The following is a 54,445-nucleotide window of genomic DNA, read 5'->3' as shown; positions in this document are numbered from 1 at the left end:
GCCGCCCCGGGGCGCGGGGTTGTAGCGCGGCCGGGTCCGCGCAAAACAGACCGCGCGGGGGGGGGCCCCCGGGGGGGGGGCCCCCCCCCCGGGGGGCGCCCCCCCCCCCCGGCCGCACCGGCGTACGGGGCCGGTACCGGTCAGCAGATGCGCGGCAGCTGTTCGCCGAGCGGCAGGTCGACGACGCGGGTACCGCCCAGGCCGGTGGAGACCACCACCATGCCGGGGTGCTCGGTGACGCACTCGCCGACGATCCGCGCGCCCGTGCCCTGGGGATGGCGGCGCATCGCCTCCAGCACGGCGTCGGCGTGGGCGGGCGGCACGAGGGCGACCAGGCGCCCCTCGTTGGCGACGTACAGGGGGTCGAGCCCGAGGAAACCGCAGGCGTTGGCCACCGCGTCCGGCACGGGGATGTCACGGTCGCTGAGGCGGATGCCGGTCCCGGAGGCGCGGGCGATCTCGTTGAGGGAGGCGGCGAGTCCGCCCCGGGTCGGGTCGCGCAGGACGTGCAGGTCGGGCGTGACGTCCAGCATCGCGGCGACCAGGTCCGCCAGCGGCGCGGTGTCGCTGACCACCTCGGACCCGAACTCGATGCCCTCCCGCACGCTCATGATGGCGATGCCGTGCAGGCCGATCGGCCCGCTGACGATGACGACGTCACCCGGTGTGGCGCGCTGCGGCCGGATGTCGACGCCGTCGGGGATCAGCCCGAGCCCGGAGGTGGTGACGTAGACGCCGTCGCCGTGCCCGGACTCCACCACCTTCGTGTCGCCCGTGACGACGATGACGCCCGCCGCCGTGGCGGCGGCGCCGACGCTCTTGGCCACCTGCCCCACCACGTCGAGCCCGACGCCCTCCTCGAGGACGAACGCGGTGGACAGGAAGGCGGGCCGGGCGCCGCTCATGGCGAGGTCGTTGACCGTGCCGTTGACCGCCAGGTCGCCGATGCAGCCGCCGGGGAAGAACAGCGGCCGTACGACGTAGGAGTCCGTGGAGAAGGCCAGGCGGGCCCCGCCCAGCGTCACGGCGGCCGAGTCGGCCATGGCCGACAGGGTCTTGTTGCCGTACGCGGGGACGAAGACCTGCTCGATCAGTTCGGCGGAGAGCGCGCCTCCGCCGCCGTGCCCCATGACGACGACGTCCTGGGCGCGCAGCGGTGCCGGGCAGCTCCAGTTCGCCGGGTCGACCGGGGCCGGTGCGGCCGTGTCAGCCAACGGGGTTCATCTCCTTCGGGGGCACGGACGCGGAAGCCCCGGGCGCGGCCGGGGCCTGCATCCGGCGGTAGAGGTAGTAGGCGGCGCAGGCTCCCTCGCTGGAGACCATCGTGGCTCCGAGCGGGTTGCGCGGGGTGCACGTGGTGCCGAACGCCTCGCACTCGGTGGGCTTGATGAGCCCCTGGAGGACCTCGCCGCTGCGGCACAGGGGCGACTCCTCGGTGCGGATGTCGCTGACGTCGAACCTGTGCTCCGCGTCGTACTCACGGAAGGCCTCGGCCAGCCGCCAGCCGCTGTCCGGGATGACGCCGATACCGCGCCAGGCACGGTCCGCGACCTCGAACACCTCCTCGATCATGGCCATGGCGGCGGGGTTGCCCTCGTCGCGCACGGCGCGGGGGTAGGCGTTCTCCACCCGGTGCTCGCCGCGTTCGAGCTGGTGCACGGCGCGGCGGACGCCCTCGAGGATGTCCAGCGGCTCGAACCCGGTGACCACGATCGGCACACGGTGGCGTTCGGCCAGCCGGGGGTACTCGTGCGTGCCCATGACGCTGCACACGTGGCCCGCGGCGAGGAAGCCCTGCACGCGGCACGCGGGCGCGGTCATGATCGCCTCGACGGCCGGGGGGACGCGCACGTGGGAGACCAGCAGGCTGAAGTTGCGCAGGCCGAGGCGGCGGGCCTGGTGGACGGTCATGGCGTTGGCGGGCGCGGTCGTCTCGAAGCCGATGCCGAAGAAGACGACCTCACGGTCCGGGTGGCGGCGGGCCAGCTCCAGAGCGTCGAGCGGGGAGTAGACCACGCGTACGTCGCCGCCCTCGCCCTTGACCCGGAACAGGTCGCGGTCCGTGCCGGGGACGCGCAGCATGTCGCCGAAGGAGCAGAAGATGACGCCCGGCCGGGAGGCGATCTCCAGGGCCTTGTCGATCACCTCCAGCGGGGTGACGCAGACCGGGCAGCCGGGTCCGTGGATCAACTCGACCTGGTCGGGCAGCAGTTGGTCGATCCCGTGCCGGATGATGGAGTGCGTCTGCCCGCCGCACACCTCCATCAGCGCCCAGGGCCGGGTCACGGTGGCGTGGATCTCGTCGAGCAGCCGCCGGGCCAGTTGGGGGTCGTTGAACTCCTCGATGTACTTCACCGGCCGCCTTCCTCCGCCGCGGCGCGCTCCCAGGCGTCGCCGAATTCCTCATCCATCAGGCCGAGCTGCTCGAAGAGTTCCAGTGACGCCCGCGCCGAGGCCTCGTCGAGCCGTTGCAGCGCGAAGCCCACGTGGACGATGACGTACTCTCCGACCTTCACCTCGGGGACGTACTCGAGGCACACGTCCTTGCGCACCCCGCCGAAGTCGATCAGTCCCGTGAGCGGACCGTCGCGTTCCTCGATGGCGAGCACTCTTCCGGGCACTGCCAGACACATGGCTACTCCGTTCTCGCTGTGCTGCAGGTCTGTGGGTCCGCGGAGGGCCGCCGGTCCGCGGAGGGCCGCCGGTCCGCGCGGGGGCCGGAGGGCCTACGGGCTCTGTGGGCCGGGGCGCTGTTCGCGGGCCGCCACGACGAGCTGGCCCAGGGCGAGGCCGCCGTCGCCGGGCGGCACCTCGCCGTGCCGCAGGACCCGGAAGCCGGCCGCCGCCAGCCGCGCGGTGCACTCCTCCTCCAGGAGGGCGTTGGCGAACACGCCGCCGGTCAGCACCACCGTGGCCGTGCCGGTGGCACGGCGGGCGCGCTCGCAGATCTCCGCCACCATGGCGGCGACGCCCCGGTGGAACCGGGCGGCGACCACGGCGGGACCGGTGCCCCGGCGCACGTCCTGGAGGACGGCGCGCAGCACCGGGGCCGGGTCGCAGAGCAGCGGCGGCGGTCCGCCGTTCCCCCCGTGGCCGGGCGCGATGCCGAACGTGTACGCGCCGGCCGGCTCGGACCAGGCGCGGGCCGCCTCGGCCTCCAGTTCCACGGCGGCCTGGGCCTCGTACCCGGCGCGGTGGCAGACCCCGGCGAGGGAGGAGACCGCGTCGAAGAGCCGGCCCATGGAGGAGGTCGCGACGCAGGCCAGCCCCCGCTCCAGCTGCCGTTCCAGCACGGCGAGTTCGGCCGGGGAGCAGGCGGTGACACTGGGCACGTCGCCGTCCCGGGGCAGACCGGCCGTACGGAGCCGGGCGAGCGCGGTCCGGCAGGGGTTGGCGACGCCGGTGTCGCCGCCGGGGAGCGGCGCGGGGGTCAGGTGGGCGAAGCGGTGGAAGCCGTCGTAGTCGGCGATGAGCACCTCGCCGCCCCAGACGGTGCCGTCGTCGCCGTACCCCGTGCCGTCGAAGGCGACGCCGATGACGGGGGTGGTGCCGTCGAGGCCGTGCTGCGCCATCGCCGAGGCGACGTGGGCGTGGTGGTGCTGGACGAGGCGCGGGGGCTCCTGCCCGCTGTGGCGGTGCGCCCAGCGGGCGGAGTGGTAGCCGGGGTGGCGGTCGGCGGCGAGGAGGCGCGGGGTGACGCCGGTGAGCCGCCGCAGCCGCAGCTGGGCGTGGTGGAGGGCGTCGAGGGTCGCCAGGTCGCCCATGTCCCCGATGTGCGGGGAGAACCAGGCGTCGTGGCCGGAGCCGAGGCAGACCGCGTTCTTCAGGTCGCCGCCGACGGCGAGGGCGGGCCGGACGGGCACCGGGAGGGTGACCGGCCGGGGGACGTAGCCGCGGGCGCGGCGCAGGACGAGGGTCGTACCGTCGGCCCGCACCCGCACCACGGAGTCGTCGCAGGGCGCGTCGACGCGCCGGTCGTGGGCGAGCCAGGCGTCGGCCAGCCCGGCCAGCCGGGTCAGTGCCTGGGCGTCGTCGGTGACGATGGGTTCGCCGGAGCGGTTGCCGCTGGTCATGACCAGCAGCCGGGGGCCGGGAGGGTCGCCGGGCAGCCCGAGGAGCAGCTGGTGGACGGGGGTGTAGGGCAGCATGACGCCGACGTGCGGGCTGCCGGGGCAGACCTCGTCGGCGAGCGGACCGGACGGTGTGCGGCGGCGGAGCAGGACGACGGGGCGGCAGGGGCCGGTGAGCACGGCCCGTTCGGCGGGTGTCACCGTCGCGACGCTCTCGGCGGTGGCCGGGTCGGCGCACATCACGGCGAAGGGTTTGGCGCCGCGGGCCTTCCTGGCGCGCAGGGCCCGTACGGCCGCGGGGTCGGTGGCGTCGCAGGCGAGGTGGTAGCCGCCGAGGCCCTTGACGGCGACGATCCGGCCCTCGGCGAGCAGCTGCCGTGCCCGGCGCAGGGCCTGCTCGCCGTGCTCGGGGCGGCCGCGGCCGGGAGCGGGGGTCAGCGTCAGCCGCGGGCCGCAGTCGTGGCAGGCCACCGGCTGGGCGTGGAAGCGCCGGTCGGCGGGGTCGGTGTACTCGGCGGCGCACCGCGGGCACATCGGGAAGTCCGCCATGGTGGTGGTCGCGCGGTCGTACGGGAGGGTGTCGGTGAGGGTGAAGCGCGGGCCGCAGTGGGTGCAGGTGATGAACGGATGGCGGTGGCGGCGGTCGGCGGGGTCGGCCAGCTCGCGCAGGCACTCCTCGCAGGTGGCGGTGTCGGGTGGCAGCCGGGTCTGTCCGGCACTGTGCCGTGAGGGCCGGATGGTGAAGCCGTCGGTGCCCTCGGCGGTGAGGTCGTGGTGCCGGATGCCGGTCACCTCGGCGAGCGGCGGCGCCTGCCCGGCCAGGCGGGCGCAGAAGCGGGCCACGGTCTCGGGGGCGCCCTCGATCTCGATGAAGACGCCCGAGCTGTCGTTGCCGACGAATCCGGCCAGGGCGAGTTCGCGGGCGAGGCGGTGGACGAAGGGCCGGTAGCCGACGCCCTGGACGACGCCGCGTACCTCGATCCGGCGTCGCAGCGGGGCGGGTGCGGGTGCCGTCGTGGGCGTGGCCGGGGCGCCGGGGGCGTCCGCCGGGGTGGCCGGCCGGGCCGGGGCCTCGGTCATGACATCACCGTCCTGTGCCGCGTACGGGCTCGGCCGGTGTCCGGGCGGGCCGGCGGGCCGCTGTCTCCCCGGCCGCTCACAGCGCGTCGGTGACCACGGAGTGGGTGTGGGGCCGCACCGCGAGGACGGGGCGGTGCGGGGGCACGCCGGAACGGGCGCCCAGCGCGCGGTCGAGCAGGGAGCGGGTGCCCTCGCCGGACCGGGCGCTGGTGCGGAGGACCTCCACACCGGGGTTGACCCGGTGGATGTGGTCCCGGAAGGCCGCCTCGTCGAAACCGGCCGCGTCGGCGAGGTCGGTCTTCGTCAGGACCACCAGGTGGGCGGTGCCGAACGCGGTGGGGTACTTCAGCGGCTTGTCCTCCCCCTCGGTGACCGCCATGAGGACCACGCGGAGGGTCTCCCCGAGGTCGTAGGCGGCGGGGCAGACGAGGTTGCCGACGTTCTCCAGGAACAGCAGCTCGGTGCCGTCGGGCAGCCAGTCGTCCAGGTGGCCGCGGAGCCGGTCCGCCTCCAGGTGGCAGAGGCCGCCGGTGAGGAGCTGCTTGACGGGGGCGCCGGAGCGGGCGAGGCGCTGGGCGTCGTTCTCGGTCGCCAGGTCGGCGGTGAGCGCGGCGACCCGGACGCCGTCCTGTACGGCCAGTCTCAGGACCTGGCCGAGCAGTTCGGTCTTGCCGCTGCCGGGGCTGGACATCAGGTTGACGGCGGTCACCCCCCGCCGCGACAGATCGGCGCGCAAGCCGGCGGCGAGGCCGTCGTTCTTGGCGAGTACGGCCTGCCGCACGTCGACGGACCTGCACATCATGCGCTCGCTTCCTGGGGGTCGGGGGACGGGGCGGCCGCGGGGCACGACTCCGGGGCGGTGAGCTCGACCCGGCCGACCTCCAGCTCCCGGCCGGCGAGGACGTCCGCCGCCGGGGCACCGCAGCCGGGGCACGTCAGATCGGGCGGCGAGCCGACGGTGAACCGCGTGTCGCAGGCCTCGCAGCGGGCGACGGCGGCGATCTCCTCGATGTCGAGCCGCGCGCCCGCGAGCAGGGTGCCCTCGGCGGCGAGCTCGAAGGAGAAGCGCAGGGCGTCCGCGACGACTCCCGAGAGTTCTCCGACGCGCACGTGCACGGACTCCACCCCGACGGCGCCGTGGCGGCGGGCCACGTCCTCGACGGACTCGACGACGGCGACGGCGACGGACAGTTCGTGCATGGACGGCGACGCTAGGTGCGGGCGGGGGCCGTGGAGCGGGGGCTGGCCGTGCGCCCCGGGCAGGTTCGCTCTTTCGGGCGCCGTCCGGTCCGGCGTCCGGGTCACCGCGGTCCGCGCAGCGGCGCCGCCCGGCCCGGGGCGGCCGACGGGGTGCGCGGGGCCAGTCGTGGACAACCACCCGTCCGTACCTCCTTCACCGCCCTGACCAGCGCGTTACGCCCCTCGTGGGGGAGGTTCGCGGCGGCCGGACCGCATCAATCGCGGACGGGATCCGGTGGCGGGCGTCTTTTCGGGCAGGCGAACCATGTGAGGCGAGTGCTCAGGTAGAGGACGGTTGGCATGGAAGAGGCTTCGGCAGGCGACGGTCGGGTGCCCGCGGCGGACAGCGTGTCGGCCGAGTTCCACGGGGTGCCGGGAGACATCGCCCAGGCGCGCGAACTGGCACGGCGCTTCCTGGCGCGGGTGTGGTCCGTGCACGGGACGCGGGTGTCGGAGCAGGCCGGCGGCACCGTCCAGCTGGTGGTGAGCGAGCTCATGACGAACGCCTGCAAATACGCCCCCGGCCCGTACCTGCTGGATCTGCGTCTCGGCCCCGGCACGGTCACGGTGTCGGTCTGGGACAGTGAGCCGGTGATGCCGGTGGCCCGGGCCGCCGATCCGGGGCGGGTCGGCCAGCACGGCCTGGAGATCGTCATGGCGGTGTGCCAGAGCTTCGAGGTCCGTCTTCAGCCGTCCGGCAAGCGGACGACCGCGCGGATCGGACTCACCGGGGCCGTCCTGCCCGGCTCGGGCGGCCGGGCACCGGCCGCGCGCGAGTCGGCCGGACAGCGGTCGTGATCCGGACGCGGGGCTCCGGGCCCGCACGCCAGGTTTGCGGGTGCGTCTCGTCGGTCACTGGGGGGTCATGACGAACGACGCGACGCCGATCGCCCGGCGCGGTCACGACGTACTGATCGAATCGGTGGACGTGCACGCCTTCGAGGTGCCGACGGACGGTCCCGGCGGCAGCGAGCAGGACGGAACCCTGGAGTGGGACTCCACCACCCTGGTGCTGGTCCGGGTCCGGGCGGGCGACCGCACCGGGATCGGCTACACCTACGGTGACGTGTCCGTCGCCGCGTTCGCCGACAGCAAGCTCGCACCTCTTCTGCAGGGCGCCGACGCCCTGTCCCCGCCCGCCCTGTGGGCCCGCATGGGCGCCCGGATCCGCAACGCGGGCCGGACCGGGGTCGGCGCGATGGCGCAGTCCGCGGTCGATGTCGCCCTGTGGGACCTCAAGGCCCGCCTGCTCGACGTCCCCCTGGTCCGGCTGCTCCCGTCCTTCCACGACCGCGTCCCGGTGTACGGCAGCGGGGGCTTCACGAACTACCCCCTCGGCCGTCTGACGGACCAGCTCGCGGGCTGGGTGGAGCAGGGCATTCCGCGGGTGAAGCTCAAGACCTCCCGGAACCCGGCGCAGGACCCCGCCCGGCTGTCCGCGGTGCGCGAGGCGATCGGTGACGCTCCCGCCCTGTTCACCGACGCCAACGGGGCGCTGTCCCGCAAGGAGGCGCTGTACTGGGCGCACCGGTTCGCCGAGGAGTGGGACGTCAGCTGGTTCGAGGAGCCCGTCGCCTCGGCCGACCTGGAGGGCCTGCGGCTGCTGCGCGACCGGGGCCCCGGTCGGCTGGAGATCGCGGCCGGCGAGTACGCGTACGTCCTGCGGGACGTCACCAACCTGGTCGCGGCCGGCGCGGTGGACTGTCTGCAGGCGGACGTGACCCGCTGCGGCGGTATCACCGGCGTGCTCCAGGTGGCCGGACTGTCGGCGGCCCACCAGATCGACCTGTCGGCGCACTGCGCCCCGGCGCTGTCCGCACACGCGTTCTGCGCCGTGCCGCGGCTGCGGCATCTGGAGTACTTCCACGACCACGTACGGGTGGAGGGGCTGCTGTTCGACGGCACCCTGTCCCCGGACGGCGGCGCCCTGCGGCCGGACACCGGCCGGCCGGGCCTCGGTCTCGACGTCAGGTGGGCCGACGCCGAGGCCTGGCGCGTGTACGGCGCGCACGACGGCTGATCATGCCCGCCGGATGGCTCATGAGGGGTTTGACACCCGGGCGGCCGGGCTACACAGAAGCGCGGCGACGACCGAAGCCGTCGGCGACCAGTGTTTCGGAGGGGCGATGTCGCAACTGGACCAGGGCCGGCGCCAGGAGCCTCTGGACGCCTCGCACAACCCGCGGGTCCGTTCGGGAAGCAGGATCCGCACCTATCTGACCACGACCGATCACAAGACGATCGGCAACATGTACCTGGTCACGTCCTTCTCGTTCTTCCTGGTGGCGGGCGTGCTCGCCATGCTGATGCGCTCCGAGCTGGCGCGCCCGGGACTGCAGATCGTGAGCAGCGAGCAGTACAACCAGCTGTTCACCATCCACGGCACGATCATGATGCTGCTCTTCGCGACCCCGACCTTCGCCGGGTTCGCCAACGCGATCATGCCGCTGCAGATCGGCGCGCCCGACGTGGCGTTCCCCCGGCTGAACGCCCTGACGTACTGGCTGTTCCTCTTCGGCGGGCTGATCGTGGTCTCCGGGTTCTTCGTGCCCGGAGGCGCGGCCGCCTTCGGCTGGTTCGCCTACACGCCGCTGAGCGGGGCGGTCCACTCCCCCGGCGCGGGCGGCGACCTGTGGTGCATGGGGCTGGTGGTCGCGGGGCTCAGCACCACCCTCGGCTCGGTGAACTTCATCGCCACGATCATCTCGCTGCGCGCCCCCGGGATGACGATGTTCCGGATGCCGATCTTCACCTGGAACATCCTGTTCACGTCCATCCTGGCGCTGCTGGCGTTCCCGGTGCTCACGGCGGCGCTGCTGGCCCTGGAGGCGGACCGGAAGTTCGGGGCGCACATCTACGATCCCGCCAACGGCGGGGCCCTGCTGTGGCAGCACCTGTTCTGGTTCTTCGGCCACCCCGAGGTGTACATCGTCGCCCTGCCGTTCTTCGGCGTGGTCAGCGAGGTCATCCCGGTCTTCAGCCGCAAGCCGACCTTCGGCTACGTGGGGATGGTGGGAGCGACCATCGCCATCACCATGCTGTCGGCGACCGTGTGGGCGCACCACATGTTCGCCACGGGCGCGGTGCTGCTGCCCTTCTTCTCGATGATGTCGTTCCTCATCGCCGTGCCGACCGGCGTCAAGTTCTTCAACTGGATCGGCACGATGTGGAAGGGCTCGCTGTCGTTCGAGACGCCGATGCTCTGGTCGATGGGCTTTTTGGTGACGTTCCTGCTGGGCGGGCTCAGCGGCGTCCTGATCGCCTCGCCCGCCCTGGACTTCCACCTCACCGACACGTACTTCATCGTGGCGCACCTGCACTACGTGCTGTTCGGCACGATCGTCTTCGCGATGTTCGCCGGCTTCTACTTCTGGTGGCCGAAGATGACGGGGAAGATGCTCGACGAGCGGCTGGGGAAGATCCACTTCTGGACGTTGTTCATCGGCTTCCAGGGCACCTTCCTGGTGCAGCACTGGCTCGGCGAGATCGGTATGCCGCGCAGGTACGCCGACTATCTCGCCGCCGACGGGTTCACGACGCTCAACACGATCTCCTCGATCGGCGCGTTCCTCCTCGGACTGTCCACGCTGCCGTTCCTCTACAACGTCTGGCGGACGAGCAGGTACGGCGAGCGGGTGGAGGTCGACGACCCCTGGGGGTACGGGCGTTCGCTGGAGTGGGCGACGTCCTGCCCGCCGCCCCGGCACAACTTCGACGCCCTGCCCAGGGTGCGCTCCGACTCTCCGGCCTTCGACCTGCACCATCCCGAGGTGCGCGAGCTGCGGCCCGCCGAGAGCGGCACCGAGGAACCGACGCCCGACACCCTGGGGGAGCAGAGCGGATGAAGTCCGAGGCCTATCTGTTCGGCGGCGTGGCGCTGTTCTTCCTCGTCACCGACATCGCGTACATCGTCTTCGCCCGTGAGCCGGCCGGGATGGCGGCGCTCGCCGTCTCGTTCCTGATGTCCGGGGCGATCGCGTTCTTCTGCGCGGCGAACTACCGCCGCAACGGCGGCCGCCCCGAGGACCGCCCGGACTCCGAGGTCGCCGACCGCGCCGGTGCGCTCGACTTCTTCCCGCCGCACAGCGGGTATCCGCCGCTGCTCGGCCTCGGCATCGCGCTGCTGGCCGTCGGCGTGGTCTACGGGCTCTGGCTGTTCCTCATCGGCTTCGGTGTCATGTCGGCCGGGGTATTCGGGATGGTGTTCCAGTTCGCGGGGCGCGACGACTGAGACGACCGGCCCGCCCGGCCTCCGGACACGACGTGACCGAAACCCGGGGCCGGACGTGGGAGAGGGGTCCGGGGTCCCGTCAGGAGACAGGGGCGACGGAGCTGCGGTCGGCCACGTCCCCGGTCGCCGCGTCGACCTTGTAGACCGCCGAGTCGACGTCCTCCTGCCCCCTGGGCCGCTCCGTGACGGTGACGTACCAGAAGGTCCGCCCGCCCGCCGCGCGGTCCTCGCGCAGCGCGACGTCGGTCACCTTCCCGTACTCCGGCCTGGTGACCTCGCGTGCCGCGTCCTCGGGCAGGATCTTCGCCCCCGCGAGCCGCGCCGTCACGTCCGCCCTGCGCGCGCCGTCCTGGCCCGGCGGCACCTGAGTGTCCTTCAGCCGGCCGCCGGAGGCGTCGACGCGTACGGCGTGGACGGTGCCGTCGGGTGTGGCGACCTCGCTGCGCCACACCGGTTCGGCGCTGCGGGGATCACGCAGCACGGTGTCGAGCAGGCGCGAACCGGGGACCTCGGCCAGGGAGCGCCGGATCGCCTGGTCGTAGCGGAACTCCACCTGGGGGTAGACCTCGGCGGGCTGTTCCCGCTCGGGATTCGCGGCGCAGCCGGCCAGCAGGGCGCACGCCGCCGTCAGCCCTCCCACGGCCCTCGCCCGGGGACGGTGCCGCTCCGCTCGTACGACGCCGCGAACTCGACGCGTCATGCTCTCTCCCTGCGCTTGGTCCGTTCGGGGGCGCGGCCGCGCCCCGGCCGGAGGGGTGCGGGGGTCACTCCTCCTCCGGGCCGGCCACCGGGTCGAGTGTCCTGCCGGTGACCTGGAGGCGCTCCTCCACGGTGGAGGGCATGTCCACCCGGTCCCGGTAGTACCAGCGGCTGAGCCGGGCGCGCAGCCGGTTCGTGCGCGAGGCCCCGGCGCCGGGATGCGGCAGCGGCTTCGGGATGTCGCGGACCAGCAGGCGGTAGCGCCGCTCCGGGGCGATGGACCTGTGCGTGTCGCCGATGGCCCCGTAGGCGCTCTGGCTGACCTTGCCGGTCTCCTCCCCCTCCTCCATCAGCTGTCGGTCGTGGGCCTGGAGGGCCAGGCAGACCCGCTTGGTGACCAGGAAGGCGATGACCGGCCCGACGAAGACCGCCACGCGCAGGATCCAGGTCAGCGTCTCCACGGAGGCCCGGAAGACGAAGGCGGTCACATCGTTGCCGCCGGCCATCAGCAGCACGGCGTAGAAGACGATGGCGGCGACGCCGAGGCCCGTACGGGCCGGCCGGTCGCGCGGCCGGTCGCACTGGTGATGCTCCATCAGGTCGCCGGTGATCCACCGCTCGGCGAACGGATAGAGGTACAGCACGAGGAAGAGGACGCCGGGGAGCACCACGGCGGGCAGGAGGACGTTCCACATGACGGTGTGGCCGGCGATCGTGTTCTCCCACGGCGGCATCAGCCGCAGGGCGCCCTCGAGGAAGCCGACGTACCAGTCGGGCTGCGCGTCCGTGGACACCTGGTCGGTGCGGTAGGGGCCGTAGTCCCAGATGGGGTTGATCTGGGCGACGGCGCCGAGGACGGCCAGGGCGCCGAAGACCATCATGCACAGCCCGGCCGACTTCGCCACGAACTGCGGGTACATCGGCTGGCCGACGACGTTGCGGTTGGTCCTGCCCGGACCCGCCCACTGCGTGTGCTTGAGGTACACGACGAGGATGAGGTGGACGGTGATCAGGGCGATGAGAACGCCGGGGACGAACAGCACGTGGACGATGTACAGCCGGGGGACGATCAGGTGCCCCGGGTAGGAGCCGCCCCAGAAGAAGAACCCCAGGTAGGTGCCGACGACGGGGATGGACAGCACGATGGTGTGGGCGGTGCGCAGTCCCGTGCCGGAGAGCAGGTCGTCGGGGAGGGAGTAGCCGCAGAAGCCCTCCAGAAGCCCCAGCAGGAACAGGGTGACGCCGACCGTCCAGTTGAGTTCACGCGGCCGGCGGAAGGCACCGGTGAAGAAGACGCGCAGCATGTGGACGCCGAGGGCGGCGATGAACACGAGGGCGGCCCAGTGGTGCATCTGGCGGATCAGCAGGCCGCCCCGCACGTCGAAGCTGAGGTCGAGGGCCGACGCGTAGGCGTTCGACACGAGGACGCCCTGCAGCGGCTCGTAGGAGCCGGTGTAGGGGGCCTCGGTCATGGAGGGGTCGAAGAACAGCGTCAGATAGCTGCCGGTGATCACGAGCAGGACGAAGCTGTACAGGGCGATCTCGCCGAGCAGGAACGACCAGTGGTCCGGAAACGCCTTGCGCATCAGGCTCTTGCCGGCCTCGGACAGCGGAGCCCGGCGGTCCAGGCCCGCGTAACCCGCGAACGCCGCCTGACGTGACTTCGTCTCAAGTCTCGCCAGCCGCTTCCGGAACAGCATCTCCACGCTCCCTCTGCACTCACGGGCCGCGGCCGGCGCCCGCGAAGCCCGGCCGGCCGGTGCTCCGGCATGTCCCCGGCGGCCGGAACCCGGCACGTGGGTACCCGCGTCCGGAGTGACTATGCGGGACCGGCCGGGCACGGTTCCCGCATTAGGCAGATCAGGGGCCCGGTCCGCCCCGCCGGGTGCCGCCGCCGGGCGCGCCCGCGGTTTGGCCGCCCGCTTCGGCGGTACTTCTGTGACGCACGAAGGGTGTGCGGGCTCGAACGCCGACCGAAGGAATCCATGTGGCTCACGGGGCAGACGTCATCCAGGAACTCACCTCGGACCACCGCGAGGTGCAGGCGCTGTTCGACCGCTTCCGCGCCGCCGCGCCGGGCAGCGCCGAACGGGCGGACCTCGTCGACAGGCTGACCATCGAGCTCGTACGTCACTCGGTCGCCGAGAAGGAGTACCTGTACCCCGCCGTACGCGACCACGTGGCCGACGGGGACCGGTGGGCCGACAAGGAGCTGGCCGAGCACCAGGAGGTCGAGGAGCTGCTGCGGGACCTCGCCGGGCGGGAGGCGGACGCCGAGGACTTCGACGAGCTGGTCCTGTCCCTGGTCGTCCAGGTCACCGCGCACGCGCGCGAGGAGGAGCAGTTGCTCTTCCCGCGGCTGCAGGCCGTCTGCCCGGCCGGGATCCTCGACGAGCTGGGCGAGAAGGTGCGGCAGGCCAAGAGGACGGCACCGACCCGCGCCCGCCCGCGGCTTCCCGACTCTCCTCTCGTCAACAAGGCGCTGGCACCCCGGGTGGGCCTCCTGGACCGGTTGCGGGACGTCCTGACGCGCCGCGGACGCGGGTGACGGCACCCGCCGCCCGGTGTGCGCGCCCCCGTGCCGAGAGGTAGTCATGGACTTCCGGCCGGGCGCCTCCCGGCCGTCGGCCGCCGACGGAATCGAGGTGATCAGCGCATGCGGAGGCAAGAACGTCCCGGCGCGGAGGGGCAGCGTCCGGTTCCTCCGGTGCTGAGCCGCGCGGTGACCCTGGTCGGCGCCCTGTTCGTCGTGGCAGGTCTGCTCGGCTTCGTCCCCGGCATCACCACGCGGTACGGCCGTATGGGGTTCGCCGGGCCGCACGCCGGGGCGCGTCTGTTCGGCCTGTTCGCCGTCTCCGCACTGCACAACCTCGTCCATCTGGCCTTCGGGCTCGCCGGCCTGTACGTGGGTCTGCGGGCGCCCCGGTGGTGCCGGACGTATCTGGTCGTCGGCGGCTTCGCCTACCTGGCGCTGTGGGTCTACGGCCTGTGCGTCCACCGGGGCACGGAGTGGAACTTCCTGTCGGTGAACGGCGCGGACAACTGGCTGCATCTGGGGCTCGGGTTCGGCATGGTGGCGCTGGGCACCCTTCTCGCTCCGCGGAAGGAGCCGGGTCAGTGACGCCGCGCGCGGGCCGGCCGGCCGGGTGCCGTGTCCTCGTACAGCCGGGTCAGCGGCGTGATGACGTCGCCGGTGAACAGGGCGCGGCCCGCGGCGACCCGCTGCTGCCTCGCCGGTCCCGGTACGGCGAGCCGTGACAGCGCGCCGAGCAGCTCGCCCTCGTCCCGTACGTGGTCGGTGAGGCCCAGGTCCGCCATCCGCAGGACGCCGGCCGCCCCGTGTCCGGGGATCGGCCGGTGGCCGACGACGGGCAGCCCGGCGGCGAGCGCCTGCACGGCGGTCTGGCCTGCCGCGTTGTCCACGAGGGCGCCGGCCGCCGCCATCAGGCCGGGCATGTCCTCGACCCAGCCGAGCGCGAGCGATCCGGGCAGGGTCCGCGCCCGGCGCAGCAGCCGCTCGTTGCGCCCGCAGAGCAGGACCGGCAGATAGCCCCGGCGGGCCAGCAGGCGGGCCGTGCCGTCGAGCCGTGACCCGACACCCCAGGCGCCGGTGGACAGCAGCACCGGTGTCCGGCCGGGTGCGCGGCGCTCGAAGTCCCGGCGCCAGTCCCGCGCCCGCGGTGCGGGCTCCAGGAAGGCCGGGGACACCAGCGGTCCGCTCGCCTCGACCGGACCCGCGGTCCGCCGGGACACCTCACGGGCCGCGTCGGCGGAGACGACCAGGTGGAGGTCGTTGCCCGGGTGGAGCCACTGCCGGTGGACGACGAAGTCCGTCACGACGACGGCGCTCGGCACGGTCAGCGCGCCCCGCTCCCGCAGTGCCCCGGTGAGCTGGGCGGCGACGTGGAAGACGGGCACGACCAGGTCGGCTCGCGTCCGGTCGACGAGTTCCAGCAGCCGCCGCGCCGCGAGCGAGGTCAGGGGGCTGATGGAGGGACGCGGTCCCTCCCGCGGGCGCAGGAACAGCTCGTAGACGCCCGCGTAGGCCCAGGGGGCGTACCGGACCGCCGACCGGTAGCCGAGCCGCAGCGCGCGCCCCGACGCGTACGGGAGCAGTCCGAGTACGTCGGCCACCTCGGCGTGCCAGCCCGCCCGCCGGGCCCGGCGGGCCAGTTCGGCGGCGACCGTGTCGTGTCCGAAGCCCATGCTGGCGCTCACGATCAGCAGCCGGCACGGCCGGTGGGACCCCGCGGGGGCGGGGCCGCGTACGGCCGGGCTACCCACGGTCCGGGGCGCCGCCGCCCGGCAGGATCTTCGCGTGCACCGGCCCAAAGTACCCGGCACAGAGGTGGCGAAACGTGTGTCCCGGCCACGTTTGTCCATCTTCCAGAGGGATACTTCGGACACTCGCCGCGAGTCCGGCGCCCTCCTGCCCGGCAGTGTCAGACACCTCCTGAGGAGCGGTCCGTGCCCCACAGCCACGCCCACGGCGTTTCCCAGGCCACGGCCCTGCTGGGCACCGCGTCCACCCCGGCCGGCGAGGCGCTCGCCGGCGCGGCGGCCGGGCGGACGTCCGGGAAGGGCGTGGCCCTGGTGACCGGCGCGTCCTCCGGGATCGGCGCCGCGGTGGCCCGGCGGCTCGCGGCCGAGGACAACTGGCGGCTCGTGCTCAACGGACGCGACCGGGGCCGGCTGGAGCGCGTCGCCGCCGACACGTCGGCCGCCGTGTTCCCGGCCGACCTGACCCGCCCCGGGTCCGGGCGGCGGCTGGCGGAGTACGTGCGGGAGGCCGTGGGGCCGGTGGACCTGCTGGTGGCGGGGGCCGGTGTGGGGTGGGCCGGACCGTTCGGCTCGATGCCCGCGTCGGCGATCGACGAGGTGTTCGGCGTCGACGTCCTGGCGACGGTGCACCTGGTGCGGCTCCTGCTGCCGGACATGGTCGCGCAGGGCGGCGGCCGGGTGGTGGTCATCGGGTCCGTCGCGGGCCGTCTCGGGGTGCGCGACGAGGCGGTGTACTCCGCCGCCAAGGCCGCCCTCGGCACGTTCGCCGAGGCCCTGCGCTACGAGCTGCGCGGCACTGGCGTGGGCATCAGCCATGTGGTCCCCGGGGTCGTGGACACGCCGTTCTTCGAGCGGCGCGGCACCGCGTACACGCGGTCCCGTCCCAGGCCGATCCCCGCCGAGAGGGTCGCCGAGGCCGTCTGGCAGGCCATCGACCGGGGCCGGGACGAGGTGTTCGTGCCGCGCTGGCTGCGGCTGCCCGGCTGGGTGCACGGCGCGGCCCCTTCCGTCTACCGCCGTCTCGCCGCCCGGTTCGGGTGACCCCGTGAACGCCCTCACCGTCGTCCTCGCGGTACTGGCGGCCGTCGCGAACGCCGCGGCCTCCGTGCTCCAGCGGCGGGCCGCGACGGAGGAGGCGGCGGACGGCTCCGGCCGGATGGGGGCGGTCCGGTGGCTCGGGCATGTGATACACCGTCCGTACTGGCTGGCGGGCGCGGCCATGCTCGGAGTGTCCGGCGGGCTTCAGGCGGGCGCGCTCGCCGTGGGCCGGCTCTCGGTGGTGCAGCCGGTGCTCGCCAGTGAACTCCTGTTCACACTGATCGTCGGCAGCTTCGTGTTCCGCCGCCGTCCCGACCGGCTGACCTGGCTGTCCTTCCTCGCGCTCGGCTGCGGTCTGGCGCTCTTCCTGGGTTCCGCCGCGCCCGCGGCCGGGCGGGACACCGCCCCGGCCGGGGCCTGGATCCCGGTCGGCCTGGCCGTGCTGTGCGTCGTCGCCGTGCTCGTCGGGGTGGCCCGGCTGGTGCGGGGCGCCCCGCGGGCCGCGGTTCTCGGCCTGGCGTCGGCGGTCGCCTTCGCGGCGACCGCCGCGCTGATGAAGGAGGTCACGGGCCGCATCCCGGAGGGCTGGTCCGCGGTGTTCGGCGGCTGGCCCCTCTACGCGACCGGGGTGGCCGGCGCGGTGGCGTTCCTGCTGCTGCAGGGCGCCTTCCGCGCCGGGACGCTGACGGCGTCCCAGCCCGCGCTCACCCTCGGGGACGCGATGACGAGCGTGGTCCTCGGCTGGGCCCTGTTCGACGAGCGCATCACCCTGGGCTGGCACCTCGTCCCCGAGGTGGCGGGCGCGGTACTGGTCGCGGTGGGCAGCATCGGCCTGGTCCGCGCCCCGGCCGTCTCCGGGGCCTGGGACGCCGATCGGGCCCCGCCCGCGGCCGAGCGGGCGGGGCGGTCCTCGCCGTGACGGGCCCCGCCGTGCCCTCCCCCACCAGCACCGTCACACCCGCGCCGTCACACCCGCACACGATCCGGAGGTACGACTTGTGAACCCCGCCCGGCGACCGCTCCGTACCGCGCTCACCCTGCTGCCGCCGGCCCTCGCGGCCGCCCACATCGGGCCGGCCGGGACGTGGCTGCCGGCCGTACGGCGCGCCTGGTTCCCGGGGCTCGCCGGAACGGGTCACCCCGGGCACATCGCGCTGACCTTCGACGACGGTCCCGATCCCCGCTCGACGCCGCACTTCCTCGACGTACTGGACACGCTCGCCGTACGGGCGACGTTCTTCGTGCTCGGGGAGAGCGCCGGGCGCCATTCCGGGCTGACCCGCGAGATCGCGGACCGGGGGCACGAACTGGCCGTGCACGGCTGGACCCACGACCGGCCGTGGCTGCCCCGGCCCGGCCAGGACGCGCGGGACATCGCGCGGACCGTGGGGGTGTTGCGGGAGATCGGCGGCAGGGCACCCGACTGGTACCGGCCGCCGTACGGCATCCTCACCGGCGGACGCTGGCTGGCGGCCCGGCGCGCCGGGCTGCGGACGGTGCTGTGGTCGGTGTGGGCGAAGGACTGGCGGGCGGACGCGACCCCGGCTTCGGTGCGCGGCGCCGTACGGGCGGGTCTGCGCGGGGGCGGCACGGTCCTGCTGCACGACTCCGACCGGGTCGCCTCCCCGGACTGCTGGCGGGCGACGCTCGGTGCGCTGCCCCAGCTGGTGTCGGACTGCCGGGACGCGGGATTCACGGTGGGCCCGCTCGCCGACCACGGGGTGCCCCGGACCGTCCGTCCCGCCGGAGCACCGGGGCCCGTGCGCTGACCGGCCGCGGGCGCGGTCAGGCTTCCGGCTCCGGGACCGAGGTGCTCCGGTGCGGAGGTCAGGCCGGTACGGAGATCAGGGCCCCTGGTCCGGGGACCGCGGGGCGGCCCCGGGGCCGCTCACGCTCCCACCCGCATCCGGTATACCTTCACGGGCCCGCTCCAGCGCCTGCCCGGACGCGTCGGCGGCGGCCTGCACCCGGTCCCACGCGGCGATTCCCAGCGCCGCCGCGGCCGATCCGTACGCGCAGGTGAGCAGCGCCGAGGCCATCGTTCGCGGCAGTACGTGCTCCAGCGTGCGCAGGGCCGTCTGGTGGGCGGACGCCACCGTCAGGGCCCCGCACAGCCCGGCCCCGGCCAGCAGCGCGCCACCCGCGCCCATCCGCCGCAGGGCGGCCGAGACCTCCCCCTGAACGGACTGGATCTGGCTGCGGACCAGGTCCGCGGTGTCCTGGGCGAGATGGGCGGCGGCGTCGCCCACCCGTCCGCTCCCGGCCGTCGTCGGCTCGCTGCCTGCCATGGTCGTCCACCCTCTTCCGTGTCGGCCGCCGGGCCCGGCGGCCCGGTGGGACGGCGCCCACGAATCCGACGAAGTACCCCGCGGCGCGTGGGGTACGCGCGGCATCCGCTGTGACGTGCTTCCGACATCAGACCTGATGTCGGCGCCGTGCCCGGCTCCGGCGGGGTCCAGCGCCTCGAAGCCGCCCACATCGCACGCGCCCCGCCTTCCTCACCGACGGTGAGCGCGGCGCCCTGGACTCGGCCGTCGGCGCGCTGACGTCACCGACCCGGCGGCTGCGCCCCACCGCGAAGCGGCGCCCACGCTTCCGGCCTCACTGACCGCGCCAGATGTTGTCGAAGGCCGCCTGCTCGATGGCGCGGCGGCGCCGTACGCCGTCCAGTTCCTGCACCGCGTCGTTCACGGCGGCGAGGACGGTGGCGATCGTGTCGTCGGTGACGTCGGGGAGTTCGCCGCCCTCGCCGTCCGGCCGGCCGATGCCGACGGCGGCCGCGAGGAGCGTCAGGACGGGGTCTCCGGACGACCAGCGGTCCGCGGCGCGGCGGCGGGCCGGTGAGTCGGCCGCCGACGTCCGCGCGGCCCGGGCGGCCAGCCGCCGGCCGCGCTCCCGGCGGACCTGTCCGTCGGCCTCCATGACGGCGAGGTAGGCGGAGTACAGACCCAGGCCCCGGCGCCACAGCCAGTCCTCGACCGTCTCGCGCGCCGTCTCCCGCACGAGCGCGCCCGCGGCCGCGTCCAGCAGCGGATCGTCCTGGGTCCAGTGGTCCCCGGGCACGAGGTGGTCACCGTCCAGCGTGAGCGCCCCGGCCCCGAGGAGGTCGATCACCTCGGCCCCGGCGAGGGCCAGCGACAGGTCCCCCTGCTCCACGGGACTGCCGGACGCGACGTCCAGGGACACGATGAACAGATCCCGCGGTGTGGTCATGGCACCGACTCTAGGCCCTGTCGTCACCGTCCCGTCGTCCGCCCGCGGGGCGGGCCTACGCGACCGCCCCCTCCCCCGCGGGTTCGACGCCCGCGGCCGGGCCCGGCGCCGCGAACTGCGTCCGGTACAGCTCCGCGTATCTGCCGTCCAGGTCCAGCAGCTCCTCGTGCGTTCCGCGTTCCACGATGCGTCCGTCCTCGACGACGAGGATGACGTCGGCGGCGCGCACGGTCGACAGGCGGTGCGCGATGACCAGCGCGGTGCGTCCCTCCAGCGCCTCGGCGAGCGCCTCCTGGACCGCGGCCTCGGAGGTGTTGTCCAGGTGGGCGGTGGCCTCGTCGAGGATGACGATCCGCTGGCGGGCCAGGAGCAGCCGGGCGATCGTCATGCGCTGGCGCTCACCGCCGGACAGCCGGTAGCCGCGCTCGCCGACGACGGTGTCCAGGCCGTCCGGCAGGGAGCGCACCAGGTCCTCCAGCCGGGAGCGGCGCAGTACGTCCCAGAGTTCGTCCTCGGTCGCGGCGGGCCGGGCGAGCAGCAGGTTGGCCCGTACGGAGTCGTGGAAGAGGTGGCCGTCCTGGGTGACCATGCCGAGGGTCCGGCGCATCGACTCGGCGCTCAGGTCGCGCACGTCGACGCCGCCGATGCGGACGGCGCCCTCGTCGGTGTCGTACAGCCGGGGCAGCAGCGCGGCGATGGTCGACTTGCCGGCCCCGGACGAGCCGACGAGGGCGACGGTCTGGCCGGGCTCGGCCCGGAAGGAGATGCCCTTCAGGACCTCGGCGCCGCCGCGGGTGTCGAGGGCGGCGACCTCCTCCAGGGACGCCAGCGAGACCTTGTCGGCGGACGGGTAGCCGAAGCGGACCCCGTCGAACTCGACCGAGACCGGGCCCTCGGGGGTGCTGCGTGCGTCGGGCTTCTGCTCGATCAGCGGCTTCAGGTCGAGCACCTCGAAGACGCGCTCGAAGCTGACGAGGGCGCTCATCACCTCGACGCGCGCCCCGGCCAGCGAGGTCAGCGGCGCGTAGAGGCGGGTCAGCAGCAGGGCGAGCGCGACGACGGCGCCGGGTTCCAGGCTGCCGCGCAGCGCGTACCACCCGCCGAGCCCGTACACCAGGGCGAGGGCCAGCGCGGAGACCAGCGTCAGCGCCGTGATGAACGCGGACTGCGCCACCGCCGTACGGACGCCGATGTCCCGCACCCGCCGGGCCCGCTCCGCGAACTCCGCGGACTCGTCGTCGGGCCGGCCGAAGAGCTTGACCAGGGTGGCGCCGGGCGCCGAGAACCGCTCGGTCATCCGGGTGCCCATCGAGGCGTTGAGGTTCGCCGCCTCGCGCTGGAGCTTCGCCATCCGGCTGCCCATGCGGCGGGCGGGCACCACGAACACCGGGAGCAGGGCCAGTGCCAGCAGGGTGATCTGCCAGGACAGGGTGAGCATCACGGCGAGGGTGAGCAGCAGGGTCACGATGTTGCTGACCACTCCGGAGAGCGTGTTGCTGAACGCGCGCTGCGCGCCGATCACGTCGTTGTTGAGACGGCTGACGAGCGCGCCCGTACGCGTACGTGTGAAGAACGCGACCGGCATGCGCTGCACATGATCGAACACAGCCGTCCGCAGATCGAGGATGAGCCCCTCGCCGAGCGTGGACGACAGCCAGCGGCTGACGAGCCCGAGCCCCGCCTCGGCGACGGCGATGACGGCGATGAGCACGGCGAGGCGTACGACGGTGGACTCGTCGTCGCCGGACACGATGGCGTCGACGACGTGCCCGGCGAGCACCGGGGTCGCGACGGCGAGCAGCGCGGTCGCCACCCCGGTCAGGACGAACTGTCCGATGCGGCGGCGGTGCGGGCGGGCGAACGCGGCGATGCGGCGCAGCGTCGCCCGGTCGAAGGGGCGGCGCTCCTGCTGGGCGTTCATGACGCTGTGCAGCTGCGTCCAGGCGGTGGTTTCCATGCTCATGAGAGAGACGGTAGGACCTCAAGCGTCCTTGAGGTCAAGAATCGTCCGGCCGCCCGGCACCCACCGCCGCCCGGGCCGTCCCGTGCGTTCACCGGCTCGGCCCGCCTTGTGTCCGCTTTCACCGGCCTTCGTCCTGCCGGCGGGGCCGCGGCGGCGGTCGGTGCTCGCGGAGAACGTGGGGCGGTTGCGGACGGCGGAGTGGCCGTGGCTGTCGGCGGCGGTCGCGGCGGCCTGTGGTGGTCTCGGTTCGGTGGAGGCCGCTCCCGGGAGCGCTCACGCCCGGCCCGCTGGCGCGCCGCGGGGCCGTCCGACGGGAGACGGCGGCGCGTTCGCGGCGGGCGGACCGGTGGCGGGAGCACGGTCCGGAATACGGCAGGATGAACGACCGCGCCGGCAGCCGCACTTGCGGGCCGGCGTGACGGTGCAGTTCCGGAGACGAGCAGGTGGCATGGTGACGACTCAGCACATCCGGCGTCGAGCGGCGAAGGCCGCCGCGCGCCCGTTCTCCCGTACCGCGGGAGGCCACCGGTGAACCGGGCCCTCACGCTGCACGACTTCGTGGTCGCCGGGATCGCCCTGGCCGCGGGGCTGCTCGCGGGGCTGGTGCTGCGCGCGCTGCTGCGCTGGCTCGGCAAGCACGCGACGCGTACCCGGTGGACCGGTGACGACGTCATCGTCGACGCGCTGCGGTCGCTGGTGCCGTGGGCGGCGGTCGCCACGGGCGTCGCGGCGGCGTCCGCGTCCCTCCCCCTCAACGCGACGGCGGGCCGGAACGTGAACCGGACGCTGACCGTCCTGCTCATCCTGGTCGCGACTATCACCGCCGCCCGGGTGGTCGCGGGGCTGGTCAGGAGTCTCGCGCAGTCCCGCTCGGGGGTGGCGGGTTCGGCCACCATCTTCGTCAACATCACGCGTGTCGTGGTGCTGGCGATGGGCTTCCTGGTCGTCCTGCAGACGCTCGGCATCTCGATAGCGCCGCTGCTCACCGCCCTGGGCGTGGGCGGTCTCGCGGTCGCGCTCGCGCTCCAGGACACGCTCGCCAACCTCTTCGCCGGTGTGCACATCCTCGCCTCGAAGACGGTCCAGCCCGGCGACTACATCCGCCTCAGCAGCGGCGAGGAGGGATACGTCGTCGACATCAACTGGCGCAACACGACGGTCAGGCAGCTCTCGAACAACCTGGTCATCATTCCCAACGCCCAGCTCGCCGGCACCAACATGACCAACTACAACCGGCCGGAGCAGGAGATGACCCTGCTGGTCCAGGTCGGCGTGGGCTACGACAGCGATCTCGACCACGTCGAGCGGGTCACCGTCGAGGTGGTCGCCGAGGTCATGACGGAGATCACCGGCGCGGTCCCGGAGCACGAGCCCGCCGTCCGTTTCCACACCTTCGGCGACTCCCGGATCAGCTTCACCGTGATCCTCGGCGTGGGCGAGTTCAGCGACCAGTACCGGATCAAGCACGAGTTCATCAAGCGTCTGCACAAGCGCTACCGGGAGGAGGGCATCCGGATCCCGGCGCCCACCCGCGCCGTCGCGCTGCACCCGGCGGGGACGGAGCCGACCCCGGCGAGCCTCCTCGGCGACGCCCTCCAATCGAACGTACAGGCGATACCGCATCAGCGGGAGGAGCGCGGTCCCGTGCGGCGGCCCTCCGGCGCCGCCGCACCGGCGGAGCGGCCCTCCGGGACCCGGCCGTCCGGGGCGCCGCGTGACTGAGGCGGGCAGGGCCCTGTCGAGGAGGGGCCCCTCACGAGATATCTTGATGTCGAGCAATGTTGCAGACGTGGAGCGGAGCACCCGGTGACTGACTCGACCATCATCTATACGCACACAGACGAGGCCCCGGCCCTGGCGACGTATTCGTTCTTGCCGGTGGTCCAGGCGTACGCGTCGCAGGCCGGTGTCACTGTGGAGACCCGTGACATCTCGCTGGCCGGGCGGATCATCGCCCTGTTCCCGGAGTACCTCCAGGAGGGGCAGCGCGTCCCGGACGCGCTCGCGGAGCTCGGTGAGCTGGCGAAGACGCCCGGGGCGAACATCATCAAGCTGCCGAACATCTCGGCCTCGATCCCGCAGCTGAAGGCCGCGATCGCCGAGCTGCAGGAGCAGGGCTACGCCCTTCCGGCCTACCCGGACGACCCGAAGTCAGACGAGGAGCGCGACGTCCGCGCCCGTTACGACAAGGTCAAGGGCTCCGCCGTGAACCCCGTGCTGCGCGAGGGCAACTCCGACCGCCGCGCCCCCGCCTCCGTCAAGAACTACGCCAAGAAGCACCCGCACCGCATGGGCGCCTGGTCGGCGGAGTCGAAGACGAACGTCGCCACGATGGGCGTCGACGACTTCTGCGCCACCGAGAAGTCCGCGGTGATCTCCGAGGCGGGCGCGCTGCGCATCGAACTGGTCGGCGACGACGGCTCCACCACCGTCCTGCGCGAGTCCGTACCCGTCCTCGCGGGCGAGGTCGTGGACGCGTCCGTGATGCGGGTGGCCGCGCTGCGCGAGTTCCTGACGGCGCAGATCGCCCGCGCCAAGGCCGACGACGTGCTCTTCTCGGTCCACCTCAAGGCCACGATGATGAAGGTCTCCGACCCGATCGTCTTCGGCCACGTGGTGCGCGCCTTCTTCTCGAAGACCTTCGCGAAGCACGGCGAGACGCTCGCCAAGGCCGGCCTGACCCCGAACGACGGCCTGGGCGGCATCTACAAGGGCCTGGAGTCCCTGCCCGAGGGCGCCGACATCAAGGCGTCCTTCGACGCCGAGCTCGCCGAGGGCCCGCAGCTGGCCATGGTCGACTCCGACCGCGGCATCACCAACCTGCACGTGCCGTCCGACGTCATCGTCGACGCCTCGATGCCGGCCATGATCCGCACCTCCGGCCACATGTGGGGCCCGGACGGCCAGGAGGCCGACACTCTCGCCGTCCTCCCGGACTCCAGCTACGCCGGTGTCTACCAGACCGTCCTCGACGACTGCCGCGCCCACGGCGCCTTCGACCCGTCCACCATGGGCTCGGTGCCGAACGTCGGCCTGATGGCGCAGAAGGCCGAGGAGTACGGCAGCCACGACAAGACCTTCGAGATCCCGGCCACCGGCACGGTCCGCCTCGTCGACGAGGCCGGCAACGTGGTGCTGGAGCAGACGGTCGGCGCCGGTGACATCTTCCGCGCCTGCCAGACGAAGGACGCCCCGATCCGCGACTGGGTCAAGCTGGCCGTCACCCGCGCCCGTTCCACCGGCGACCCGGCGGTGTTCTGGCTGGACGAGAACCGCGCGCACGACGCCCGGCTGATCGAGAAGGTGCGCCAGTACCTTCCCGAGCACGACACCGAGGGCCTGGACATCAGGATCCTCTCCCCGGTCGAGGCGACCAAGCTGTCCGTGGAGCGCATCCGCCGCGGCGAGAACACCATCTCCGTCACCGGCAACGTCCTGCGTGACTACCTGACGGACCTGTTCCCGATCCTGGAGCTGGGCACCAGCGCCAAGATGCTGTCGATCGTCCCGCTGATGGCGGGCGGCGGCCTCTTCGAGACGGGCGCCGGCGGCTCCGCCCCCAAGCACGTGCAGCAGCTCGTCAAGGAGAACTACCTGCGCTGGGACAGCCTGGGCGAGTTCCTCGCGCTGGCGTCCAGCTTCGAGCACCTCGCGACCAGCACGGGCAACGCCCGCGCCCAGGTCCTCGCCGACACGCTCGACCGCGCCACGGCGACGTTCCTCGACGAGGACAAGTCCCCGACCCGTCGCGTCGGCGGCATCGACAACCGCGGCAGCCACTTCTACCTGTCCCTGTACTGGGCGCGGGAGCTGGCCGCGCAGACCGACGACGCGGCCCTTGCCAAGGCGTTCGCCCCGCTCGCGGAGACGCTCACCGCGAACGAGCAGGCCATCGTCGACGAGCTGATCGCGGCCCAGGGCAAGCCCGCCGAGATCGGCGGCTACTACCAGCCCGACCCCGCCAAGGCGGCCACGGTCATGCGCCCGTCGGCCACCTTCAACCAGGCACTGGCGACGCTCGCCTGAGCCGTCACCCGCGGACCCCGGGTCCGTGACGACAGCAGCCCCGGCCGGACTCACCGGCCGGGGCTGCTCGCGTTCGCGCCTCCCGGCGGGCCGGGAGGGCGTGGAGGGACCGGGAGGTCAGGCGGCTTCCGCCGCCAGGCGGTCCACGAGATCGCACCAGGCCGCCTCGACGCGCTCCAGGGACATGCCGCCGCGGGTCACCAGATGGTGGACGAGGGTGCTGTCGAGGCTGCCCAGCAGGGTGTGGGCGAGCACCTCGATGTCGCCGCCGGCCCCCACCCCGCGCAGCAGCAGCCGGACGTGGGTGAGCCGGAGGTTGTACGACGGGACGAGATACAGGCGGGAGGACCGCACGCGTGCCTCCAGATAGAAGTCGCCGTGCGCCTGCTCGTGGCGCAGGGCTGCGACGCCGAACGCGCGCAGGCGCTCCAGGGCGGGCGCGTCCGGGCCCAGGGGCGGCGGACCGGTGAGGAAGGCCGCCTGGAACTGCTGCTCGTAGTGGTCCAGGAGCGCCGTCATCAGCCCGTCGCGGTCGCCGAAGCGCCGGAAGACGGTGCCCTTGCCCACCCCGGCGCCGGCCGCGACGGCCTCCATGGTCAGGTTCGCGACCCCGCACTCGGCCGCGAGCCGGGCGGCCACCTCCAGCAGGCGCCTGCGGTTGCGGGCGGCGTCGGCGCGCAGCTGGGTGCGTTCCCCGGCCCGGGTGATCACAAGCTCCGTCCGGCAGTTCCGGACATCGTCTTCCTGCGAAGCGGCACGGGGCGGAATCGGCACGGTCATGGCGCCAGCGTACCTCTCACGAGCGTAAGTGGACCACGGTCCGGATAGGTGCTACAACTTAACCGGACCTCGGTCCGGTTGGCTCCCCGGCCGGCCCGGGCGCCACCGCACGGCCGCGCCCGCCCGGGTGGCAGTCGCGGACGACCGACCCGGTCGACTGATCACCGTTACTCATCGGGAGTTAGCCATGTCTGTACGCATTCTCGCGCTCGTCGGCAGCCTCCGTGCCGGTTCGCACAACCGCCAGCTCGCCGAGGCGGCGGTCAAGCACGCCCCCGCCGGTGTGGAGATCGAGCTGTACGAGGGCCTGGCCGACGTCCCCTTCTACAACGAGGACCTCGACGTCGAGGGTTCCGTGCCCGGGACCGCCGCCCGGCTGCGCGCCGCGGCCGGCACGGCCGACGCCTTCCTGCTCTTCTCCCCCGAGTACAACGGCACGATGCCGGCCGTGCTGAAGAACGCCATCGACTGGCTGTCCCGCCCCTACGGCGGCGGCGCGTTCACGGGCAAGCCGGTCGCCGTGGTCGGCACCGCCTTCGGCCAGTACGGCGGCGTGTGGGCCCAGGACGACGCCCGCAAGGCCGTGGGCATCGCGGGCGGAGCGGTCCTGGCGGACGCCAAGCTGTCGATCCCCGGCTCCGTGACCCGCTTCGCCGAGCTCCACCCGGCGGACGACGACGAGGTCGTCACCGGCCTGACCGAGGTCCTCGGGCAGCTCAGCTCCCAGGTCTCCGGCGCGGCGGCCTGACAGCGGCGCCCAGCGACACGCGAACGGCGGCCGGCCTCCCCACGGGGCCGCGCCGCCGTTTCGCCGTACGACCGCGGTGCACAGCCCGACCACGGAAAAAGGGCCCCGCGGGCTTGTCACCCGCGAAGACCCTTCGCATCCGTCGGGACGACAGGATTTGAACCTGCGACCCCTTGACCCCCAGTCAAGTGCGCTACCAAGCTGCGCCACGTCCCGATACGCTCCCCCGCGGTGACCCGCGCGAACACGCAGTCAAACCCTACCGCACGCGCGGGCGGGTCCCGGCCTCGGCCGACGGTACGGGCGCACCGACGAACCGGGCCGCGGACGAGGCGTGCCGCACGACGGGCACCCGGCCGAACAGGCGTGCCACGGGGCGGACATACGACAGAGGGCCCCCGCGGGCTCTCGCCCGCGAAGACCCTTCGCATCTGTCGGGACGACAGGATTTGAACCTGCGACCCCTTGACCCCCAGTCAAGTGCGCTACCAAGCTGCGCCACGTCCCGGTGCACTTCCCCGCGGTGACCCGCGCGGACCTGCGATCAGAACCTTACCCCACGTGGAAGGGGCAGTTCACGGCGGGCGCGGGGCGCGCGACAATCGGTGCATGAGTGGCACGAGTGGAGCCCGGCGGGACGGCACGCGCGACCGGGACGCGGAGGGACGCGCCCGCAACGCCCGGCCTCGGGACGGACTGGGGCGGCCCCTTCCGTACGGCACGGACGGCGTCGAGCGGCAGCCGGAGGGCGTCGTACGCGACCCCGGGCGGACGATCGACGAGGCGCAGGCACTGCTGGACGCCGGAAAGCCGTTCCACGCGCACGAGGTCTTCGAGGACGCCTGGAAGTCGGGCCCCGAGGACGAGCGGGCCCTGTGGCGGGCGCTCGCCCAGCTCGCGGTGGGCCTCACGCACGCGGCCCGGGGCAACACGACGGGCGGGGCGCGGCTGCTGCGCCGGGGGGCCGCCGCCGCCGAGGAGTGGGCGGCCGGTACGGGGCGGTCCCGCCCGTACGGGCTGGAGCCGGCCGGGCTGGGCGCGTGGGCCAGGAGGCTGGCGGACACGGTGGAGCGGGAGGCGACAGCGGTGGACGCGGGCGCGTGGGCACCGCGGCTGCGGGGCGACGGGCCCGCGGAGCGGTAGCCGGGCCCCTCCCCGCTCGGGGGCGCGAGCCGGGAGGCTGAGCTTGCCCGGGGGCCGTACCGACGGACGCGGTGGGCTCACTGTCAGTGGCGTGCGGCAGACTCGGGGCGTGCGAAAGATTCATGTCATCGGTATCGGTGCGGGCGACCCCGAGCAGCTCACCCTCCAGGCGGTCAGGGTGCTGAGGAGCACGGACGTCTTCTTCGTCCTGGACAAGGGCGAGGTGAAGTCGGACCTCACGCGTCTCCGTCATGACATCCTCGCCACCCATCTGCCGGACGGGGGGTACCGGCTGGTCGAGGCCCGCGACCCGGAGCGGGACCGGACCGCGGGCGGCGCCGCGTACTCCCCCGCGGTCGGGGACTGGCGCAGCGCGCGGGCCGGGATCTACGAGCGGCTGATCGCCGGGGAGCTGGGCGAGGACGAGAGCGGCGCGTTCCTGGTGTGGGGCGACCCGGCGTTGTACGACAGCACGATCGGCATCCTCGAGGAGATCCTCGACCGCCGTCCCGGAGCGTTCACGTACGACGTCGTGCCGGGTGTCAGCAGCGTCTCCTCCCTGGTGGCCCGCCATCGCACGGGCCTGAACAGGGTGGCGGGGCCCGTGCAGATCACCACGGGGCGGCGGCTGGCCGAGGGGCTGCCGGAGGGGGTGGACGACGTGGTCGTCATGCTCGACGCCCACCAGGCCTTCCAGCGGTACGCCGATCAGGACATCGACATCTACTGGGGCGCGTACATAGGCACTCCGGACGAGATCCTGGAGTCCGGGCCGATCGCCGAGGCCGCCCCCCGCATCACGCGGCTGCGCGCCGAGGCCCGGGAGCGCAAGGGCTGGATCATGGACACGTATCTGCTGCGCAGGAACCCGGGAGGGCGGCGCAGGACCTAGCGGACGGCGGGGCGGGCGCCGGTCGTCATCCGGGGTGCGGTTCAGCCGCGGGGCCGGGCAGCGGCAGGGCCGCCAGTGCCTGAAGGACATCCGGTACGACGGTGACGCCCTCGGGCGGGGGCGGGCGGCGTACGACGACGACCGGCAGCCCGAGTTCGCGCGCGGCGGTGAGTTTCGCCGAGGTGGCGGCGCCACCGCTGTCCTTGGTGACGAGGACGTCGATCCGGTGCTCGCGCAGCAGGGCCCTCTCCCCGGCGACGGTGAACGGCCCGCGCGCCAGCAGGATCTCGGTGCCGTGCGGCAGCGGCGGCTCGGGCGGCTCCACGGAGCGGGCGAGGACGTACAGCCCGGGCAGGTCCGCGAAGGCCGCGAGGCCCAGCCTCCCGGTGGTGAGGAGGACGCGGCGGCCGAGCGGCGGGAGCAGGGCCGCGGCCTCGGTGAGGGAGGCCGCCGGGTGCCACCGGTCGCCGGGGCCGGGGCGCCAGCCGGGACGGCGCAGGACCACGGCCGGGACGCCGGTCGCGGCGGCGGCCCGCGCCGCGTTCGCCGTGATGCGGGCGGCGAAGGGGTGGGTGGCGTCCACGACGGCGTCCACCTGGTGCTCGCGCAGCCAGGCCGCCAGCCCGTCCGCTCCGCCGAACCCTCCGACGCGGACGTCCCCCTCGATGGCCGCGGGGCGGGTGACGCGTCCCGCGAGCGAGGTGGTGACGCGGACGCCGGGGCGTGCCGCGAGCCGGGCGGCGAGTGCGCGGGCCTCGGTGGTACCGCCGAGGATCAGGACGTGCGGGGACATGGCACCGAGACTACGAGGCGGGTCGGAGCGCCGGTGGTGACGGGGTGCGTGAGGGCCGGAGGGAGCGTCAGCGCAGCAGGAGCTGCAGGCCGCCGACGATCGTCGCCGCGATGACCAGCTGTTCGAAGAGGCGCTGGTTGATCCGGTGCACGGCCCACCGGCCGAGGACGGCGCCCGGCAGCACGAACAGCGCGAGCGCCGCGTCGAGCAGCAGCGAGTCGCCGTCGATCAGGCCGAGCCCGACGCTGAAGGGCACCTTGGAGACGTTGACGATGAGGAAGAAGAAGGCCGAGGTGCCCAGGAAGCCGAGCTTGCGGAAGCCGGCGGAGAGGAGATACATCGACATCACCGGTCCGCCCGCGTTGGCGACCATCGTGGTGAAGCCGCCGAGCACCCCGTACGAGCCGGCCTTGACGCGGCCCGCCCTGGACACCACCGCGTCGGGCTCTCCCGCGTCGTCCGCCCGCCGGCGGCGCCACAGGGTGACCCCGGCCATGAGCAGCAGGATCGCGCCGATCGAGGTCCCCACGGCCCCGTCGTCCGCCCGCATCAGAAAGAGCGTGCCGAGGACCACACCGACCGCGACGGCGGGGAAGAGCCGCCACAGCGTGGGCCAGTGCGCGTGCCGCCGGTAGGTGAGGACGGCGAGCACGTCCCCGGCGATCAGGAGGGGCAGCAGCACGCCGGTGGAGGCGCGGGCCGGCAGGACGGCGGCGAAGATCGCGAGGCTGACCGTGTTGGCCCCGCTCACCGCGGTCTTCGAGAAGCCGACGAGCAGGGCCGCGGCGGCGAGGGCGGCGAACTCCCAGGAGGATATGTGCCAGAGCGTCATCGTGTTCATGCGGAGACCGATGCTATGCGCAGGTCTCACGCCCTGGTGCGGCCGCCCCACCCCGTCTGACCTGGAGTTCACTCAAGGCGGCCGCGTGCGCGAGGAGTTCACTGACGCTCGACGAGGACCGCGCTGCCCTGTCCGACGCCCACGCACATGGTGGCGAGTCCGCGGGCGGCTCCGGTGCGGCGCATGCGGTGCAGCAGCGTGGTGAGGATGCGGGCGCCGGAACAGCCGAGCGGGTGGCCCAGCGCGATCGCGCCGCCGGTCGGGTTGACGAGTTCCGGGTCGATGCCGAGCCGGTCGACGCAGGCGAGCGCCTGCGCGGCGAACGCCTCGTTGAACTCGGCCTCCTGGAGGTCGTCGATGCTCCAGCCGACGCGTCCGAGCGCCTTGCGCGTGGCGGGGACGGGGCCGATGCCCATGACGTCGGGGTGCACGCCCGCCGAGGCTCCGGCGACGTACCGGCCGAGGGATTCGAGGCCGAGGTCGTCGAGGGCCTCCTCGCTCACCAGCAGGAGCCCCGCCGCGCCGTCGTTCATCGGCGAGGCGTTGCCCGCGGTGACCGTGCCGCCCGGGCGGAAGACGGGCTTGAGGCGGGACAGCTTCTCGAGCGAGGTGTCCGGGCGGATCGCCTCGTCGGTGTCGACGACGACGCCGTCAGGACGGGTCACGGGCAGCAGTTCGTCGGCGAAGTACCCGTTCTTGACGGCCTGGGCGGCGCGCTGGTGGCTGCGCAGGGCGAACTCGTCCTGGCGTTCGCGCGGGACGGAGTACCGTGCGGCGACCTCCTCGGCGGTCTCCCCCATGGACAGCAGGCCGTGCAGGTCCTTCATCGCCGGGTTGACCAGCCGCCAGCCGAGCCGGGTGTCGACGGTCTCGATGCGGTGCGGGAGGGCCTCGTCGGGGCGGGGCAGCACGAAGGGGGCCCGGCTCATCGACTCGGAGCCGCCGGCGACCACGATGTCGGCCTCGCCCGCGGCGACGGTGCGGGCCGCCGCCGTGACGGCCTCCATGCCGGAGGCGCACAGCCGGTTGACCGTGGCGCCGGGCACCGAGTCGGGCAGCCCGGCGAGCAGGGCGGCCATCCGGGCGACGTTGCGGTTGTCCTCTCCGGCCTGGTTGGCGGCGCCCCAGTAGACGTCGTCGATCCTGGCCGGGTCGAGCGCGGGGACGTCGGCGACCAGTCCGCGCACGACGGTCGCGGCCAGGTCGTCGGGCCGCACGGAGGAGAGGGCTCCGCGCAGCCGGCCGATGGGGGTGCGGCGGGCGGCCGCGAAGTGGACGGGGCGCACGTGGGGACTCCTGACCGACGGCGGGCGGTGGCCGGACCCGGACCGGCCCGGACACCGGTCGTGGCCACCGCCCCATAGTTAGCACTGCTAGTTTCTTTGGTTCGTGTGGACTATAGACCGCCGCCCGGCCCTCTGGGAAGGTCCCCCGGCGCCCGCCACGCCGGAAAGGAGGTCACCCGGCGACCGGGTGCCGGTCGGCCCTGTGCGAGGTCCGAGTGGCCCATGGTGGCGGTCCGGGCGCGGGAGGAGTCTGAGAGCGGCAGGTCGCGCCGTCCCGCACCCGGCAGGGAAGCGGGCTCTCCAGGAAGAGGCGAGGTCATGAGCTCTACCCCAGCCGTCACCATCCTGCGGACGCTGCCCGTCGACCACCGCGAACGCCTGATGGGCCTGGGCCGCGAGGTGGCGTTCCCGCAGGGCACCCGGCTGTTCGACGAGGGCGGGCAGGCGAACCGGTTCTGGGTCATCCGCACCGGCACGGTCACTCTCGACATGCGGGTGCCCGGCCGCCGGCCCGCGGTGATCGAGACGCTCGGACACAACGAACTCATCGGCTGCTCCTGGCTCTTCGAACCGCACACGTGGCACCTCGGCGCCGAGGCGACGACCCCGGTGCGCGCCTACGAGTTCGACGCCGAGACGGTACGGACCCTGTGCCGCGCGCATCCCGGCCTCGGCGCGGCGGTGGCCGAGTGGGTCGGCGGAGTCGTGACCCACCGGCTGCGCAGCGCCAGGACCCGGCTGCTCGACCTGTACGCCCCCTACGGCAGCGGCGGGCCGCGGTGAGCGGACGGGATGCGGCCCAGGCGGCCCCGGAGCCGAGGACGGCGCCGGGGACGGCCCCCGGCCGGCACACCGGGTGGTCACCGCGTCCGTGCCCCGTCCGGCACACCGACGAGCAAGGAGAGAACGGGTCGTGATCGCGGTCGTGGGGCATCGGGACCTCACCGAATGGACGCTGGGCCGGATCGAGGAGGAGCTGCGGACACGGCTCGCGCGGTTCGCCGAGGCAGGGAGCACCGGGCTGGTGCGGGTCGGGCAGGGACTGCCGGTCGCCGCCGGACGGGCGGCGCGCAAGGCCGGCCTGGCCCTGATGACCGTGCTCCCGGACGGCGGGCGGCTGCCCGCCCTCTCCCGCCCCGGCGGAGCACGGGCGGCCGGGGAACTGCTCCTGCTGTCGCAACGGGTGCGGTGGGAGGAGTACGACCCGGCCGACCGGGACGCCTGCGTGCGCCTGGACGAGCGGCTGCTGCGCGGCTGCGCCCGGGTACTGGCCGTGTGGGACGGCTCTCCGTCCGACGGCCGGGACGCCACCGCCCACCTGGTCGCCTTCGCCCGCAGCCTGGGCATCGAGGTCGAGGTGCTGTGGCCCGACGGGGCGGAGCGTACGGCCGGCGCGACACCGTCCGCCGCTGCGCGGGCCGTCCCGTAGGCCCGCGGGCAAGGGCCCTGCGGAAATCGGCGCGTGCGGGGCGGCCGAGGGGCGTGAGGAGGAGAGGGAGAGCCGTGAGGAGGAAGGGGGCCGACGCAGAAAGGGCCCCCGCGGGCTCTCGCCCGCGAAGACCCTTCGCACCGTCGGGACGACAGGATTTGAACCTGCGACCCCTTGACCCCCAGTCAAGTGCGCTACCAAGCTGCGCCACGTCCCGGTGTCCGTCTGACCTGCGCTTTCCGCGGGCCGAACGTGCACGGAAACAATACCGCACTCGGGCCGGTGGTCGCGCACTCCTTTATCCGGCCGGTCGCCCGCCGGTGCCCGGACGCCCGGCGTCGGGGAGGCCCAGGTCCGGATACGCCTCCAGCAGCCGGGCGGGGGCCGACTGGCGCCAGGAGTCGGCCAGGATGTCGCGGAGTTCGCCGGCGTCCTCCAGCGCCGCGAGCCGGACCCGGACCCAGGCGAAGACCGCCTCGTGGCCGGCGATCCAGAACTTGCCGGGCTCGGCCCGTGCCAGTTCGTCGCGCTCCTCCTTGGGGCAGCGCACGGCGATGGACGTCTCGTCCTCGGGCAGCGTGGCGAACATCTTCCCCGCCACCCGGAACGTGGGCATGCTCCAGGCGATCTTCTCCGCGGTGTCCGGCAGGGAGAGGGCGATACGGCGTACGTCGTGGGCATCGGGCATGCACGCACCGTAGCCGGGGGCACTGACAACCGAGGTCCGGCGGGACGGCACGCGGCCGGGGGTGCCGCCGCGCAGGGTCAGTGGGCGGGCGCGGCTTCCGTGAGCGCCGTCAGCACCGGGCGGATCAGCGGGTGGTCCTCGGCTCCCCGGCGTACGGCGGCGAACACCCGGCGGGTGGGCGCGACGCCGTCGACGGGGCGCACGACCACGCCGGTGAGGTCCGTGCCGCGCAGCGCCGACCGGGGCACCAGGGCCACGCCCGCGTCCGCCGACGCCAGCGCGACGACCGCGCGGAAGTCGTCCGAGGAGTGCTCGATACGGGGCTGGAATCCGGCGTTCTCGCAGGCCAGGACGGTGACGTCGTGGCAGGGGTTGCCGGGGTACTGGCCGATCCACGGGTCCTTGGCGAGTTCACTGAGGGGCACTTCCTCCGCGTCGGCCAGACGGTGGGTGACCGGGACGACCGCGTCGAAGGGCTCCGCGTACAGCGGTACGTGGGTCAGACGCGGGTCGTCGGCGTCCGGGGCGCCCCGGTACTCGACGGCGACCGCGACGTCCACCTGCCGGTCCAGGACCATCGGCAGGCTCGCGTCGCCCTCGGCGTCCTGGACGCGCAGCCGGATGCCGGGGGCCGTGACGGCCAGGCGGGCGAGCGCGGGCGCCACCACCAGGCCGATACCGGTCGCGAAGGACGCCACACTGACCGTGCCCGCCGAGCCCTCCCCGTAGGCCGCCAACTCCGCCTCCGCGCGCTCCAGTTGGGCCAGGACCGCGTTGGTGTGGGCGAGCAGGATCTCCCCGGCGGGCGTCAGCCGTACGCCCCGGGCGCCGCGCTCGACCAGCCGGTGGCCGGTCTCCTGCTCCAGTGCGGCCAACTGCTGGGAGACGGCCGAGGGGGTGAGGTACAGCGCGGCGGCAGCCGCCGTCACGGTGCGGTGGTCGGCCACCGCACGGAGGATGTGCAGCCGCCGTGCTTCGATCATGCCGCCGATTCTCTCAGGTTCCGCCGCCCGGCCGACCGGGGAGGCGGTGCGGGCGGGGGCGGTGGCCGGCCGGAGACCGGCCACCGCGTCCCTCAGTCCCGCAGTTCCGCGCGCGCCGCGACGAAGGCGTCGACCGCGCGGTTGACGTCGTCCGTCGAGTGCGCGGCGGACAGCTGCACGCGGATACGGGCCTGCCCCTGCGGCACCACCGGGTACGAGAAGCCGATCACGTAGACGCCGCGCTCCAGCAGCAGCTCCGCCATGGATCCGGCGACGGACGCGTCGCCGATCATGACGGGGGCGATCGGGTGGTCGCCGGGGAGGATGTCGAAGCCCTCCTCCGTCATCCGGGACCGGAACAGCGCCGTGTTCTCGGCGAGCCGCACCCGCAGGTCGTCCGCGGACTCGAGCAGGTCCAGCACCTTGAGGGAGGCCGCCGCGATCACGGGGGCCAGCGTGTTCGAGAAGAGGTACGGGCGCGAACGCTGGCGCAGCAGCGCGACGATCTCGGCACGGGCGGCGACGTACCCGCCGGAGGCGCCGCCGAGCGCCTTGCCGAGCGTGCCGGTGATGATGTCGACGCGGTCCATGACGCCGTGCAGCTCGGGGGTGCCGCGGCCGCCGGGGCCGACGAAGCCGACGGCGTGCGAGTCGTCGACCATGACCATCGCGTCGTAGCGGTCGGCCAGGTCGCAGATCTCACGCAGGGGCGCCACGTAGCCGTCCATGGAGAACACGCCGTCGGTGACGATCAGCCGGCGCCGGGCGTCGGAGGCCTCCTTGAGCTGCGCCTCCAGGTCGGCCATGTCGCGGTTGGCGTAGCGGAAGCGGCGCGCCTTGGACAACCGGATGCCGTCGATGATCGAGGCGTGGTTGAGGGCGTCGGAGATCACGGCGTCCTGCTCGCCGAGGAGGGTCTCGAAGACGCCGCCGTTGGCGTCGAAGCAGGAGGAGTAGAGGATCGTGTCCTCCTGGCCGAGGAAGACCGACAGGCGCTGCTCCAGAGCCTTGTGGACCTCCTGCGTGCCGCAGATGAAGCGCACGGACGCCATGCCGTAGCCCCAGCGGTCGAGCGCCTCGTGTGCCGCCTCGACGACCTCGGGGTGGTCGGCGAGACCGAGGTAGTTGTTGGCGCAGAAGTTGAGGACCGGGCCGGGGGCACCGCCCGCGGTGACCTTGACGGTCGCGGACTGCGGGGTGCCGATGACGCGCTCGGGCTTGTGCAGGCCGGCGGCGCGGATCTCGTCGAGGGTGGTGCGGAGGTCGTCGCGTACGGACTCGAACATGAGCGAAGGCTCCATGGGTGCGGTGGGCGGTGGCCGGAGGGCGGCCGGCCGGGGTGGTCGGGGCCGGGGCGGCCGGACCGGGACCGGGGGCCGGGACTGAGGGGGGACGGTGGGCCGGACGGGCCCGGGGGGGTCAGGCGGTCCAGTCGAGGATGACCTTGCCGCCGCGGCCGCTCGCGGCGTCCTCGAAGGCCGCCTCGTGGTCGCGGTAGCCGTATCGCCCGGTGATCACCGGGGCGAGATCGAGGCCGCCCTCCAGGAGGACCGACATCGCGTACCAGGTCTCGAACATCTCGCGTCCGTAGATGCCCTTGATCGTGATCATGGAGGTGACGATCCGGGACCAGTCGACCGCGAACTCCTCGGCGGGCAGGCCGAGCATCGCGATCCTGCCGCCGTGGGTCATGTTGGCGAGCATGTCGCGCATCGCCTCGGGGCGGCCGGACATCTCCAGGCCGATGTCGAAGCCCTCGCGCAGGCCCAGCTCGCGCTGGCCGTCGGCGATGGTGGCGCCGGAGACGTTCAGGGCGAGAGTCGCGCCGATCTTGCGCGCCAGCTCCAGACGCTCCTCGCTGACGTCGGTGACGACGACGTTGCGGGCACCGGCGTGCCGGGCGACGGCGGCGGCCATCAGGCCGATCGGGCCCGCGCCGGTGATCAGTACGTCCTCGCCGACCAGCGGGAACGACAGAGCGGTGTGGACGGCGTTGCCGAACGGGTCGAAGATCGCGGCGACGTCGAGATCGACGGGGGTGCGGTGGACCCACACGTTCGTCGCGGGCAGCGCCACGTACTCGGCGAACGCCCCGTCGCGTCCCACGCCGAGGCCGACGGTCGCGCGGCAGAGGTGGCGGCGGCCCGCCAGGCAGTTGCGGCACTTGCCGCACACCAGGTGGCCCTCACCGCTGACCCGGTCGCCCACCGTGACGTCGACGACGTCACGGCCGGTCTCGACGACCTCGCCGACGAACTCGTGGCCGACCACGAGCGGCGTGGTGATGGCCTGCTGCGCCCAGCCGTCCCAGGCCCGGATGTGCAGGTCGGTGCCGCAGATCCCGGTCCTGAGCACCCTGATCAGCACGTCACCGGGGCCGATCCCGGGCTCCGGGACCTCCGTGAGCCGGAGTCCGGGCTCCGCCTTGTCCTTGACCAGCGCCTTCAAACCGGGGCTCCCGTGGGTGAGTCCCCGGAGGAGGGCACGCCGAAGGGGCCCGTACCGGGGAGGGGTGAAGTGACATCCGTGACAAGAATCTGCCGTACGGGGCGCCGCCGGTCCATCGAGGTTTTCTTAAGCGCGGCCCCAGCTCTCCTTCACGCACCGGCCTTCTCCCGTGCCCCAGGGGCTTTCCAAGGCCCAGGTGGGCCCTGGTCCGTCTCAGTTGCCGCCGCTCTCCAGGGGGCCGGTACCGTCGACCCGCTCGAAGGGCTCGATCCGGGTGATCCACTCGATCAGCTCAGCGGCCATGGCCTTGATGGTGTCGAGCCCGGCCCTCCCCCACGGCCGCGGCTCGACGTCGACGACGCAGACCGTGCCCAGCGCGATGCCGGTGTGGTCGATGAGCGGGGCGCCGAGGTAGGAGCGGACACCGATCTCGTCGACGACCGGATTGCCGGCGAAGCGCGGGTAGTCGCAGACGTCCTCCAGGACCAGCGCCTTGCGCCGCACCACCACGTGCGGGCAGAAGCCGTAGTCGCGGGTCAGGTACCGGCTCGCCCCGAGGCTCACGCCGTCCGCGGCGGCTCCCGCTGCGGATGGGGCCTCGCCGCTCACCGCGGGGGTGTGCAGGCCGGCGAAGAACTGCCGGTGCTCGTCGATGAAGTTGACCATCGCGTACGGCGCGGCGGCGACCTGCGCGAGCCGGTCGGCGAAGGCGTCCAGCACCGGATCGGCGTGTGCGCCGAGGCCGAGCCGGCGCAGCCGCCGCACCCTGGCGGGGGCGTCCTTGTCCTCGGGGGTCAGCAGCAGACGGCCCGCCGGACGCGGTGGGTCGTAGCTCATGTGTGTGCTCCGTGGCTCGGGGCGCGCTCCGGCGCGTACGCGAGGAGATGCCGGACGAGGGTGAGCAGGGTCTGCACACCCGAGCTGGAGATGCGGGCGTCGCAGCGCACGACGGGGACCCCCGGGTCGAGGTCGATGGCCGCGCGCACCTCCTCGGGGTCGTACCGGTGACCGCCGTCGAACTCGTTGACCGCGACGATGAAGCCGAGCCCGCGTTGTTCGAAGAAGTCGACGGCGGCGAAGCAGTCCTCCAGGCGGCGGGTGTCGGCGAGGATCACCGCGCCGAGCGCCCCCTCGGAGAGCTCGTCCCACATGAACCAGAAGCGTTCCTGCCCGGGCGTGCCGAACAGGTAGAGCACGTGCCGCGGGTCGAGTGTCATCCGGCCGAAGTCCATCGCGACGGTCGTCTCGACCTTGTTCTCGATGCCTTCGAGACTGTCGGTCGCGGCACTGACCGTGGTGAGCAGCTCCTCGGTGCTCAGCGGCGCGATCTCGCTCACCGCGCCGACGAAGGTGGTCTTGCCCGCCCCGAACCCGCCCGCCACCAGGATCTTCAGCGCGGTGGGGAACGGGTCAGAGCTGTCGTCGTAGTCCATCGAGCACTGCCTCCAGAAGAGACCGGTCAGTGGGGTTGTGGTGGAAAGCGGGGGGCTTGGTGGTGAGTGCGCCGCAGTCGACGAGGTCGGACAGCAGCACCTTCGTGACGGCCGCCGGCAGCCTCAGGTGCGCCGCGATCTCCGCGACCGACAGGGGCCCCCGGCACAGGTCGAGCGCCTGGGTGTGCTCGGGTCCGAGATAGCCGAGTGGGGTTGCTCCGGTGGCCATCACCTGCGACAGGAGGTCGAGTGCGGCGGTCGGCCGGGTGCGGCCGCCGCTGACCGTGTAGGGGCGCACCAGCCGGCCGGCCGCGTCGTCGAGCCAGGGCCCGTCGCCGGCCGCGGCCACCCTCAAGGCCTCATCGCCGAGGGCCCGACGGCGGCCTGCCGGGGTGCGGTCACCAGGTAGGGGCGGACGCTCTTGACGAGCATCGCCATCTCGTAGCCGAGCACCGCGGCGTCGGCCTCCCGGCCGGCGAGCACGGCGAGGCAGGTGCCGGAGCCCGCGGTCGAGACGAACAGCAGCGTCGAGTCGAGTTCGACGACGACCTGACGGACGTCGCCGCCGTCCCCGAAGCGCGCTCCGGCGCTGCGCCCCAGGGAGTAGAGGCCGGAGGCCAGGGCCGCCATGTGGTCGGCGCTGTCGTGGTCGAGGCCGTGAACCGACTTCACCAGCCCGTCGCAGGAGAGCAGCACGGCGCTCGTGGTGTGCGGTACACGCTGCACGAGGCCGCTCATCAGCCAGTCGAGATCGGAAACGTGGCCGGTCGGCGCATCGCTCGCCATGGGGGATCGACTCCTTGAGGTACGCGGGTATGTGGGGGCCGTGGGGTCGGGTGTTCGGGGGGACGTACGGGTGGGCGTGCGGGTGGAGGCGGAGCGGGGCGTGGTCATCCGGCCGGTGTGCTCCCGTCATGCCGGAACGTGAGGTCGTGCGACACGGCACGCGCGTGGGACGCGTCGTCGGTGACGGCGCGGGACGCGGTGCCGGTGGACGCGTGAGGCGCGGTGCCGGTGGACGCGTGAGGCGCGGTGCCGGTGGACGCGTGAGGCGCGGTGTCGGTGGGCGCGTGAGGCGCGGTGCCGGTGGGGCGGGGTTCGAGCGCCGCGTCGAGGTACGTGCCGGGCACCGGCCGGTACCCGTCGTGCGCGGCGGACCCGGCCGGGGACGGCGCCGCGTCGGCGGGGTGGGCGTCCATGGCCTCGGCGAGCCCGATGCCCCGCTGGAACGCCGCCATCAGACCCGGGTCGTGGCCGGCGACGTGCCCCTGCTCCGGGCGGGGCAGCGGCCCGTCACGCAGCTGGGGCACGAGGTGTTCCTGGGCCCGCCGCCGGGGCAGCGGGGGCCTGTCCATGGTGCCGCGCACCGCGCCGACGCGCGGAGTGGGCGGTGCGGCCGCGTTCTCCGCGACGGTCCGGCGGTCCTCGGGGCGGACCCCCGGGACGGCCTCGGCGGGGTTGGCGCGCCGCGTCCGCGTCCCGCGCACGGGAAGCGGTGCGGCCGGGGACGCGGGAGTGCCGGGACCTGTGTCCGGTGCGGCGGGTGCCGCCGTGCGGCCGGACGGCCGGGCCGGCGGCGTCGTGGGCGCGGGGGACACGGCGCGCGGCGCCACGGGCTCGGGGAGGGCCGGTGCCGCGGGCGCGGCGGGCGCGGCGGGCGCGGCGGTCACGGCGTACGGGGCGGGTGCGGCGGCGAAGGGATGCGGTGGCGCGGGCAGGGCCTGCGGTACGTCCCCGGAGGCGTCCGGCGGCGTACCGAGCAGCTCCTGCGGCAGGACGAGCACGGCCTGGACGCCGCCGTAGATGTTGCTCTGCAGCCGTACGTGGATGCCGTGGCGCCGGGCGAGCTGGGAGACCACGAACAGTCCGATGCGGCCGTCCTGGAGCAGGCTGGCGACGTTGACCTGGTGCGGGTCGGTGAGCAGGGCGTTCATCTTGTCCTGCTCACCGACCGGCATACCGAGGCCGCGGTCCTCGACCTCGACGGCGAGCCCGGACGTGACGAGGCCCGCGCGCAGCAGTACCTGGGTCTGGGGGGCGGAGAACACCGTGGCGTTCTCGACGAGTTCGGCCAGCAGGTGGATGACGTCGGCGACGGCGTGCCCGCGCAGGGTGCCGTCGACCGGCGGAACCAGCTTGACCCGTGAGTACTGCTCGACCTCGGCGATCGCGGAGCGCAGGACCTCGGTCATGGAGACGGGGTTGCTCCACTGGCGGCGCGAGGTCGCCCCGCCGAGCACGGCGAGGTTCTCGGCGTGCCGCCGGATGCGGGTGGCGAGGTGGTCGACGTGGAAGAGGCCCTTGAGCAGGTCGGGGTCCTCGATCTCGTTCTCCAGCTCGTCGAGCAGCGAGATCTCGCGGTGCACGAGCGACTGCAGGCGGCGGGCCAGGTTGACGAAGACCTCGACCTTCTGTTCGCTGCCCGAGCGGCCGGCCGGCCCGGCGGCGTGCACGACGGCACCGACCGCGGTGTCGTGAGCGCGTGCCAGGTCGGCGGCGAGCAGGTCGAACTCGTCGGCGTCGGCGCCGGGCCGGGGGTGCGGCGTGCGCGCCGGCGGGGCGTCGCCGCGCTCCAGCGCCTCGACGAGGGCGCGCAGCTCGCTCTCACCGCGAACGCTGGTGCGGCGCAGCGCGCCCAGCCGTCCCCGCAAGACCTTGGCGGTCCGCCCGGCGGCCACGGCGGCGATCACGATGCCGCCGAGGGCCACCGCGAGCGCGCCCGCTAGCACGGCCCAGAGGGCGGGGGTCCTCGGCGCCCCGGTGGAGCGGACGGTGAACAGTACGGCGGCGCAGGCGCTGAGGGCCACGGCGACCGGCGGCAGGACCGCCAGGCGCAGCAGCTGGGGCCGTATATGGGTGTCGGGCAGCGCGGGAACGGCGCGGGCGACCGGCCGGCCGTGCCGGCCGCCCTCACGGCGGTCTGCGCGTGCGGCGGGTGCGCGAAGCTGAGACATCTGCGTCCTCGTACTGGTGCGTCGGGGGCACGGGGGCTCCCGCGGTGCGGCGCGAGCGGGGCGTGCGCCGTCGCGGTGCCGGTCGAGCGGGCCTCGCCATACGGCCCTGCGTCGCCCGACGGCCACTCACCGTAGTCGTCAAGGAAACATGTGCGGTGGGCAGTTGACAAACTCCGACGGCTGACGTCCCGCTCTGGTATGAGGCCTCGCACGGCAGACCGATTGACCCGCCGCAGGCACTGCCCAGACTCGAAAGGATTCGATCGAACCTGGTCAGAAGCGGTCACGGAGAACGGCGAGGGCCGGGAAGCGGTCCGCTCCCCGGCCCTCGCCGTCCACCGGTCCAGCCCCACCGGATCACCCGGCGGGGACCGCCTCCGGCTCCCCGGTGCCCTCGGCGGGATGCGCCGGACCGTCACCCACGGTGCCGTCGACGGCCGCCCCGGAGTTCCGGACGGTCACCTCGCCGGGCACCTCGGCGATCTCCTCCGCGTCCGCCTTGGCGTCGGCCTCGAGGGCCGGCCAGCCGCCCGGCGGGGTGAGTGCCACACCGCGCCACCATGGCTCGGCGGGGACGGACTCGGCGCCGGGCTCGAACGGCTCGCCGGGGAGGGGCAGCGCGATCCGTGCGCCGGCCGCCCGCCCCGCGCCGATCGTCCCCTCGCCGGGCTCCACCCACGGGTGGGCGCCAGGTTGAGGGTGGCCCAGTGGATCGGGAGCATCACGCCGTCGACGCGGTCGCCCTGGAGGTCCAGGTGGGCGCGCACGCCCTCCTCGGGAGTCATGTGGATGTCGGGTGATATGACGCCCCATCAGACTTGAGGCCGCGACCCCACCGCTACATTTCATCCACCGAGTTAAGCTTCCAGACCAAGACTGCGTATCGTCGCCCGACCCCAGCGCTGCGCACAAAGCCCGGATTCTGACGTTTCTGCAGGAGCCAGTGCCAACGAACTCGCGGAACCTACAATAGAATGCGCCTCCGGGAATCTACACAGAAGAGGAAATGTGAAGAAGGCGCGCATATGTCTCGTATTCACGTGCATTCTCCTGGCCTCCGCATGCGGCGGAAGCGACTCGACCGTTGACACGTCCGCCTTGTCGGACAACGAGAAGGAGTGGGTCGAGTATTCCTACGCGCACGAGAAGAGCGACGAGACCAAACGGGCATGGGAAGAACTGTCCGCCGAAGGCGTCAAGTCCTACCTTGAGCGGCAGCGCCCCACCCTGTGCGGGGACACTGCCTCACTCATGAAGAGCCTCAAGGAAGCCGGCTACGAGGCGGGCGAAGCCCAGGACTACAAGGAGAAGGTCGAAGACCTCCTCTGCTCGCCCTAGGCCACCGCGCCCCCGAGGATCCTCAGGGAGTACTTGTCATACGCTCGGTGCAGAATCATCGTCACCGGCCCCGAGACGAAGACCCCGCTGACGACGTACTCCTTTTTGTTTCCCGTCTCGGCTACCTGCTTCTCGTAAAGGGAGTCGGTCTCCTTCTTCGCCTGCTTCAGCCACGAAGACGCCTTGTCGTGGTCGGCTCCCGCCACGTCGAGTCCGGTACAGGCGGCGAGAAAGTCGAATTCGCCCGATTGGTCGGTGCTGGTTCTGCACAGAAGAGACGACATGTTCTCTCTGTCGACATATCCGGCCGAAATCGTCACCCCCTTCCCGCCGCTCCCGTTGACATACGTCCTCTTCTTTCCGTCGGGCATTTCCTGCTCGACGGGTTTGTCCAGCTTCAGCTTCCAGTCCTTCGAGAGACCAGCAAGGAATTCCTTCCCGGTGTATCCGGCGGCCATGGTGCCCGCCGCACCGAAGGTGGGCCGTTTGTCGCCGGTCACCGCGTGTTTCGGCAGATCGGCGGCGCGCGGCGCGGTCCGCGTCCTGGACGGCGAAGGCTGCGACGCCGCAGCCTTCGTACGGTCGGACGCCGCCGTACCTGAGTTGCCGGAGTCGCTCCCGCCGCAGGAGACTGCTCCCACCGCGCCGATGGCGACAGCCATCAGCACGGCGGAAACACGGGTGGCGGCGCGCATCACGCGCCACCGTCGTTCAGGGCGCACGCGCCGGAATCGGCTCTGGCGAAGGGAACGAAGGCGATCGCGTCGAACACCACGTTGTCGTCTCCGGTGCCGGCGTCGTGGAGGTTGTCCGCCTCGATATAGCCGCCCTTCCAGAAGGAGAACGTGCCCATCTCGAACCAGGTCTCCTGGCCGTTGCTCCGGGTCGCCTGATTGACCCGGCAGTAGTCGGCCTCCGCGCCGAACGCGTTGTCGCCCGGGATGAAGCGGTAGCGGACGATCGCTTCCGCACCGTGGCTGGGCAGATGGACGTAGACCTTGTACCGCTGGCCGCCGAACTCGTCTCCGGAGGGGAGGTCGGACTGGTTGACCTGCCAGCGGCCGGTCACCTTGTGGAAGTAGTCGGTGTCCGGGTAGCTGTGCGTGAAGTAGACGTGGTGGTCGTACCCGGCACCGAGCTGGTGCAGGTCGATGGGGGCGATGTAGGGGGTGGCGCGGTAGGTGTAGTCGTCCCGCTCCATGGTGATGTTGTCACCGGTCTGAAGGGTGAACTTCCCGTCGTCGGCGCCCTCAAAGTCCCCGCATCCATAGGTGTCTTCGTGCTCGCCTAGGTCGTCGACGATGATGGCGTTCGTGTAGACGCTCGGATGGTCGATGCACGGGCCGTGACCGTACTTGCTCTCGAGTGCGGGCTCCGACGAGCCGAGCGTGTATCTCAGCGCTTCGGTACTGGAGTTGGCGCTGCTCTGCGAGCCGATCCAGCTCACGCTGCCGTTCCAGTAGCACGCCGAGTCCCAGGTCGGGCAGGGGTCGGCCGCGTCCGGGTCGCACGCGTTGGACGAGTCGCAGAACGCGTCGAGCGGGGCGGCCGTGATGACGTTGAACGGCATGGTCGGCTTGACGTAGGAGGCCACGCCGTCCCAGGTCATCTGCGGTACTTCCGCCCAGCCAAGGATCTTCTCCTGGTAGGTCCAGTCACCGGGGTGCGAGGCGTCGTCGTAGCTGTTGCGCAGGAACGGCTCCCGGTCGGCCGGGTAGTTCGGCTTGATCGGGTTGTTGAAGTAGCCCAGGCCCACCGAACCGGAGGTGTAAACACCGGAGTTGTAGCCCCACAGCGCCATGTACCAGTTCTCGATGTAGTCCGCGCTGCCGTTGTTGGCATGCATGCCCAAGGCCTTGAGCTGGTTCCACTTCTCGGCCAGGATGCTCAGCCCGGCGGCGATGTTCGCCGCATAGTCGGTGGTGACGGCACCGGCGTGCAGGGTGTCGAGCTGCTCGCCGTGGAGTTCGGACATGCCGGTCGTCACCTGGGCGATGCCGTAGCCGCAGTCGGCGGAGCCCCGCCTGGGGTAGTCGTGGATGCCGTTGAGGTTGCCGTACCAGTCGGACTTGGTGACGTTGCCGGAGTCGCCGTTCACGGAGTGCCAGGACGCCTGCTTGAAGTTGGACTCCTGGGCGAGGATACCGAGCATGACCTGTGCGGGAATCTCACCTCCGCCGGTCAGTGACGGCTTGGGAAACAAGCCCTGCGGGGTGTAGGCGGCGAGGCCCGTGTCGTGCCAGTCCGCCCCGCGGGACACCGTCAGGCCCCCGTGCACGGCCTGGTCGACCGCCCACTCCACCTGGTTCGCACTGGCCTGGAGCGCCTGGCGCTTGGGGTCGTTGCGCTTGACGATGCAGGGGCTCTCCATGTCCGCGATCTTGCCGGCGACCTGCGCGCCGGATCCGGACAGGCACTGTGATTCCGGGCCGCCTTCGCCGCAGGTGAGCGGGTCGTCGTCATCGCCTTGGGCCGCGGCGAACGCGGCCGGGTCCAGCGACAGCGGTGAGTCCGTCTGCGGCCGCTCGCGGTCGGCGTCCACGCGGGTGCCGGCCTTCACGCCGGTCTTGACCGCCGTAGCCTTCACGGTCAGGGATCCGACACCCTCCTCCGAGGGCGAGCCGATGTTGGTGGCGATGCCCTTCATCTGCTCGGAGAACACCGAGTTGGTCACCAGGTGGCCCTGGCGGGAGATGCCTACGACACGGCCGTCCACCGGGTGCTTGGCGAGCCCCGGCGCCTTGCTGGTGTCGATGTCCTCCACGTCGCCGACGACCGCGTCGCCGCCGGCCACCGGGAGGAGTTTGACGTCCCCCTTCGGGGCGCGGCCCAGTTCGGTGAAGTCATCGCCGTCGTAGCGGGAGATGACGCTGTTCTCGCCGTCGACCGTGCCGATGTCGACGGTGCCGTTCTTCGAGGCGGTCAGCGCGAACATCGGGCCCGGTACCGCGGCGAGCTTGCGGGCGGACAGCTTCTTGCCGTCGCCCTTCAGGTCGACGAGGTTGCCGCCGAGCACACCGACGGTGCCCTTCTCGGTGGGCGTGACGTGCGTCAGGTAGCCGTCGACCGTGCGGCGGGAGGTCACCGATCCGGTGGCCGCGTCGACCGAGATCACGGTCGTGTCGCCGACAGACCTGTCGGTGGCCGAGCTGGAGGTGAACGCTACCTCGTCGCCCGTTCCGCAGCCCGGTGTGAAGTAGGCCAGCTGCACCCGGTCGGGAACCTCGGTGACCTTGCCATCGGAGAGCCGGATCACCGCGGCGAAGGCACCGTTGTCGTACGCGCCGGGTTGGTTGGACCAGACCGACGGGGCGTAGACCGCAGCCGCGTAGCTCCCTGATCCGGTGGTACAGACGTAGCCCGTCCAGGGGCCGACCTCGGACAGGTCCGTACGGTTAAGGCGGGCGATCTCGTAGAAGGAGAACCCGTCGCTCTCCTTCGCCGCGAGGATGTGCAGTCCCTCGGCGTCGCCGGTGGCCTGGACGATCGCGTCCGATGACGAGGCGTAGCCCGATCCGAGCTCCTTGCCGGGTGCGGAGAACATGCGGGGTGCCGTGCCGTCAGCGGCGGCCGTCTGCACCGGAGTGTCCGGGGAAGCCGGCGGGAGTAGCGCGGCGGAGGCCGCCAGCACGCTCAGGGCTAACAGCGGATTCGCGGAGAAGAATCTCCGGAGACGTCTTCTGCGCATTTTCTCCCCCTACAGCCAGTCGGTGCACGAGCCGTGCACGGCCGGCATGCTCGCGTCGTTGTTGTTCACGATGTACCTCAGCGGCATGGGGTCGTACTGCGCGTCGACATCGTTCCAGCACGCCTTCGCCGACGTCTTCTTCCAGTTCCGCATCTTGGTGTAGTCGCCTGCCACGCCGTCGGCGAGAAGGCCCGTCGTGTCGGCTTGCTGGACGCCGCCTTCGGGATCACGTGTCGTCCACAGCGTCCCGTACACATAGTCGGGCGACGTGTCGAGATCGCGTGAGACCTTCGCCCACACCCCCTGGCACATGTACGACCACATCAGCCGTATCACGACCGACCCGTCCGGCTCGGTGACCTGCTGAAGAAGCTCGGCGTCGTCGTCACACCCCATTTCGATGGGGTCCTTGCCTGAACAGGTGGCTCGGAAGCAGCCGACCGCGGCTGCCGGGGATGCCTGAATTCCTTGGAACGCTCCGGCCAGCAGCGTCAGTGCGACCGCTGCCGGCCCCCATCTGCGTATGCAGTGCACACACATCACCTCCGAGTTGTTCGATACATGACATATCGCGATACGTGGCACATTCGATTACGCCGTTCAGGAGCTACCCATCAAGATTCCACAGGAACGCACAAACTGGTGGCGAGTTCACCAAGTCCTCTACGCAGGGGGCCAACAAGTGATCGACGCGTACGAGGATCCCGGCACGCCCGACAGCCGTGGCGGCTGGCGGTATCTGTGGTGGCTGGTGCGATGTCAGCTGGGTCGGCTCGCCGCCGGGGCGGTGCTCGCCAGCGTGCGGATGGTGCTGCTGGCCACGACGCCGCGCATGATGGCGAAGGCGATCGACGAGGGGCTGGAGCCGGGAGACTTCCCGGTCCTCGCGGGATGGTCGGCCGCGCTCTTCGCGGTGGGGGCGTTCAACACGTGGCTGAGCATCATGCGTCGTGCCCGGAACCCCCGGCCATCCGCGGTCCCGGGCACGACGGTAACGCGCCCACGTGCTCAGCAGCTGCCACCGAGGTGGTCAGGTCAACGGACGTGTTCCGTGCGCTCAAGCTTCTCGACTGTGATGTGGAGATGCTTGGGCGGTGTGTGGTTGGCGTCCTGCACTGTCAGTTCCGTTGGCCAGGAAGTTCCGGGATACAGACCGACGACTTCCATTGATGCGCCCGCTGTACGGTCGAAACCGTTGGGCCCCGTGATCCGGATAGTGAAGCGGTAGAAGGCACGCCGGCTACCACTGTTGGTGACCTTGACCGGGATGGTCAGCGTGTCTCCGTGAGCTGTCGGCGTGTACACCGTCAGGTCGCCTTTGCGTGCTACAGAAGCTCCGAAGTCTTCTTCGGATGCTCCTGCGACACGCGAAGGTGTGATCACCTCGCCTGGCGGTGCCGCCTCACGCCGTTCTCGCTCGGCCTCGGCTGCAGCTGCCTGCGCTTCTCTCTCCCCCGACGTCCCGGATGAGGCAGGAGGATCGGGAGTTGCTGCAGACGGGCTGGCTGGACTGCCGGTTTCGATCGGCTGGATCTCGCTTTGATCGGTGCCGCGCTGTTGCGCGTCGGCGTGATCGGATCCGCACCCCGTCAGCAGGAAAGCGCTCGACAGGGTGAAGGCCATGACAGATGGCACGCTCGTACGCAGAATTTCAGATATGTTCAGTCGCACGGTGCTACGAACCTGACTCGGTCGATAATCGCGACGCTGCCTGACCACATGACCGCTGTCACCTGGGCACAGTCGCCCCAGCCGGAGTCATGGTTACCCTCGCCCTTGACCGGCCCCGCGTACTGCGAAAATGTGCCCTCGTCCACCTTGCAAGCCACACCAGTCCTGTTCGGGCACAGCTTCAGCTTCATGTGCTTCGCTGTGGTGGTGTTGTTGTCGAATACCGCACAGGACCCCACCACGCTGGTCGTGCTTCTCGTGTAGGTGAACAGAGTACCGAGTCGGCTGGCGTCCGGGAGTCGCTCAGCGAACTCGAGCACATACCCAGATCCGCACAGTGTTGCGGTGGCGCTGACAGCATCAGGGTCTTCCGCCGCAATGGCACGCGTCTGAGTGTCACGCGCTCCGTTCTCGGAGAACCTTACGCTGGTTCCGGGGACGAGCATGCTGGTGTTTGAGGGGGTGTGGTCTTCGGCCAGGGCTTGTGGGGTGATGGCAAGAACCGATAAGAGGGCGGCCGCCGGGGCAACGATCCGTAACAGTCTGCGCATGAGAGTTGGTTTCCTTTGTTTGGGAGTTCCTGGCTGCAAGGTAGGCCGCAACCTTGCGACGGATTTGAAGGAGTGAGCCGATGAATCCAGAGCCATAGTTGAGCAAACTCCTCGCCATGGATTCGGCGAGCGCCTCGGCTGATTAGACTTCCTTTGTGTTTGGCGTCGACGGCGGGATATGCGTTTATCCTGAGAGTGTCCATAGCGACCTCCGCCGCACACGCCGTGATGGAACCGAATCGCGCATGCACCGCAAAGTGGGCGGCCGCGCGCAAGCATCGGATCCGCCTGCATGAGTGCACGGCCGAAATACATGTCGATATTCCCCGACGACCGCCCCCACTGCATAGATGCCGGTCTGGGCAGCTTGGTAGGGCTGCCTGTACGGAGGTCAGGATAGGCATAGAACAGAACCAGGGATCAAGATAGAAGAGCCGTTCAGCTGGAAAGGTGGCTTGAACGGGCCGTAAGAGCCAGAAGCTCTCATGGCGCACATCTCCACTTCCTACCAGGGGGTTGGCGGTTCGAAGCATGTGGTGCGTGTGTGAAGGTTGGAGGGCTCACGGTGGCTACATGGCGGAAACTGGCACGGACATTTGTGACCCAGATGGCAGTCGCTGTGCTCGCGCAGGGACCTGTGAAGCGGGCGGCGAGGGGCCACGCGCGCTGGAGCGCGTCCGGAGCACTCACCGCGATACCTGATAGTAGTCCTCCTGCGGCAAGGTCAGAGCGTATACAGTCCCGAAACTTCGACGGATATCACCTACGCTTGCTGGGGACGACTCGCTGACGGGCTTGATCTCGCTGAATGGTTGTCCTGGCTCCGGAATTGGGGAGCCTGGTTGGTCCCAGGTCAGCGTGTGCCCGGCGTGAGACATTTCGCGTTCATCTTCATCGATGGAGCCGCGGGTGAAGGGGATGCTGGACAATGGCTGCTCTCCGGCAGCGAGGATCATGGCAATGGTTTCGTCCGGCTGCAGCGGTGAGCTGTAGTAGGCAGTCAGACGGATCCAGCACGAGACGCGGTAGTCAGGTCTCATCGGTCTGAACAGGTCCCAGCCGGCTATGCCGCGGGCGCATTGCTGCTCTACCGCCAGGCACCGCAATGTCAGTGGCGTGCTTTCTGCATAGGCGTGGGCGATGGACCTCAACCGGGTCTCAGCGCTTAGCAGAGCGTGACGGGACGCACTGCTCTCCTCGAGTCGGATGGCCTTGTGGCGGCTGGTCGAGCCAAAAAGCGTCCATGCGCGGGCCACGACATTGAATGCGGCAAGGAAGGGCCCTGCTGCAGCGCGGAGTGCGAGTAGTCTCAGCGGGCTTGAGGTCAGGACCGCTCCTTCGGCTGAGTGCTGGTCGGCATGAGTCTTTCTTGCAGAAGCGAGGCACCGGCCGCGGCGACGGATTGCAGAGTCACCCACATGACGGCCTCCCCAAATCCGGGGGTTGAATCCACGAGGTGTCCCGTGGTCATCGTGGCCCACACAAAGGTGCTGATGATGATCATCAGGTGGTTGCCGCGTACGCCGAGCAGTCTCGCTCCGCCCCACAGGACGAAGGGCTGGGCGATGGCCCCTGTCGCATTGGCTGCCAGGTAGTAAGGGACTCCCGCGAGTGGGTTCTCCGCGCTGTCAGTCTCAGTGGTGTTGTCGATGAGCACGTACATACCGCGCAACAGCCACCAGGCGACGAGCGTAGCCGCAGCAGTCATGGACGCGATCTTTGCGGCTCGTACCAAATATGTCATGATCACGATCATCTCGTCGCTGACTGCTCGCTGTCATCCGTGCAGCTACTCAACTCACCTGAGTACCGGGCTCCAAGGCTCCGCCTCAACGTGGAACCTTGGAACCCGTCAACGACTTTCTACGGTGCGAGGGCGTCCTGGAACGCCGCCGCGTAGTGAGCCGTTCCAGCGATCTTGGGGTGGAACGACTTCATTGACGTGGGCTTGCTGTCAGCCCTGGAGTGCCCGGTGACGACGATGCCGTGGATCGTCTCCGGGTCCCCGCAGATCGCCTGGCCCGCGAATGCAGCGCGCGGGTCCGCGAAGACCGCGTAGGAGCCGGTGTCACTGACGGCTCCCTTCATCTCCTCGGCGACGACGTCGCCCATCTCGTTGAGCCACGGCGCTTCCTCCGTACCGATACCAACAACGCACGAGCCGCTGTTCTCCAGCAGCCTCGGGTATCCCATGAGCACGATCTTCGCGTTGGGCGCCTGGTCGTGCAGCGCCCTGAGGGTCTTCACCAGACGGGGCCGGATGACGTTGTGCGCCCATGCCGGCAACCAGTCCTTCAACGCTGGCGTGTCGTTGTCGTACGACTGCCCGGTATCGGGATTACGTGCCTTGATCGTCCCGTTCTGACACACATCGGAGATGCTGGTGATGCATTTTTTGATGATGTCAGCGAATGCCATGTCGTTACCGCCGATTGACAGCGCGACCAGGGTGGTGTGCTGGTCGAGGTAACCCTGCTGGATCTGCGGCAGTTCTCCGGCACCTGGTGTGATGCTGAGCATGTTGTAGTGGCGGGCGCCGGAGCAGGCGGTGAACTGGAAGTCCATCCTGGCACTCCACGAGTCAGCCAGTTCTCCGACGGAGAGCTGCTCGCCCGGCAGGACGGCGCGGCGTGACCAGGCGTACTTGGAGCGGTGGCAGGAGTCCTTCGTTTTGTCCCCCGACACCTTGTTGTAATAGTCGGATTCCGGGTAGTAATCGTCCCCGCCCGGATCGGAGGCCCCTTCACCGGAGGAGTAGGAGTCGCCCATGCCGACGACCATGTGGTTCGGCTTGCCGGGGAGGCCTTGGAAGGCGACTGTGTCCCACGCGACGTCCTCGTCGGCGATGCCGTCGGCGGTGGCGTTGGTGAGCGTGACCGTCGGTGTTCCGGTGAAGCGGAAAGCTCCGAGACTGACCCAGCGGTCGGCGCGCTGTTCGACGATCCTGACCTTGCTTGTGGTATCCGCACCGCCGATTACGTAGGCCGCCTGTCGGGTGTGGGCTCCGGTGTCCGGCAGGTGGACCAGTACTCGGGCCCATTCAATGTTCTTGTCGAGGGTCCAGGTGCCCTTCACCGTCATCAGGCCGGAGTCCCCGCCAAGGTGTGCTGTGTCTCGGGTGTGGGCGTACCAGAAGTGGCCTCCGTGTCCGCCACCGACCTGGTGCAGGTCTCCCTTGGCCTGGTACGGGCCCAGCCCGGGGCCCGTCGCGGCAGGGTTGGGGTAGAACGTGAAGTTGAAGTGTCCGGCGTCAGTGCCGGACGATCCGCAGCTGCTGTACGTGTTGATGTTGTCGGGAACGGATTCGACGATGTAGGCGCCGGCGGGTGCGGCGTCGCATTTCGGGGCGCCGTACTCCAGCCGGTATCCGCGGCCTGGTTCCTCTCGGAGCGTGACGTATTTGATGTTTTCGTGGCCGCAGTCGGAGGCGCAGTCGTCCTTCCAGGTCACGTTCGACCCGTTCCACCAGTACTGCTCGTAGCAGGCTGCGTCGGGGCAGTCCGGCGGGCTGGTGGAGTTGCAGTTGTTGGCCGAGTTGCAGAAGGCGTGCAGTGGCGGTTTGATCAGGTCGCGTTGCAGCTCATTGACCCACCAGGCGGGGCGGAAGCCGACGGTGGCGTACCCGGATTCGCCCGGCCAGTCCTGGCGTCCGTCGGTGCCGTAGGAGTAGCCGGTGTCCATGGACCAGGCGGCCCAGCCCATCACCTTTTCCTCATACGGCCAGTCCTGGGGTTTGGCGGCGTCGTGGGGGTCGGTCATGAACGGGTGGCGCGAGGGCGGGTAGAACGGGTTGGCGGGGTTGTTGTACCAGCCCAAGCCCCAGGGCTTGCCGTCGCCCTTGTTCGGATTGAAACCGAGGTTGTAGTTCCACAGTGCGGCGAACCAGTTCTCCGGCTTGGACGGGTCGTCGTTGTTGACGGTGATGGTCTGGCCGGCGGTGTGCACCTCGTTCCACTTGTCCGCGAGGATGTACATGGAGGCGGCGATGTTGACCGTGTAGTCCAGGGCCACGGCCTTCTGCTGAGCCGGGGAGAGGGACTCCTCGCCGGGCTTCTCATAGCCCGCAAGGCGCATGCCGTCGGTGACCTGACCTACACCGTAGCCGCAGTCAGACTTGTTCCAGTGGATCGTCCAGTACGCGTCGGACGTTTCCCCGTCGTGTCCGTAGAACCCGGCGACGGCGGCCAGCGGGTTACCCATCTGACCAGGGATGACGCCTGATTCGGCCTGCCACAGGTTCGACTCCTGTGCGAGCACCCCGAGCAGCACCTGTGCAGGAATCTGTCCTCCGCCTGTGAGATTGGGAGGCTGGAACAGCAGGCCTTGCGGGTCAACGGTGCCCAGCCCGGCCTGAGAGCGCCATCCACCTTGCTTGATCCACGTGGCCTCCAGCTTGCCGCGGACTGCCATGTCGACGGCCCACTCCACCTGGTTGGGCGTCGGTTGCAGGGCGAGTGCTTTGACATCGTTGCGGGGGACGGAGCACCAGCGGTCAGTGTCGACCGGGTTGTGCGCCCGCTCGTCATCAGCAGCCGCCGTCTTCTGAATCGTGTTTGACTTCCGCTGTTCCGGGGCGCGCAGTGCGGGCGAGAAGGACTCCTTGCCCGAGGCGCTGGTCGTGTCCAGCACTGTCTGGGCAAGGCTCTCGCCAGTAGTGGTTGCGGTGCTCTTGATGGTCAGAGGTGCTGCCGCCTCACCAGTGGGGCCCTGGGACAAGCTGGTGTCGGGCGACGGCTCGGTCTTGGTGAATCCCTTGCCCGCGTCCCTGATGTTGCCCAGGCCCGCCCGTACCCCGGGGGCGAGGACAGGAGCCACAGCCAGACGGCCGTGGCTGGATATCGCATTGAGCGTTTTCAACGGGACCACTGATCGGGTGACGCCGGTCAGGTCGAGGTGAGGACCGCAACGCACAAGGCTCCCGTGCCGTTGGTGGAGGTGT

At 71.8% G+C, this 54,445-nt stretch carries 50 protein-coding genes, 3 tRNA genes and 2 pseudogenes; 18 read left to right on the top strand and 37 right to left on the bottom strand.

Features of this window, described 5'->3' with window-relative positions:
• Positions 1 to 140: 140 nt before the first annotated feature.
• The 6 genes from hypE to hypA all read right to left on the bottom strand — a co-directional run bounded on the left by hypE (position 141) and on the right by hypA (position 6,350).
• Positions 141 to 1,214, bottom strand: coding sequence for a hydrogenase expression/formation protein HypE (gene hypE / locus ACFY93_RS28700; RefSeq protein ID WP_391364307.1), 1,074 nt, complete (start codon positions 1,212 to 1,214; stop codon positions 141 to 143).
• The gene (gene hypD / locus ACFY93_RS28695) at positions 1,207 to 2,355 is read right to left on the bottom strand and encodes a hydrogenase formation protein HypD (protein ID WP_391364305.1); all 1,149 of its coding nucleotides are present in this window, start codon (positions 2,353 to 2,355) and stop codon (positions 1,207 to 1,209) included. Before hypD ends, hypE begins: the two co-directional genes overlap by 8 nt.
• Positions 2,352 to 2,633 (bottom strand): HypC/HybG/HupF family hydrogenase formation chaperone, encoded by a 282-nt coding sequence (locus tag ACFY93_RS28690; protein WP_391364303.1) that lies wholly within the window; start codon positions 2,631 to 2,633, stop codon positions 2,352 to 2,354. Before ACFY93_RS28690 ends, hypD begins: the two co-directional genes overlap by 4 nt.
• Positions 2,634 to 2,726: 93 nt before the next feature.
• Positions 2,727 to 5,150 carry a carbamoyltransferase HypF gene (gene hypF, locus ACFY93_RS28685; protein WP_391364301.1) on the bottom strand — a complete coding sequence of 808 codons (2,424 nt, stop codon included), beginning with the start codon at positions 5,148 to 5,150 and terminating at the stop codon, positions 2,727 to 2,729.
• A 76-nt stretch (positions 5,151 to 5,226) separates the two neighbouring features.
• Positions 5,227 to 5,949 carry a hydrogenase nickel incorporation protein HypB gene (hypB, locus tag ACFY93_RS28680; protein WP_391364411.1) on the bottom strand — a complete coding sequence of 241 codons (723 nt, stop codon included), beginning with the start codon at positions 5,947 to 5,949 and terminating at the stop codon, positions 5,227 to 5,229.
• Complete coding sequence (hypA, locus tag ACFY93_RS28675; protein ID WP_391364298.1) at positions 5,949 to 6,350, bottom strand: hydrogenase maturation nickel metallochaperone HypA; 402 nt, start codon at positions 6,348 to 6,350, stop codon at positions 5,949 to 5,951. The genes hypB and hypA overlap by 1 nt, the downstream gene beginning before the upstream one ends.
• A gap of 339 nt (positions 6,351 to 6,689) precedes the next feature.
• On the opposite strand from hypA, the gene ACFY93_RS28670 reads away from it, so the two are divergent.
• The 4 genes from ACFY93_RS28670 to ACFY93_RS28655 all read left to right on the top strand — a co-directional run bounded on the left by ACFY93_RS28670 (position 6,690) and on the right by ACFY93_RS28655 (position 10,620).
• Complete coding sequence (locus tag ACFY93_RS28670; protein ID WP_391364296.1) at positions 6,690 to 7,187, top strand: ATP-binding protein; 498 nt, start codon at positions 6,690 to 6,692, stop codon at positions 7,185 to 7,187.
• Between the two features lie 67 nt (positions 7,188 to 7,254).
• A complete protein-coding gene (locus ACFY93_RS28665; protein WP_391364294.1) occupies positions 7,255 to 8,409 on the top strand; it encodes an enolase C-terminal domain-like protein in 1,155 nt (384 codons plus the stop codon).
• Positions 8,410 to 8,515: 106 nt separating this feature from the next.
• Positions 8,516 to 10,234, top strand: coding sequence for a cytochrome c oxidase subunit I (gene ctaD, locus ACFY93_RS28660; RefSeq protein WP_391364292.1), 1,719 nt, complete (start codon positions 8,516 to 8,518; stop codon positions 10,232 to 10,234).
• Complete coding sequence (locus tag ACFY93_RS28655) at positions 10,231 to 10,620, top strand: cytochrome c oxidase subunit 4 (protein ID WP_391364290.1); 390 nt, start codon at positions 10,231 to 10,233, stop codon at positions 10,618 to 10,620. Before ctaD ends, ACFY93_RS28655 begins: the two co-directional genes overlap by 4 nt.
• A gap of 79 nt (positions 10,621 to 10,699) precedes the next feature.
• On the opposite strand, the gene ACFY93_RS28650 is transcribed toward ACFY93_RS28655, so the two are convergent.
• Both ACFY93_RS28650 and ACFY93_RS28645 read right to left on the bottom strand, forming a co-directional pair.
• Positions 10,700 to 11,320 (bottom strand): hypothetical protein, encoded by a 621-nt coding sequence (locus tag ACFY93_RS28650; protein WP_391364288.1) that lies wholly within the window; start codon positions 11,318 to 11,320, stop codon positions 10,700 to 10,702.
• Positions 11,321 to 11,384: 64 nt separating this feature from the next.
• A complete protein-coding gene (locus tag ACFY93_RS28645; protein ID WP_391364286.1) occupies positions 11,385 to 13,019 on the bottom strand; it encodes a cytochrome b N-terminal domain-containing protein in 1,635 nt (544 codons plus the stop codon).
• 287 nt (positions 13,020 to 13,306) lie between these two features.
• Here ACFY93_RS28645 and ACFY93_RS28640 point away from each other — a divergent pair, with 287 nt between their 5' ends.
• Complete coding sequence (locus ACFY93_RS28640) at positions 13,307 to 13,867, top strand: hemerythrin domain-containing protein (RefSeq protein ID WP_391364284.1); 561 nt, start codon at positions 13,307 to 13,309, stop codon at positions 13,865 to 13,867.
• A 108-nt stretch (positions 13,868 to 13,975) separates the two neighbouring features.
• A complete protein-coding gene (locus ACFY93_RS28635) occupies positions 13,976 to 14,440 on the top strand; it encodes a DUF4383 domain-containing protein (protein ID WP_391364282.1) in 465 nt (154 codons plus the stop codon).
• Here the strand turns inward: ACFY93_RS28635 and ACFY93_RS28630 are convergent.
• Positions 14,434 to 15,525 carry a galactosyldiacylglycerol synthase gene (locus ACFY93_RS28630; RefSeq protein ID WP_391364409.1) on the bottom strand — a complete coding sequence of 364 codons (1,092 nt, stop codon included), beginning with the start codon at positions 15,523 to 15,525 and terminating at the stop codon, positions 14,434 to 14,436. The genes ACFY93_RS28635 and ACFY93_RS28630 overlap by 7 nt on opposite strands.
• A 261-nt stretch (positions 15,526 to 15,786) precedes the next feature.
• Here ACFY93_RS28630 and ACFY93_RS28625 point away from each other — a divergent pair, with 261 nt between their 5' ends.
• From ACFY93_RS28625 to ACFY93_RS28615, 3 genes are all read left to right on the top strand, one after another.
• The gene (locus ACFY93_RS28625) at positions 15,787 to 16,641 is read left to right on the top strand and encodes an SDR family NAD(P)-dependent oxidoreductase (protein ID WP_391364280.1); all 855 of its coding nucleotides are present in this window, start codon (positions 15,787 to 15,789) and stop codon (positions 16,639 to 16,641) included.
• 4 nt (positions 16,642 to 16,645) lie between these two features.
• Complete coding sequence (locus ACFY93_RS28620) at positions 16,646 to 17,557, top strand: DMT family transporter (protein WP_391364278.1); 912 nt, start codon at positions 16,646 to 16,648, stop codon at positions 17,555 to 17,557.
• Between the two features lie 79 nt (positions 17,558 to 17,636).
• A complete protein-coding gene (locus ACFY93_RS28615; protein ID WP_391364276.1) occupies positions 17,637 to 18,407 on the top strand; it encodes a polysaccharide deacetylase family protein in 771 nt (256 codons plus the stop codon).
• 75 nt (positions 18,408 to 18,482) lie between these two features.
• Here the strand turns inward: ACFY93_RS28615 and ACFY93_RS28610 are convergent, their stop codons facing one another.
• The 3 genes from ACFY93_RS28610 to ACFY93_RS28600 all read right to left on the bottom strand — a co-directional run bounded on the left by ACFY93_RS28610 (position 18,483) and on the right by ACFY93_RS28600 (position 21,814).
• A complete protein-coding gene (locus tag ACFY93_RS28610) occupies positions 18,483 to 18,926 on the bottom strand; it encodes a phage holin family protein (RefSeq protein WP_391364274.1) in 444 nt (147 codons plus the stop codon).
• A gap of 313 nt (positions 18,927 to 19,239) precedes the next feature.
• Positions 19,240 to 19,851 (bottom strand): GPP34 family phosphoprotein, encoded by a 612-nt coding sequence (locus tag ACFY93_RS28605; protein ID WP_391364272.1) that lies wholly within the window; start codon positions 19,849 to 19,851, stop codon positions 19,240 to 19,242.
• Between the two features lie 55 nt (positions 19,852 to 19,906).
• Positions 19,907 to 21,814, bottom strand: a complete 1,908-nt coding sequence (locus ACFY93_RS28600) for an ABC transporter transmembrane domain-containing protein (RefSeq protein ID WP_391364270.1) — start codon at positions 21,812 to 21,814, stop codon at positions 19,907 to 19,909.
• 528 nt (positions 21,815 to 22,342) lie between these two features.
• Between ACFY93_RS28600 and ACFY93_RS28595 the strand changes: the two genes are divergently transcribed.
• Both ACFY93_RS28595 and ACFY93_RS28590 read left to right on the top strand, forming a co-directional pair.
• Positions 22,343 to 23,536: a mechanosensitive ion channel domain-containing protein gene (locus ACFY93_RS28595; protein WP_391364268.1), complete on the top strand. Its 1,194-nt coding sequence runs from the start codon at positions 22,343 to 22,345 to the stop codon at positions 23,534 to 23,536.
• 84 nt (positions 23,537 to 23,620) lie between these two features.
• Positions 23,621 to 25,840 carry an NADP-dependent isocitrate dehydrogenase gene (locus ACFY93_RS28590; protein ID WP_391364266.1) on the top strand — a complete coding sequence of 740 codons (2,220 nt, stop codon included), beginning with the start codon at positions 23,621 to 23,623 and terminating at the stop codon, positions 25,838 to 25,840.
• Positions 25,841 to 25,957: 117 nt separating this feature from the next.
• Here ACFY93_RS28590 and ACFY93_RS28585 read toward each other — a convergent pair whose 3' ends face one another.
• Positions 25,958 to 26,620, bottom strand: coding sequence for a TetR family transcriptional regulator (locus ACFY93_RS28585; RefSeq protein WP_391364264.1), 663 nt, complete (start codon positions 26,618 to 26,620; stop codon positions 25,958 to 25,960).
• Positions 26,621 to 26,807: 187 nt separating this feature from the next.
• On the opposite strand from ACFY93_RS28585, the gene ACFY93_RS28580 reads away from it, so the two are divergent.
• Positions 26,808 to 27,368, top strand: a complete 561-nt coding sequence (locus ACFY93_RS28580; protein ID WP_391364261.1) for an NAD(P)H-dependent oxidoreductase — start codon at positions 26,808 to 26,810, stop codon at positions 27,366 to 27,368.
• A 142-nt stretch (positions 27,369 to 27,510) separates the two neighbouring features.
• Here ACFY93_RS28580 and ACFY93_RS28575 read toward each other — a convergent pair.
• Together ACFY93_RS28575 and ACFY93_RS28570 are read right to left on the bottom strand one after the other, a co-directional pair.
• Positions 27,511 to 27,584: transfer RNA gene (locus ACFY93_RS28575), tRNA-Pro, on the bottom strand.
• Positions 27,585 to 27,802: 218 nt separating this feature from the next.
• Positions 27,803 to 27,876 (bottom strand) — tRNA-Pro (locus ACFY93_RS28570).
• Positions 27,877 to 27,977: 101 nt separating this feature from the next.
• On the opposite strand from ACFY93_RS28570, the gene ACFY93_RS28565 reads away from it, so the two are divergent.
• Positions 27,978 to 28,511: a DUF309 domain-containing protein gene (locus tag ACFY93_RS28565; protein ID WP_391364259.1), complete on the top strand. Its 534-nt coding sequence runs from the start codon at positions 27,978 to 27,980 to the stop codon at positions 28,509 to 28,511.
• A gap of 109 nt (positions 28,512 to 28,620) precedes the next feature.
• Positions 28,621 to 29,403, top strand: a complete 783-nt coding sequence (gene cobF / locus ACFY93_RS28560; protein ID WP_391364257.1) for a precorrin-6A synthase (deacetylating) — start codon at positions 28,621 to 28,623, stop codon at positions 29,401 to 29,403.
• A gap of 25 nt (positions 29,404 to 29,428) precedes the next feature.
• Here the strand turns inward: cobF and ACFY93_RS28555 are convergent, their stop codons facing one another.
• The 3 genes from ACFY93_RS28555 to ACFY93_RS28545 form a co-directional block, all read right to left on the bottom strand.
• Positions 29,429 to 30,196: a cobalt-precorrin-6A reductase gene (locus tag ACFY93_RS28555; RefSeq protein WP_391364255.1), complete on the bottom strand. Its 768-nt coding sequence runs from the start codon at positions 30,194 to 30,196 to the stop codon at positions 29,429 to 29,431.
• Positions 30,197 to 30,263: 67 nt separating this feature from the next.
• Positions 30,264 to 31,037 carry a TSUP family transporter gene (locus tag ACFY93_RS28550; RefSeq protein WP_391364253.1) on the bottom strand — a complete coding sequence of 258 codons (774 nt, stop codon included), beginning with the start codon at positions 31,035 to 31,037 and terminating at the stop codon, positions 30,264 to 30,266.
• A 98-nt stretch (positions 31,038 to 31,135) separates the two neighbouring features.
• A complete protein-coding gene (locus ACFY93_RS28545; protein ID WP_391364251.1) occupies positions 31,136 to 32,323 on the bottom strand; it encodes an acetyl-CoA C-acyltransferase in 1,188 nt (395 codons plus the stop codon).
• Between the two features lie 318 nt (positions 32,324 to 32,641).
• On the opposite strand from ACFY93_RS28545, the gene ACFY93_RS28540 reads away from it, so the two are divergent.
• Together ACFY93_RS28540 and ACFY93_RS28535 are read left to right on the top strand one after the other, a co-directional pair.
• Entirely contained in the window at positions 32,642 to 33,106 is a 465-nt protein-coding gene (locus ACFY93_RS28540; protein WP_391364249.1) for a cyclic nucleotide-binding domain-containing protein, read from the top strand.
• 130 nt (positions 33,107 to 33,236) lie between these two features.
• Positions 33,237 to 33,752 (top strand): hypothetical protein, encoded by a 516-nt coding sequence (locus ACFY93_RS28535; RefSeq protein ID WP_391364247.1) that lies wholly within the window; start codon positions 33,237 to 33,239, stop codon positions 33,750 to 33,752.
• Between the two features lie 143 nt (positions 33,753 to 33,895).
• On the opposite strand, the gene ACFY93_RS28530 is transcribed toward ACFY93_RS28535, so the two are convergent.
• The 11 genes and pseudogenes from ACFY93_RS28530 to ACFY93_RS28480 form a co-directional block, all read right to left on the bottom strand.
• Positions 33,896 to 33,969, bottom strand: a tRNA-Pro gene (locus tag ACFY93_RS28530).
• An 81-nt stretch (positions 33,970 to 34,050) separates the two neighbouring features.
• Positions 34,051 to 34,440, bottom strand: a complete 390-nt coding sequence (locus ACFY93_RS28525) for an MmcQ/YjbR family DNA-binding protein (protein ID WP_391364245.1) — start codon at positions 34,438 to 34,440, stop codon at positions 34,051 to 34,053.
• 77 nt (positions 34,441 to 34,517) lie between these two features.
• Positions 34,518 to 35,423, bottom strand: a complete 906-nt coding sequence (locus ACFY93_RS28520; RefSeq protein ID WP_391364243.1) for a LysR substrate-binding domain-containing protein — start codon at positions 35,421 to 35,423, stop codon at positions 34,518 to 34,520.
• Positions 35,424 to 35,515: 92 nt separating this feature from the next.
• Positions 35,516 to 36,709: a glycine C-acetyltransferase gene (locus ACFY93_RS28515; RefSeq protein WP_391364241.1), complete on the bottom strand. Its 1,194-nt coding sequence runs from the start codon at positions 36,707 to 36,709 to the stop codon at positions 35,516 to 35,518.
• Between the two features lie 133 nt (positions 36,710 to 36,842).
• On the bottom strand, positions 36,843 to 37,871 hold the full coding sequence (gene tdh / locus ACFY93_RS28510; RefSeq protein WP_391364239.1) for an L-threonine 3-dehydrogenase: 1,029 nt from the start codon (positions 37,869 to 37,871) through the stop codon (positions 36,843 to 36,845).
• Positions 37,872 to 38,084: 213 nt separating this feature from the next.
• A complete protein-coding gene (locus ACFY93_RS28505; protein WP_391364237.1) occupies positions 38,085 to 38,708 on the bottom strand; it encodes a GAF domain-containing protein in 624 nt (207 codons plus the stop codon).
• The gene (locus ACFY93_RS28500) at positions 38,705 to 39,304 is read right to left on the bottom strand and encodes an ATP/GTP-binding protein (RefSeq protein ID WP_391364235.1); all 600 of its coding nucleotides are present in this window, start codon (positions 39,302 to 39,304) and stop codon (positions 38,705 to 38,707) included. Before ACFY93_RS28500 ends, ACFY93_RS28505 begins: the two co-directional genes overlap by 4 nt.
• A complete protein-coding gene (locus tag ACFY93_RS28495; RefSeq protein ID WP_391364233.1) occupies positions 39,282 to 39,653 on the bottom strand; it encodes a DUF742 domain-containing protein in 372 nt (123 codons plus the stop codon). Before ACFY93_RS28495 ends, ACFY93_RS28500 begins: the two co-directional genes overlap by 23 nt.
• A 2-nt stretch (positions 39,654 to 39,655) precedes the next feature.
• Positions 39,656 to 40,090 carry a roadblock/LC7 domain-containing protein gene (locus ACFY93_RS28490; RefSeq protein ID WP_391364231.1) on the bottom strand — a complete coding sequence of 145 codons (435 nt, stop codon included), beginning with the start codon at positions 40,088 to 40,090 and terminating at the stop codon, positions 39,656 to 39,658.
• 104 nt (positions 40,091 to 40,194) lie between these two features.
• Positions 40,195 to 42,258, bottom strand: a complete 2,064-nt coding sequence (locus ACFY93_RS28485; protein WP_391364229.1) for an ATP-binding protein — start codon at positions 42,256 to 42,258, stop codon at positions 40,195 to 40,197.
• Between the two features lie 357 nt (positions 42,259 to 42,615).
• Positions 42,616 to 43,055, bottom strand: a pseudogene (locus tag ACFY93_RS28480) (MBL fold metallo-hydrolase); the annotation flags it as partial.
• 301 nt (positions 43,056 to 43,356) lie between these two features.
• Here ACFY93_RS28480 and ACFY93_RS28475 point away from each other — a divergent pair.
• Positions 43,357 to 43,596 carry a hypothetical protein gene (locus ACFY93_RS28475; RefSeq protein WP_391364227.1) on the top strand — a complete coding sequence of 80 codons (240 nt, stop codon included), beginning with the start codon at positions 43,357 to 43,359 and terminating at the stop codon, positions 43,594 to 43,596.
• On the opposite strand, the gene ACFY93_RS28470 is transcribed toward ACFY93_RS28475, so the two are convergent.
• From ACFY93_RS28470 to ACFY93_RS28460, 3 genes are all read right to left on the bottom strand, one after another.
• The gene (locus tag ACFY93_RS28470; protein WP_391364225.1) at positions 43,593 to 44,291 is read right to left on the bottom strand and encodes a hypothetical protein; all 699 of its coding nucleotides are present in this window, start codon (positions 44,289 to 44,291) and stop codon (positions 43,593 to 43,595) included. The genes ACFY93_RS28475 and ACFY93_RS28470 overlap by 4 nt on opposite strands.
• Positions 44,291 to 47,140: a hypothetical protein gene (locus ACFY93_RS28465; protein ID WP_391364223.1), complete on the bottom strand. Its 2,850-nt coding sequence runs from the start codon at positions 47,138 to 47,140 to the stop codon at positions 44,291 to 44,293. Before ACFY93_RS28465 ends, ACFY93_RS28470 begins: the two co-directional genes overlap by 1 nt.
• Positions 47,141 to 47,293: 153 nt before the next feature.
• Positions 47,294 to 47,824 carry a DUF2690 domain-containing protein gene (locus tag ACFY93_RS28460; protein ID WP_391364221.1) on the bottom strand — a complete coding sequence of 177 codons (531 nt, stop codon included), beginning with the start codon at positions 47,822 to 47,824 and terminating at the stop codon, positions 47,294 to 47,296.
• Positions 47,825 to 47,966: 142 nt separating this feature from the next.
• Here ACFY93_RS28460 and ACFY93_RS28455 point away from each other — a divergent pair.
• Positions 47,967 to 48,233, top strand: a pseudogene (locus ACFY93_RS28455) (ABC transporter ATP-binding protein); the annotation flags it as partial.
• Positions 48,234 to 48,319: 86 nt separating this feature from the next.
• On the opposite strand, the gene ACFY93_RS28450 reads toward ACFY93_RS28455, so the two are convergent.
• The 5 genes from ACFY93_RS28450 to ACFY93_RS28430 form a co-directional block, all read right to left on the bottom strand.
• Positions 48,320 to 48,907 (bottom strand): hypothetical protein, encoded by a 588-nt coding sequence (locus tag ACFY93_RS28450; RefSeq protein ID WP_391364415.1) that lies wholly within the window; start codon positions 48,905 to 48,907, stop codon positions 48,320 to 48,322.
• Positions 48,908 to 48,945: 38 nt separating this feature from the next.
• On the bottom strand, positions 48,946 to 49,506 hold the full coding sequence (locus tag ACFY93_RS28445; RefSeq protein ID WP_391364219.1) for a hypothetical protein: 561 nt from the start codon (positions 49,504 to 49,506) through the stop codon (positions 48,946 to 48,948).
• Positions 49,507 to 50,192: 686 nt separating this feature from the next.
• Positions 50,193 to 50,546, bottom strand: coding sequence for a hypothetical protein (locus ACFY93_RS28440; RefSeq protein ID WP_391364217.1), 354 nt, complete (start codon positions 50,544 to 50,546; stop codon positions 50,193 to 50,195).
• A gap of 284 nt (positions 50,547 to 50,830) precedes the next feature.
• Positions 50,831 to 51,262, bottom strand: coding sequence for a hypothetical protein (locus tag ACFY93_RS28435; RefSeq protein WP_391364215.1), 432 nt, complete (start codon positions 51,260 to 51,262; stop codon positions 50,831 to 50,833).
• Between the two features lie 107 nt (positions 51,263 to 51,369).
• Positions 51,370 to 54,363, bottom strand: a complete 2,994-nt coding sequence (locus ACFY93_RS28430) for a hypothetical protein (protein WP_391364213.1) — start codon at positions 54,361 to 54,363, stop codon at positions 51,370 to 51,372.
• Positions 54,364 to 54,445 lie beyond the last annotated feature (82 nt).

Origin of the sequence: Streptomyces sp. NPDC008313 (assembly GCF_042956125.1) — a bacterium.
GTDB lineage: Bacteria > Actinomycetota > Actinomycetes > Streptomycetales > Streptomycetaceae > Streptomyces.
Note: the sequence above shows the minus strand (reverse complement) of the source record. Positions and strands in the feature narration are given on the sequence as shown.

Coding starts and splice junctions, on each gene's coding strand:
- ACFY93_RS28515 (WP_391364241.1), bottom strand. CDS start 36,709: ATGTTCGAGTCCGTACGCGACGACCTCCGCACCACCCTCGACGAGATC.
- hypA (WP_391364298.1), bottom strand. CDS start 6,350: ATGCACGAACTGTCCGTCGCCGTCGCCGTCGTCGAGTCCGTCGAGGAC.
- ACFY93_RS28630 (WP_391364409.1), bottom strand. CDS start 15,525: ATGGGCTTCGGACACGACACGGTCGCCGCCGAACTGGCCCGCCGGGCC.
- ACFY93_RS28565 (WP_391364259.1), top strand. CDS start 27,978: ATGAGTGGCACGAGTGGAGCCCGGCGGGACGGCACGCGCGACCGGGAC.
- ACFY93_RS28650 (WP_391364288.1), bottom strand. CDS start 11,320: ATGACGCGTCGAGTTCGCGGCGTCGTACGAGCGGAGCGGCACCGTCCC.
- ACFY93_RS28555 (WP_391364255.1), bottom strand. CDS start 30,196: ATGTCCCCGCACGTCCTGATCCTCGGCGGTACCACCGAGGCCCGCGCA.
- ACFY93_RS28520 (WP_391364243.1), bottom strand. CDS start 35,423: ATGATCGAAGCACGGCGGCTGCACATCCTCCGTGCGGTGGCCGACCAC.
- ACFY93_RS28500 (WP_391364235.1), bottom strand. CDS start 39,304: ATGGACTACGACGACAGCTCTGACCCGTTCCCCACCGCGCTGAAGATC.
- ACFY93_RS28605 (WP_391364272.1), bottom strand. CDS start 19,851: ATGACCACACCGCGGGATCTGTTCATCGTGTCCCTGGACGTCGCGTCC.
- ACFY93_RS28635 (WP_391364282.1), top strand. CDS start 13,976: ATGCGGAGGCAAGAACGTCCCGGCGCGGAGGGGCAGCGTCCGGTTCCT.
- ACFY93_RS28525 (WP_391364245.1), bottom strand. CDS start 34,440: ATGCCCGATGCCCACGACGTACGCCGTATCGCCCTCTCCCTGCCGGAC.
- ACFY93_RS28435 (WP_391364215.1), bottom strand. CDS start 51,262: ATGATCGTGATCATGACATATTTGGTACGAGCCGCAAAGATCGCGTCC.
- ACFY93_RS28485 (WP_391364229.1), bottom strand. CDS start 42,258: ATGTCTCAGCTTCGCGCACCCGCCGCACGCGCAGACCGCCGTGAGGGC.
- ACFY93_RS28470 (WP_391364225.1), bottom strand. CDS start 44,291: ATGCGCGCCGCCACCCGTGTTTCCGCCGTGCTGATGGCTGTCGCCATC.
- ACFY93_RS28665 (WP_391364294.1), top strand. CDS start 7,255: ATGACGAACGACGCGACGCCGATCGCCCGGCGCGGTCACGACGTACTG.
- ACFY93_RS28550 (WP_391364253.1), bottom strand. CDS start 31,037: ATGAACACGATGACGCTCTGGCACATATCCTCCTGGGAGTTCGCCGCC.
- ACFY93_RS28580 (WP_391364261.1), top strand. CDS start 26,808: ATGTCTGTACGCATTCTCGCGCTCGTCGGCAGCCTCCGTGCCGGTTCG.
- ACFY93_RS28610 (WP_391364274.1), bottom strand. CDS start 18,926: ATGGCAGGCAGCGAGCCGACGACGGCCGGGAGCGGACGGGTGGGCGAC.
- ACFY93_RS28540 (WP_391364249.1), top strand. CDS start 32,642: ATGAGCTCTACCCCAGCCGTCACCATCCTGCGGACGCTGCCCGTCGAC.
- ACFY93_RS28505 (WP_391364237.1), bottom strand. CDS start 38,708: ATGAGCTACGACCCACCGCGTCCGGCGGGCCGTCTGCTGCTGACCCCC.
- ACFY93_RS28440 (WP_391364217.1), bottom strand. CDS start 50,546: ATGAGACCTGACTACCGCGTCTCGTGCTGGATCCGTCTGACTGCCTAC.
- ACFY93_RS28690 (WP_391364303.1), bottom strand. CDS start 2,633: ATGTGTCTGGCAGTGCCCGGAAGAGTGCTCGCCATCGAGGAACGCGAC.
- ACFY93_RS28490 (WP_391364231.1), bottom strand. CDS start 40,090: ATGGCGAGCGATGCGCCGACCGGCCACGTTTCCGATCTCGACTGGCTG.
- ACFY93_RS28670 (WP_391364296.1), top strand. CDS start 6,690: ATGGAAGAGGCTTCGGCAGGCGACGGTCGGGTGCCCGCGGCGGACAGC.
- ACFY93_RS28450 (WP_391364415.1), bottom strand. CDS start 48,907: ATGGCCTTCACCCTGTCGAGCGCTTTCCTGCTGACGGGGTGCGGATCC.
- ACFY93_RS28655 (WP_391364290.1), top strand. CDS start 10,231: ATGAAGTCCGAGGCCTATCTGTTCGGCGGCGTGGCGCTGTTCTTCCTC.
- ACFY93_RS28600 (WP_391364270.1), bottom strand. CDS start 21,814: ATGAGCATGGAAACCACCGCCTGGACGCAGCTGCACAGCGTCATGAAC.
- ACFY93_RS28645 (WP_391364286.1), bottom strand. CDS start 13,019: ATGCTGTTCCGGAAGCGGCTGGCGAGACTTGAGACGAAGTCACGTCAG.
- hypF (WP_391364301.1), bottom strand. CDS start 5,150: ATGACCGAGGCCCCGGCCCGGCCGGCCACCCCGGCGGACGCCCCCGGC.
- ctaD (WP_391364292.1), top strand. CDS start 8,516: ATGTCGCAACTGGACCAGGGCCGGCGCCAGGAGCCTCTGGACGCCTCG.
- ACFY93_RS28460 (WP_391364221.1), bottom strand. CDS start 47,824: ATGTGTGTGCACTGCATACGCAGATGGGGGCCGGCAGCGGTCGCACTG.
- ACFY93_RS28585 (WP_391364264.1), bottom strand. CDS start 26,620: ATGACCGTGCCGATTCCGCCCCGTGCCGCTTCGCAGGAAGACGATGTC.
- ACFY93_RS28445 (WP_391364219.1), bottom strand. CDS start 49,506: ATGCGCAGACTGTTACGGATCGTTGCCCCGGCGGCCGCCCTCTTATCG.
- ACFY93_RS28465 (WP_391364223.1), bottom strand. CDS start 47,140: ATGTTCTCCGCACCCGGCAAGGAGCTCGGATCGGGCTACGCCTCGTCA.
- hypB (WP_391364411.1), bottom strand. CDS start 5,949: ATGTGCAGGTCCGTCGACGTGCGGCAGGCCGTACTCGCCAAGAACGAC.